The organism is Paraburkholderia sp. BR14312 (assembly GCF_040948675.1).
GTDB lineage: Bacteria > Pseudomonadota > Gammaproteobacteria > Burkholderiales > Burkholderiaceae > Paraburkholderia > Paraburkholderia nodosa_A.
Window position 1 is genome coordinate 287,559 of record NZ_JBFPKI010000009.1, and the last position, 57,062, is coordinate 344,620.

49 protein-coding genes, 1 tRNA gene, 3 pseudogenes and 1 riboswitch (2 of these 54 cut by a window edge) are annotated in these 57,062 nt (G+C 64.2%); of the genes and pseudogenes, 28 read left to right on the forward strand and 25 right to left on the reverse strand.

Features of this window, described 5'->3' with window-relative positions; genetic code table 11:
- A protein-coding gene (locus tag AB3X98_RS25755) for a hypothetical protein (protein WP_354123140.1) crosses the window boundary here: on the reverse strand, positions 1 to 123 show its 5' end (the start). 174 nt of this gene lie to the left of the window's left edge; 123 of the gene's 297 nt are visible here — the first part of the coding sequence; the start codon lies at positions 121 to 123; its stop codon lies beyond the left edge, outside the window.
- Entirely contained in the window at positions 120 to 950 is an 831-nt protein-coding gene (locus AB3X98_RS25760) for an alpha/beta fold hydrolase (protein ID WP_368602895.1), read from the reverse strand. The genes AB3X98_RS25755 and AB3X98_RS25760 overlap by 4 nt, the downstream gene beginning before the upstream one ends.
- A 187-nt stretch (positions 951 to 1,137) precedes the next feature.
- Between AB3X98_RS25760 and AB3X98_RS25765 the strand changes: the two genes are divergently transcribed.
- Positions 1,138 to 1,740: a TetR/AcrR family transcriptional regulator gene (locus AB3X98_RS25765; RefSeq protein ID WP_368602894.1), complete on the forward strand. Its 603-nt coding sequence runs from the start codon at positions 1,138 to 1,140 to the stop codon at positions 1,738 to 1,740.
- Positions 1,741 to 1,934: 194 nt separating this feature from the next.
- Here AB3X98_RS25765 and AB3X98_RS25770 read toward each other — a convergent pair whose 3' ends face one another.
- Positions 1,935 to 2,888, reverse strand: a complete 954-nt coding sequence (locus AB3X98_RS25770) for a helix-turn-helix domain-containing protein (RefSeq protein ID WP_368602893.1) — start codon at positions 2,886 to 2,888, stop codon at positions 1,935 to 1,937.
- A gap of 209 nt (positions 2,889 to 3,097) precedes the next feature.
- On the opposite strand from AB3X98_RS25770, the gene AB3X98_RS25775 reads away from it, so the two are divergent.
- From AB3X98_RS25775 to AB3X98_RS25810, 8 genes are all read left to right on the forward strand, one after another.
- Complete coding sequence (locus tag AB3X98_RS25775; RefSeq protein ID WP_368602892.1) at positions 3,098 to 4,225, forward strand: trans-acting enoyl reductase family protein; 1,128 nt, start codon at positions 3,098 to 3,100, stop codon at positions 4,223 to 4,225.
- Positions 4,222 to 5,445 (forward strand): thiolase family protein, encoded by a 1,224-nt coding sequence (locus AB3X98_RS25780; protein ID WP_368602891.1) that lies wholly within the window; start codon positions 4,222 to 4,224, stop codon positions 5,443 to 5,445. Before AB3X98_RS25775 ends, AB3X98_RS25780 begins: the two co-directional genes overlap by 4 nt.
- 29 nt (positions 5,446 to 5,474) lie before the next feature.
- On the forward strand, positions 5,475 to 6,305 hold the full coding sequence (locus AB3X98_RS25785; RefSeq protein WP_368602890.1) for an enoyl-CoA hydratase/isomerase family protein: 831 nt from the start codon (positions 5,475 to 5,477) through the stop codon (positions 6,303 to 6,305).
- A gap of 32 nt (positions 6,306 to 6,337) precedes the next feature.
- The gene (locus AB3X98_RS25790; protein WP_368602889.1) at positions 6,338 to 7,642 is read left to right on the forward strand and encodes an acyl-CoA dehydrogenase family protein; all 1,305 of its coding nucleotides are present in this window, start codon (positions 6,338 to 6,340) and stop codon (positions 7,640 to 7,642) included.
- Between the two features lie 13 nt (positions 7,643 to 7,655).
- Positions 7,656 to 9,227 carry an AMP-binding protein gene (locus tag AB3X98_RS25795; protein ID WP_368602888.1) on the forward strand — a complete coding sequence of 524 codons (1,572 nt, stop codon included), beginning with the start codon at positions 7,656 to 7,658 and terminating at the stop codon, positions 9,225 to 9,227.
- A 261-nt stretch (positions 9,228 to 9,488) separates the two neighbouring features.
- Entirely contained in the window at positions 9,489 to 10,286 is a 798-nt protein-coding gene (locus AB3X98_RS25800; protein ID WP_368602887.1) for an SDR family NAD(P)-dependent oxidoreductase, read from the forward strand.
- A 218-nt stretch (positions 10,287 to 10,504) separates the two neighbouring features.
- Positions 10,505 to 11,242 carry an OmpW family protein gene (locus tag AB3X98_RS25805; RefSeq protein ID WP_368602886.1) on the forward strand — a complete coding sequence of 246 codons (738 nt, stop codon included), beginning with the start codon at positions 10,505 to 10,507 and terminating at the stop codon, positions 11,240 to 11,242.
- Positions 11,243 to 11,286: 44 nt separating this feature from the next.
- A complete protein-coding gene (locus AB3X98_RS25810) occupies positions 11,287 to 11,508 on the forward strand; it encodes an SDR family oxidoreductase (protein ID WP_368603055.1) in 222 nt (73 codons plus the stop codon).
- A gap of 277 nt (positions 11,509 to 11,785) precedes the next feature.
- On the opposite strand, the gene AB3X98_RS25815 is transcribed toward AB3X98_RS25810, so the two are convergent.
- The 9 genes and pseudogenes from AB3X98_RS25815 to fdnG all read right to left on the reverse strand — a co-directional run bounded on the left by AB3X98_RS25815 (position 11,786) and on the right by fdnG (position 23,069).
- Complete coding sequence (locus tag AB3X98_RS25815) at positions 11,786 to 12,439, reverse strand: TetR/AcrR family transcriptional regulator (RefSeq protein WP_368602885.1); 654 nt, start codon at positions 12,437 to 12,439, stop codon at positions 11,786 to 11,788.
- Positions 12,440 to 13,679: 1,240 nt separating this feature from the next.
- A pseudogene (locus AB3X98_RS25820) lies at positions 13,680 to 13,790 on the reverse strand (H-NS histone family protein); the annotation flags it as partial.
- A 37-nt stretch (positions 13,791 to 13,827) separates the two neighbouring features.
- Positions 13,828 to 13,923, reverse strand: a tRNA-Sec gene (locus AB3X98_RS25825).
- A gap of 46 nt (positions 13,924 to 13,969) precedes the next feature.
- Positions 13,970 to 15,898 (reverse strand): selenocysteine-specific translation elongation factor, encoded by a 1,929-nt coding sequence (selB, locus tag AB3X98_RS25830; RefSeq protein ID WP_368602884.1) that lies wholly within the window; start codon positions 15,896 to 15,898, stop codon positions 13,970 to 13,972.
- A complete protein-coding gene (selA, locus tag AB3X98_RS25835; RefSeq protein WP_368602883.1) occupies positions 15,895 to 17,361 on the reverse strand; it encodes an L-seryl-tRNA(Sec) selenium transferase in 1,467 nt (488 codons plus the stop codon). The genes selB and selA overlap by 4 nt, the downstream gene beginning before the upstream one ends.
- A gap of 15 nt (positions 17,362 to 17,376) precedes the next feature.
- A complete protein-coding gene (gene fdhE, locus AB3X98_RS25840) occupies positions 17,377 to 18,309 on the reverse strand; it encodes a formate dehydrogenase accessory protein FdhE (RefSeq protein ID WP_368602882.1) in 933 nt (310 codons plus the stop codon).
- A gap of 127 nt (positions 18,310 to 18,436) precedes the next feature.
- Entirely contained in the window at positions 18,437 to 19,063 is a 627-nt protein-coding gene (locus tag AB3X98_RS25845) for a formate dehydrogenase subunit gamma (RefSeq protein WP_069266254.1), read from the reverse strand.
- Complete coding sequence (fdxH, locus tag AB3X98_RS25850; protein WP_368602881.1) at positions 19,050 to 19,985, reverse strand: formate dehydrogenase subunit beta; 936 nt, start codon at positions 19,983 to 19,985, stop codon at positions 19,050 to 19,052. Before fdxH ends, AB3X98_RS25845 begins: the two co-directional genes overlap by 14 nt.
- A gap of 12 nt (positions 19,986 to 19,997) precedes the next feature.
- Positions 19,998 to 23,069: a formate dehydrogenase-N subunit alpha gene (gene fdnG / locus AB3X98_RS25855; protein WP_342946436.1), complete on the reverse strand. Its 3,072-nt coding sequence runs from the start codon at positions 23,067 to 23,069 to the stop codon at positions 19,998 to 20,000.
- Between the two features lie 195 nt (positions 23,070 to 23,264).
- Here fdnG and AB3X98_RS25860 point away from each other — a divergent pair, with 195 nt between their 5' ends.
- Together AB3X98_RS25860 and AB3X98_RS25865 are read left to right on the forward strand one after the other, a co-directional pair.
- Entirely contained in the window at positions 23,265 to 24,671 is a 1,407-nt protein-coding gene (locus tag AB3X98_RS25860) for a YihY/virulence factor BrkB family protein (protein WP_368602880.1), read from the forward strand.
- Positions 24,672 to 24,891: 220 nt separating this feature from the next.
- Positions 24,892 to 26,085, forward strand: a complete 1,194-nt coding sequence (locus AB3X98_RS25865) for a porin (protein ID WP_368602879.1) — start codon at positions 24,892 to 24,894, stop codon at positions 26,083 to 26,085.
- Between the two features lie 230 nt (positions 26,086 to 26,315).
- Here the strand turns inward: AB3X98_RS25865 and AB3X98_RS25870 are convergent, their stop codons facing one another.
- The 3 genes and pseudogenes from AB3X98_RS25870 to AB3X98_RS25880 all read right to left on the reverse strand — a co-directional run.
- Positions 26,316 to 27,215 (reverse strand): LysR substrate-binding domain-containing protein, encoded by a 900-nt coding sequence (locus AB3X98_RS25870; RefSeq protein WP_368602878.1) that lies wholly within the window; start codon positions 27,213 to 27,215, stop codon positions 26,316 to 26,318.
- Positions 27,216 to 27,470: 255 nt separating this feature from the next.
- Entirely contained in the window at positions 27,471 to 27,920 is a 450-nt protein-coding gene (locus tag AB3X98_RS25875; protein WP_069266248.1) for an HU family DNA-binding protein, read from the reverse strand.
- A 504-nt stretch (positions 27,921 to 28,424) separates the two neighbouring features.
- Positions 28,425 to 29,035, reverse strand: a pseudogene (locus tag AB3X98_RS25880) (PLP-dependent aminotransferase family protein); the annotation flags it as partial.
- An 11-nt stretch (positions 29,036 to 29,046) separates the two neighbouring features.
- Here AB3X98_RS25880 and AB3X98_RS25885 point away from each other — a divergent pair.
- From AB3X98_RS25885 to AB3X98_RS25905, 5 genes and pseudogenes are all read left to right on the forward strand, one after another.
- Positions 29,047 to 29,409, forward strand: a pseudogene (locus AB3X98_RS25885) (carboxymuconolactone decarboxylase family protein); the annotation flags it as partial.
- Positions 29,410 to 29,636: 227 nt separating this feature from the next.
- Complete coding sequence (locus tag AB3X98_RS25890) at positions 29,637 to 30,320, forward strand: DJ-1/PfpI family protein (protein ID WP_368602877.1); 684 nt, start codon at positions 29,637 to 29,639, stop codon at positions 30,318 to 30,320.
- Between the two features lie 172 nt (positions 30,321 to 30,492).
- Complete coding sequence (locus tag AB3X98_RS25895) at positions 30,493 to 30,822, forward strand: hypothetical protein (RefSeq protein ID WP_069266244.1); 330 nt, start codon at positions 30,493 to 30,495, stop codon at positions 30,820 to 30,822.
- Between the two features lie 293 nt (positions 30,823 to 31,115).
- On the forward strand, positions 31,116 to 32,612 hold the full coding sequence (locus AB3X98_RS25900) for a DASS family sodium-coupled anion symporter (protein WP_368602876.1): 1,497 nt from the start codon (positions 31,116 to 31,118) through the stop codon (positions 32,610 to 32,612).
- 41 nt (positions 32,613 to 32,653) lie between these two features.
- Positions 32,654 to 33,706: an Ldh family oxidoreductase gene (locus AB3X98_RS25905; RefSeq protein WP_368602875.1), complete on the forward strand. Its 1,053-nt coding sequence runs from the start codon at positions 32,654 to 32,656 to the stop codon at positions 33,704 to 33,706.
- Positions 33,707 to 33,788: 82 nt separating this feature from the next.
- Here the strand turns inward: AB3X98_RS25905 and pobA are convergent, their stop codons facing one another.
- Entirely contained in the window at positions 33,789 to 34,961 is a 1,173-nt protein-coding gene (gene pobA, locus AB3X98_RS25910) for a 4-hydroxybenzoate 3-monooxygenase (RefSeq protein ID WP_368602874.1), read from the reverse strand.
- A 234-nt stretch (positions 34,962 to 35,195) separates the two neighbouring features.
- On the opposite strand from pobA, the gene treF reads away from it, so the two are divergent.
- The 4 genes from treF to AB3X98_RS25930 all read left to right on the forward strand — a co-directional run bounded on the left by treF (position 35,196) and on the right by AB3X98_RS25930 (position 41,054).
- Entirely contained in the window at positions 35,196 to 37,043 is a 1,848-nt protein-coding gene (treF, locus tag AB3X98_RS25915) for an alpha,alpha-trehalase TreF (RefSeq protein WP_368602873.1), read from the forward strand.
- A 100-nt stretch (positions 37,044 to 37,143) separates the two neighbouring features.
- On the forward strand, positions 37,144 to 37,827 hold the full coding sequence (locus tag AB3X98_RS25920) for an HAD family hydrolase (protein WP_069266238.1): 684 nt from the start codon (positions 37,144 to 37,146) through the stop codon (positions 37,825 to 37,827).
- Between the two features lie 207 nt (positions 37,828 to 38,034).
- Complete coding sequence (locus AB3X98_RS25925; RefSeq protein WP_069266237.1) at positions 38,035 to 38,994, forward strand: glycosyltransferase; 960 nt, start codon at positions 38,035 to 38,037, stop codon at positions 38,992 to 38,994.
- An 89-nt stretch (positions 38,995 to 39,083) separates the two neighbouring features.
- Entirely contained in the window at positions 39,084 to 41,054 is a 1,971-nt protein-coding gene (locus AB3X98_RS25930) for a PAS domain S-box protein (RefSeq protein ID WP_368602872.1), read from the forward strand.
- Between the two features lie 33 nt (positions 41,055 to 41,087).
- On the opposite strand, the gene AB3X98_RS25935 is transcribed toward AB3X98_RS25930, so the two are convergent.
- Together AB3X98_RS25935 and AB3X98_RS25940 are read right to left on the reverse strand one after the other, a co-directional pair.
- A complete protein-coding gene (locus AB3X98_RS25935; RefSeq protein WP_069266236.1) occupies positions 41,088 to 41,921 on the reverse strand; it encodes a class II glutamine amidotransferase in 834 nt (277 codons plus the stop codon).
- A 62-nt stretch (positions 41,922 to 41,983) separates the two neighbouring features.
- Positions 41,984 to 42,661: a MarC family protein gene (locus AB3X98_RS25940; protein ID WP_133185612.1), complete on the reverse strand. Its 678-nt coding sequence runs from the start codon at positions 42,659 to 42,661 to the stop codon at positions 41,984 to 41,986.
- Positions 42,662 to 42,906: 245 nt separating this feature from the next.
- On the opposite strand from AB3X98_RS25940, the gene AB3X98_RS25945 reads away from it, so the two are divergent.
- Both AB3X98_RS25945 and AB3X98_RS25950 read left to right on the forward strand, forming a co-directional pair.
- A complete protein-coding gene (locus AB3X98_RS25945; protein WP_028205546.1) occupies positions 42,907 to 43,122 on the forward strand; it encodes a DUF3311 domain-containing protein in 216 nt (71 codons plus the stop codon).
- The gene (locus tag AB3X98_RS25950) at positions 43,119 to 44,594 is read left to right on the forward strand and encodes a sodium:solute symporter (protein WP_368602871.1); all 1,476 of its coding nucleotides are present in this window, start codon (positions 43,119 to 43,121) and stop codon (positions 44,592 to 44,594) included. Before AB3X98_RS25945 ends, AB3X98_RS25950 begins: the two co-directional genes overlap by 4 nt.
- Positions 44,595 to 44,655: 61 nt before the next feature.
- On the opposite strand, the gene AB3X98_RS25955 is transcribed toward AB3X98_RS25950, so the two are convergent.
- Together AB3X98_RS25955 and AB3X98_RS25960 are read right to left on the reverse strand one after the other, a co-directional pair.
- Positions 44,656 to 45,273, reverse strand: a complete 618-nt coding sequence (locus AB3X98_RS25955; RefSeq protein ID WP_368602870.1) for a glutathione S-transferase family protein — start codon at positions 45,271 to 45,273, stop codon at positions 44,656 to 44,658.
- A gap of 13 nt (positions 45,274 to 45,286) precedes the next feature.
- Positions 45,287 to 45,652, reverse strand: coding sequence for a hypothetical protein (locus AB3X98_RS25960; RefSeq protein WP_069266232.1), 366 nt, complete (start codon positions 45,650 to 45,652; stop codon positions 45,287 to 45,289).
- Positions 45,653 to 45,755: 103 nt separating this feature from the next.
- On the opposite strand from AB3X98_RS25960, the gene AB3X98_RS25965 reads away from it, so the two are divergent.
- Entirely contained in the window at positions 45,756 to 46,202 is a 447-nt protein-coding gene (locus AB3X98_RS25965; protein ID WP_368602869.1) for a MarR family winged helix-turn-helix transcriptional regulator, read from the forward strand.
- Here the strand turns inward: AB3X98_RS25965 and cobM are convergent.
- From cobM to cbiE, 3 genes are read right to left on the reverse strand one after another with little or no spacing between them, the layout of a single operon-like run.
- Positions 46,199 to 46,936, reverse strand: a complete 738-nt coding sequence (gene cobM / locus AB3X98_RS25970; RefSeq protein ID WP_368602868.1) for a precorrin-4 C(11)-methyltransferase — start codon at positions 46,934 to 46,936, stop codon at positions 46,199 to 46,201. The genes AB3X98_RS25965 and cobM overlap by 4 nt on opposite strands.
- Positions 46,933 to 47,676 (reverse strand): cobalt-precorrin-6A reductase, encoded by a 744-nt coding sequence (locus AB3X98_RS25975; RefSeq protein WP_368602867.1) that lies wholly within the window; start codon positions 47,674 to 47,676, stop codon positions 46,933 to 46,935. Before AB3X98_RS25975 ends, cobM begins: the two co-directional genes overlap by 4 nt.
- Positions 47,673 to 48,899 carry a precorrin-6y C5,15-methyltransferase (decarboxylating) subunit CbiE gene (gene cbiE, locus AB3X98_RS25980; RefSeq protein ID WP_368602866.1) on the reverse strand — a complete coding sequence of 409 codons (1,227 nt, stop codon included), beginning with the start codon at positions 48,897 to 48,899 and terminating at the stop codon, positions 47,673 to 47,675. Before cbiE ends, AB3X98_RS25975 begins: the two co-directional genes overlap by 4 nt.
- Positions 48,900 to 49,084: 185 nt before the next feature.
- A riboswitch (cobalamin riboswitch) is annotated at positions 49,085 to 49,272 on the forward strand.
- Positions 49,273 to 49,367: 95 nt separating this feature from the next.
- On the opposite strand from cbiE, the gene cobG reads away from it, so the two are divergent.
- From cobG to cobJ, 4 genes are read left to right on the forward strand one after another with little or no spacing between them, the layout of a single operon-like run.
- Positions 49,368 to 50,753: a precorrin-3B synthase gene (gene cobG, locus AB3X98_RS25985; protein WP_368602865.1), complete on the forward strand. Its 1,386-nt coding sequence runs from the start codon at positions 49,368 to 49,370 to the stop codon at positions 50,751 to 50,753.
- Positions 50,746 to 51,372 (forward strand): precorrin-8X methylmutase, encoded by a 627-nt coding sequence (locus AB3X98_RS25990; RefSeq protein ID WP_368602864.1) that lies wholly within the window; start codon positions 50,746 to 50,748, stop codon positions 51,370 to 51,372. Before cobG ends, AB3X98_RS25990 begins: the two co-directional genes overlap by 8 nt.
- The gene (locus tag AB3X98_RS25995; RefSeq protein ID WP_368602863.1) at positions 51,373 to 52,104 is read left to right on the forward strand and encodes a precorrin-2 C(20)-methyltransferase; all 732 of its coding nucleotides are present in this window, start codon (positions 51,373 to 51,375) and stop codon (positions 52,102 to 52,104) included.
- Entirely contained in the window at positions 52,092 to 53,801 is a 1,710-nt protein-coding gene (cobJ, locus tag AB3X98_RS26000; RefSeq protein WP_368602862.1) for a precorrin-3B C(17)-methyltransferase, read from the forward strand. Before AB3X98_RS25995 ends, cobJ begins: the two co-directional genes overlap by 13 nt.
- An 8-nt stretch (positions 53,802 to 53,809) precedes the next feature.
- On the opposite strand, the gene AB3X98_RS26005 is transcribed toward cobJ, so the two are convergent.
- Complete coding sequence (locus AB3X98_RS26005) at positions 53,810 to 55,381, reverse strand: diguanylate cyclase (protein WP_368602861.1); 1,572 nt, start codon at positions 55,379 to 55,381, stop codon at positions 53,810 to 53,812.
- Positions 55,382 to 55,552: 171 nt separating this feature from the next.
- On the opposite strand from AB3X98_RS26005, the gene AB3X98_RS26010 reads away from it, so the two are divergent.
- A complete protein-coding gene (locus tag AB3X98_RS26010) occupies positions 55,553 to 56,563 on the forward strand; it encodes a flagellar brake protein (protein ID WP_368602860.1) in 1,011 nt (336 codons plus the stop codon).
- A gap of 7 nt (positions 56,564 to 56,570) precedes the next feature.
- On the opposite strand, the gene AB3X98_RS26015 is transcribed toward AB3X98_RS26010, so the two are convergent.
- A protein-coding gene (locus tag AB3X98_RS26015; RefSeq protein WP_368602859.1) for a VWA domain-containing protein crosses the window boundary here: on the reverse strand, positions 56,571 to 57,062 show its 3' portion. It continues 33 nt past the right edge of the window; the window shows 492 of its 525 coding nt (coding positions 34-525); its start codon lies off the right edge, out of view — the gene reads right to left on this strand; it ends in the stop codon at positions 56,571 to 56,573.

Sequence of the window (57,062 nt, forward strand, 5' to 3'; positions counted from 1 at the left end):
GCGCTCGGCGTCAGTCAGCGGCAAGCGCTCGAGGAACTGCTCCGCGCCCTCTTTAAACCGCTGTTTGGCGCCGCGATCGATACACAGCTGATGCAGCACACGCTCCACGCTGTTGCGGCTCATGATTGCTGTCCAACGAAATCCGTGACGAGCCGGAGGAAATCGTCTCTGCGCTCCGTTTGCACCCAGTGGCCGCACTTGGCGAACTGGTACAGATCGGCGTTGGGAATGTGCTGAGCGAGTAGGGCACCGCAAGCAGGCGGCACGACTCTGTCCTCGCGCCCGTGCAGCACGAGCGTCGGCGCTTCGATGCCGGCGACGGCGGACGCGGGGAATCCCTTGACGATCGTCGGCCCGTCGTCATTCGGCCTCGGAATCAGCTTACGCAAGGCGTCTTGCGCACCAGGACGAGCGCTGGCCTCATAACGCGTCCGGACCATCTCATCGGTGATTATCGCCTGGTCATAAGGGAACAAACGCATCGTCTGCTCCATGTTCTCGAGCGACGGTTCATACGTCCATGCCGACCTCAGGCCGGGGGTCTGTTCGAATTCGCCTGCAGGGGTGCCTAGCAACACTAGCCGGTCAACGCGTTGCTTGTCGAAAAGCGCAAGACCGATGGCGAGCGCGCCGCCGAACGAGTTTCCGACGAAGGACGCCTTCTCGATACCAAGTGCGTCCATGATGCCCGTGAGATGGCGCACCCAGAGCTTGATGTCGTACTTGCTGCCTTCCTTGAACTCGGTGAAACCAAAGCCGGCGATGTCTGGCACGATCACGCGAAACTGCTCACCAAGATCGCTCATCACGCCCTTCCAGTTGGTCCAGCCCGACACACCGGGACCGGATCCATGCAGCAGGAAAAGCGGCTTGCCCTGCCCGACCTCGTGATAGTTCGTTCGATGGTCCGCCGCCTGCAGCGTCTTTCCAACGCCTGCCAAATCGCCCATTCTCGCTCTCCTCGCGTTCTCTCCATACACATACGTATGTGTATGGAATGAATCGTATGTCGTGGCAGAGATGAAGTCAATAACCCTCGTCAGTCAAATTTCCAAGTGTTAACGTGAGTACACATGACCATACGGCTCTGCATGTGTCGATGAAGTAAAATATTTCTTTTGCCCTTACGGACACGCAATGTCACGATCTTCGGTAGCGCGTACTTCGGACGCGTCAAGCAAACCTCAACTCACGCCGGATGACTGGATCCGTGCAGCCGCAGAAGTTCTGGTCGACAAGAGTGTCGAAGCCGTGCGTGTAGAGGTTCTGTCGAAAAATCTTGGGGTCACACGGGGCAGCTTTTACTGGCACTTCAAAGACCGCGACGATCTCTTGAGTCATTTGCTGACGTGGTGGCGCGATACCGCCACAGAGCAAATCATTGAGCGTTTTGAGAAACGCAACGTCAAGACGCGGGAACTGCTGCGCGAACTGCTGGCGTTGCCGTTTCACGGCGAAGCAGCGCAGGTGGCCGCCGCGATGGAGTTAGCGATACGGGGATGGGCAAGGCGGGACGAGATGGCCCGTCAATTTGTGGATGAGGTGGATGCGAAGCGTCTTGCTTATATTGCCCAGTGCTTTAGTGCACTCGGCTTCGATATTTCGGAAGCACGGAAGCGCGCATTCGCCCTTTACAGTTATGAGTTGGCCGAATCCCTACTTTCAAACCAGGGTACCGATAAGCAGCGGGACGAGCGGCGCTTTTTCATGGAGCGCATGCTGCTGCGCGACGAACACTAACTCTGGCCTACGAAAGCAGGACCTCGCAGCAGCGCCCGTCCTGACTTTCAGCTTCAGCAAGCCGTACCACCAGGTCATGCTGCGACCGGCTGCTTGCGCATCCTGATGCCGTCAGGCGGGGCACAGGGCACAGCGACGAGCTTTTGTACGCAATCTTCGGCACAGTAAAACAACCCAGGCCTGGAACACTGGACTTAGTAATCGTCCAGGGCCGGTCCCGCGCTGCCGATCCGCAAACTTCTTGGGGTTACGCCGAACGCCTGCTTGAACGTCCGACTGAAGTGGGCTGCGTCGTTGAATCCCCATTTGTAAGCCACGTCCGTCACCGTCTTCGTACTGGCAGCCGCACATAGTTCGCGATAGCAGACTTTCAGCCGACGATCACGGATCCAACGACTGACCGTTGTCCCCGTACCTGCGAAGGTAACGTGTAATTTTCGCACCGAAATATGATGAGCGTTTGCGATTGACGCAGCGCACAATTCGGGGTCGTCCAGATTTTTGTCAATGTACTGCCGGATCGCATTTAGCAGTATGGCCTTTGAGGAAGGACGATCGGTGTCGACGGTCAGCGCCGCGTCGAGCAAGTCGAAAAAGGACTGACAGGCAATCGCCAATGCGCCATCGGACAGTTGGTCGAGCTCCTGGGAGATCGTGCGGAGGTGCTCACCGGCAATGGCCGGCAGGCCAGACCCTTGCACCGCCGGTAACGCGCCGCACAAATGAGTGGCAGCGCTCGCAACCGTCAAGGGAACTCGCTCGCGGGGCAAAAGCAGATAGAACTCGCGATGAGACCCCTCAACGTCAAAGTCAAAACCGAGCTCACTATCCCAGATCAGCAGATGATTGGGAGGCAGTACGACCTCGCGCCCATCTTCGTAGCGGCACGCTAGCCGTCCACTGAGGTTCATCAGAACACCCAGTAGCGGTGCATCTCCCGACGCCGCTCGTTGGCCGGTAATCCGGCCACTCCGCAACTCCCCGATTGTCAGACGATCCACTTTCCGGTACCGCACAGATGCGTCAAATCCGTCCGGCTCTGGGATCGATAACGTCCAATTTACATGCAGATCAGAGAGCTTGCTGCTGAATGCGTCCTGCAAGAGCTTGTGGGGCAACCCGTGGGTCGACCAGGTAACAGCTGCCATTGGGTTCCTTTCCATTGGCGAATTGACAGATAACAACTACCAGCGATCGTGTGGATCAGGAAGGCCGCCGTCAAGTGCGCAGAAACCCCAATCCGGGCCCACGATGCACAAACCGACAAGTCGCATGCACGCATGTGCAAGCGCCGGATGCCAGTCACCCAGTACAGTCGGCCATCACTAACAGCAACCAAACTATTAAATAGGAGGAGATGATGAGCGATCTGCGTCCTGTCGTCATCTATGGCGCCAGCGGTTACACCGGACGGTTGGTGGCCGAGTACCTGCGCGAATACAACATCCCGTTCGTCGCCGCAGGTCGAAACAAGTCGAAGCTACAGGAAGTCATGGCTTCAGTGCCCGGAATCGAAACTGCCGATTACGAAATCGCCGAAGTCGACGGTTCTGTCGAGTCGCTGGTAGCGCTTTTCAAAGGCAGAAAGGTCGTCTGCAATATGGTCGGCCCTTTTTTGCGATATGCGCCCCCAGTCCTCGAAGCCGCGCTGCGCGCCGGATGCCACTATCTCGACACTGCCGGAGAGCAGCAACACCATCTTCAGTTGCTTGACGAATGGGGCCCCAAATTCGCGGCCGCCGGACTGGTCGTATCGACTGCTGTGTCCATGCAGTATGCGGTTCACGACATTGCTGCCCGCATAGTTCTGGAAACACCGGGAATCGACACTCTCGAGCTTGGGGAGTACGTCAGCGCAGTTCCGACAGTGGGCTCGAGCCAGTCGATGTTCGATGTGATTCGCACAGATTCTTACTACCTCCAGGACAACGTCCTTAAAAAGTACGACGGCATCGTCCAGCAGGACATGGTGGTGCCTGGTACCGCATATGTTGTCCCGGGCCTTCAGTGGGGTGGCACGGCACTCCCCGTGTTCTTCCGGGATGACCGCAGGGTGCGCAACTGTCGCATGTTCGTCGCGATGCGTAATGACAAGGGTGATATTCCCCAGCGGGTTCGTGCAGCGGAGCGCATGTTCAAGGTCATGTTCCAATGGTTGCCTGAAGAGAAACTGCACCCGGTGCTAGACCGGATCGCAGCCAGCATGACGCCCAACACGCCGCCTCGTGAAAACCGGCAGGTGCACCGATCCGTTGACTGGTGTATTGGCCGCGGGAACAACATCACCGCACGCGCAGTTATTCACGGCACTTCCGGCTATCAAATCACTGGTGTTTTGCAGGCTTATGCGGCCATGCGATTGCTCGGAAACACCTACAGCGGTGTGGGCTTCCGATCGCCGGCGCAGTTCCTGGGACATCGCGAACTCATGGGGGCTCTGGAGGCGTTTGGCCTTGCACGCGTGACCGAGGAGACAGTGGCATGAGCGCGGTGCCCGTTTGGGTCGCTGGCGTAGGCATGACCTCGTTTGGGGTTAGGCAAGACGCGTCGGTCAAGGATCTCACGAGGACGGCGGTGCTTGAGGCCATCTGTGACGCCCGAGGCGATCTGAGCGCCATTGACGCAGCGTACTTTGGCAATACGTGTCAGGACGTCCTCGAAGGCCAGGTGGTAGTGGCCGGCCAGATGGCGCTGCGTTCGATGGGCTTCGAACGCATCCCGATCGTGAACGTCGAGAATGCGTGCGCGACGGGGGCGACAGCCTTGCATCAGGCGATCATGCATGTGCGCTCCGGGGCAGCAGACGTCGTGCTGGCGGTCGGCGCCGAAAAACTGAGTATTGGCGACAAGAGCAAAGCACTTGGAGTCTTCGACGGCGGTGTCGACGTCAATGACAGGCAAGGTGTGCGAGCCGTTCTCGAGGAGTTGGGGGGCGTGATTCCAGACGATGGGCAACCTCACAGCCTGTTTATGGATATCTACGCCGCGCTCACCCGAGCACACATGAATGCGTTCGGAACTACGCAGCGACAGCTTGCCGTCATCTCCTCGAAGAATCACGCGCATGCTGTCCATAACCCTCTCGCACACTTTCGCAAGGAAATGTCAGTGGAGGACATCCTGGCGGCACGGCCGGTGTCGGGGCCGCTCACAGTCCCGATGTGCGCTCCACTAACAGATGGAGCGTCCGCAGTTGTCGTTTGCAATGCAGCCGGCCTGCGACGTCTCGGCAGCGCCCAGCCGATAAGGGTACTTGCAAACGTTCTGCAGAGTGGGACCGTGCGTCCGCTCTCGGCCTGGGATCGATCAGTCACCCGCCTCGCTGCTCGGTCCGCCTATGAACAGGCGGGAGTCGGACCCGAGGACATTTCCGTGGCGGAGGTCCATGACGCATCTTCATTTGGTGAGCTTCTGCAATCCGAGTTGCTTGGATTCTGTGAGATCGGCGCCGGCGGCCCGTTCGCGGAATCTGGTGCAACGAAGCTCGGCGGCAGCTTGCCGATCAATCCGTCCGGTGGCCTCGAATCCAAAGGTCACCCAATGGGGGCCTCTGGCCTCGCCCAGATCTATGAGCTTGTGCACCAGCTTCGCGGTAACTGCGGAGCACGCCAGGTTCACGGCGCCCGTATAGCCCTCGCGGAGAACGGCGGCGGGCTCTACGCAGGTGAGGAGGCGGCCGCCGCAATCACCATTCTCGGCTCCTGAATCGTCCGCATATCTTCTCGGAGGAGACAATGACCTACCAGACACTTAACATCCGGCGCGATGGCCGGACTCTTTTCGTTGATTTCAACAATCCGCCGCTGAACCTGATCAATGCTCAGATGATCGGCGAACTGTTCGACCTTGCGGGATCGCTCGCGTTTGACCGTGAGACCGCAGTCGTAGTCTTCGGCAGCGCGAATCCGGAGTTCTTCGTTGCGCATTTTGACCTGAACGACCTCCTCCGGCTCTCTAGCGACCCGACAGCGCCCCGGAGCCGCTATGACGACATCAACGTGATGCAAGCGCTCTCGACTGCATGGCAGACCCTGCCGCAGGTCACCATTGGCGTGGTCGATGGAATCTGCCGCGGCGCGGGGCTCGAATTCATACTCGCCCTCGATATGCGCTTCGCGACGCCAGGAAGCAGGTTCTGTCTGCCAGAGGCCAGTGGCGGCATCTTGCCTGCAGGCGGCGGTACCACACGTCTTGCGATGTTGATCGGGCCTGCCCGTGCTCGCGAGGTGATTTTGTCGGCACGCGATTTCAGCGGCGACGAAGCGGCAACCTACGGTTTCGTGAACCGGACGCTGCCGCGCGAGGATCTCCATACATACGTAAGCACCCTTGCCCACGGTGTCGCGAAGCGACCGCCAGGCTCGATTGCCGCTGTGGACGAGGTCATCAAAAGCGTTTTTGGCTGGGCCGTCGACGCACAATTCGCCGGCTTCGCCAGTGAGAATGCGGCGTTCATGAAGCTTGTAGACGAGCCCCCTGTCCGGGAGGGCCTGGAAAAGATGGCGCAAATGCAGGACGTCGAGCATGAGCGTGACCTCCCAGCGCTTCTCGCCGCCGCCGAGTAGCCGAACGACCGTTGCAAACAGGAGACGCCGAAATGACACAACAGGTCGAACACGCTGCGCTGACTTCAGTGCGGCCGGATCTGCCGTACGTCGAACTCACGGGATTCGAAGTCCTCAGCGAGGAAGAACGCAACATCCAGCAAGCGATGCACAAGTTTGCACGAGATGTAATGCGGCCTACGGCGATTGCCATCGACAAGCTGAGCGCCGAGGATGCGATTGCACCGAGCTCTCCCTACTGGGACTTTATCAAGACCGCAGCTTCAGCCGGGATCAGTTTCGACACCGACGCTGATGATGTGCCGCCCCAAGCACTGGCCCGGCTACAAGCTATCGTAATCGAAGAATTCGGGTGGGGTGACGTGGGACTAACGGTATCGCTCGCCGCAGCCGCGTTCCCGAACATGATCGCCAAGCGGGCCGCCAACCAGGAACTCATCGATCTGACTGCAAACAAGCTCGGATGCTGGATCGCGACCCAGCCAGATCGCGGTTCCGACGGCACAATGCTCTACCCAGGCGAACGGCACGCTACAGCACCGCAGGGCAACAAAGGCAATCTCACAGCGAAGGTCAGCGGTGGCGACATTGTGATCAATGGGCAGAGTTCTGCCTGGGTCTCAAACGGTTCTGTAGCGCAGGTTGCAATCTTGACGATCGTGGCCGACTACGGTAACGGGTTCTTCGACGAAGAAGGGCATCCGCATGGTATCGAGGTAATTGTTCCTTTGGACCTTCCAGGCGTGAGCCGCGGCAAGCCGCTTGAAAAGCTCGGCCAGCGGGCGTTACCGCAAGGCGAGATCTACTTCGACAACGTCAAGGTGCCCCTGCGCTACGCAGTGTCCTCAGGGGAGCAATATTGGCGCGGTCATGCAAATACGTGGTCGACAGCGGGCGTTGGCATGGGCCAGATGGCAACCGGCATGGCGAGGGCTGCATTCGAAGTGGCGCTCGCCTATGTGCACGAGCGGCGCCAGGGTGGCGCACTTCTCAGCGACCATCAAATGGTCCAGTACCGGCTCGGTGCCATGGCGCGGAAAGTCGAAACCATTCGCGCGGTGGCCAGGCGTGCCACTGAATACACCCTGCTCTCGCCGGCTAAACATCCGTACTTTACCGGCGCGTCGAAGGTTACGTGTACCGACCTCGCGTTCGAAGTCGTAGACGAGGCCCTGCAGCTGTTCGGCGGTTATGGATTGACCCGTGAATACCCGCTAGAGAAGCTCTTCCGGGACGCCAGGGCTGCTCGGATCGAGGACGGCGAGAATCATCTTCTAAACATGAAGTTTGGCTACCTGAATTCCCTGCTCTACCGCAGCGATCGAATCGGGTTGTGAACTAGGAACTTGTATGGCTATCACAGATTTCTTCGACCGCGGGTGGCGGGCCAACCCCGAGAAGATCGCCTTCATCGCTGGCGATCGCACCTTCACGTACAGGCACATCGGCGAGCTGTCCTGCCGCGTCGGCAATGCCCTACTCGGCCGCGGTATCGAGCGCGATGCCAAGGGCGCAGTGCTGGCAAGTAACGACCCTGAGGCGTGGGGTTGTGTGCTTGGACTGTGGCGCGCGGGGCTCGCCTGGGTCCCGGTCAATCCGGCGAATCCGCCAGAGGAGACCCAGCGGCTGCTGGACGGCTTTGACTGCGAAGTACTGTTCTGTCACGAGCAGTTCCTGCCGCTTGTGCATGAAATTCGTGCTGACCTGAAAAAACTGCACACCGTGATCTGTCTGGGCGACAACGTCGAAGCTGCATCTGCAGCGGGTGCCGTTACGCTCGAATCGTTCCTTGCAAACGCGCCAGCCTCCCTTCCGGACTTTGTCCCGGAACAGGGCTCCCTCGCCGGCGTGATGCCGACCGGGGGAACGACGGGCGCACCGAAGGGTGCGATGAACACTCACCGAAGTTTGTCCGTCAGCGCACTGCACCAGATGTTTGCGGCGCCATACTCTTCGGACGAGCCGATCGTGAATCTTGTCGCCGCTCCGATGACACACGCCGCCGGCACGCTTACCCTGCCATGTACCGCGCGCGCAGGGACGATTGTGGTGATGAATCGAATGGACCTGCATCACCTGCTTGATCTGATCGAAAAACACCGTGTTACGGAACTCTATCTGCCGCCCACGGTAATTTATCGACTTCTCGAAATTCCCGGGATCGAAAAACGCAACTTCTCGTCGCTAAAATACTTCATCTACGGCGCAGCTCCGATGTCAACGGAGAAGTTGCGTCGCGCGATCGAAGTCTTCGGACCGGTGATGTTTCAGGGATACGGTCAAGCTGAAGCTCCCTCCGCCATTGCATTCATGCGTCCCGAAGACCACTTCCGCAACGGTGAAATTGCCGACGACGCGCGGCTGTCGGCCGCCGGGCGGCCTGCGCCGCTCGTGCGTGTCGAAATCCTCGACGACAATGGGAAAATTCTTCCCATCGGCGCGGCAGGTGAGATCTGCGTTCGTGGCGATCTGCTGATGGCAGGTTACTACAAGGCCCCGGACAAGACCGCTGAAACAATCATTGATGGCTGGCTCCACACCGGCGACATCGGTTATCTCGACTCAGAAGGCTTCCTTCATATTACCGACCGCAAGAAGGACATGATCATAAGCGGCGGATTCAACGTCTACCCGAGCGAGGTTGAGCAGGTCATCTGGACCCACCCGGCGGTGCAGGATTGCGCCGTGATCGGCATTCCGCACGCAGACTGGGGCGAAGCAGTCACGGCTGTGATCGAACTGAACCAGGGCGAACAAGCGACCGAGGACGAGATCATTGCCTATTGTCGCCCTAAGCTCGGTGGAATCAAAACCCCCAAGCGCGTCGTGTTCGTCGATGCCCTTCCCCGAAGCCCCAACGGCAAGGTCCTAAAAAAGGATGTGCGCGCGCCTTTCTGGCGGGACGAGCAGCGCAAAATCTGACGTTCACATGGGGACGTAGAAGTTCGGCCGGTCGGCATACTCCGACCGGTCTTTTCAAACTCAATAACGATTATCTTTATTCGCATAACGAAATAAAAAGTGGATGCCTAGCCCATCTTTCGTTAGCGATGGCAGAGAGGAGACATTGAATGGACAAGAACCGTCCTTTGGTTACACCGACAGACGTCAGGCGGATGCCAAACTGCGTCAAAGTATTGTGTCGTGCTGCAGCAATGCGTGGCAATGCGGAGGTGCACGGCCATGTTCAGTAATCTCGTCGTGGCCATCACTGGTGCGGGGTCGGGCATTGGCCGCGCGCTGGCTATCGAACTCGCTCGCAAGGGCGCTCGTCTCGCACTGTCAGATGTGAGCGAGCAGAGTCTAGCGAAAACCGTCGAGCTATTGCCGGTCGCCACCTCGTCACGCTCCTACTTACTCGACGTATCAAGTCGCGATGCAATGTTTCGGCATGCTGACGAAGTAGCCAGTGACTTCGGGCAGGTCGACTTTGTGATCAACAACGCCGGAACCTCGGTGCTGGCCTCAGTCGAACACGCCACGATAGAGGAGTTCGAGAAGGTAATCGGAATCAACCTGTGGGGTGTGATCTACGGCACCAAAGCCTTCTTGCCAAAAATGCTGGCCCGGCGCCAAGGCTGCATCGTAAATATATCGAGTGTTTTCGGGCTAGTGGCAACACCCTGCTCGGCTGCATACACGATCTCCAAGTTCGGCGTTCGAGGACTAACAGAAACACTGTGGCAGGAATTGGAGGGCACCGGCGTGCGAGCCGTACTCGTGCACCCGGGTGGCATCAACACCAATATCAGCAACGTTCCGAAAGCCGAACACGAGACGGATTTTGAGCGTCGCCTACTGGATGCCAACAAACGGCAGATGACGACAACACCCGAGCAGTGTGCACGCGAGATTGTGGCGGGACTGCTACGCGGCGACAAACGGCTGCTGGTCGGCAATGGCGCGCGCTCCCTGCAATGGATTGCTCGTCTGTTTCCCGACAGCTATGGCGCACTCGTGCGCAGAAAGTTGGGGGTTTAACCCGGCCCGACCCGGCGTTACGTCGCGGCAACGTCCTGGTTACCGGCCCGCAAATCGCCACGCCAACCCGTTCTAGCACGAGCGCGTCGCGGAGCACTGCGGCGGCCTTACTGTCCCACGGTTCCGCGAAGGCCGCCCCTCCCAATATGGCCTCGCTGAACTGTCGGAAGCTGTAGTTCGACCACAACGTTTAGAAAAAAACGACAACGGAGACAATTATGTGGAAGTGGAAATACGCAACAACGGCATGCCTGTCAGGCTTGACGCTGATTGCTGGATCTGTCGACAGCGCTCACGCACAGGCGGCTGGCGACAACGTCGTCAGTCTTGGCTGGGCGCATGTGGCGCCACAAACCGGTAGCGGTCCGCTGACGGTAACAAGCGTCGGCGGAACGCCTGTCAACATGCCGATTCCGGGTTCAGGGGCTGGTGCCCGAAGCGCAGACTTACCCGCCTTCATCTTCGAACACTACATTACCGATCAAATTGGCGTTGCGTTTTTGGGTGGCTGGCCCGGTCGAATGCAGCTAGAGGGGCGGGGCGTGATGGATAGCTATGGCGTTCTGGGCGATACGCGGACGTGGGCTCCCGAGGTGGTATTGCGTTACCACTTTGGTCAGCCCGACAGTCGATTCAGGCCCTTCGTCGGCGTCGGCGTCAATTACACGTGGTTCACTGACACGCGTGTCACGAACTCCGATTTTGTCGAGCAATCCTTCGGTCCCGGTGGAACTGCGACCGCACATGCCTCCAGTTCATGGAACCCGGTGGTACAGGCTGGCCTGGACTATCAGATATCCAAGCGCTGGTCTGTGGACATGCTGGTTGCATATATCCCTACCGACACCAATGTGACGCTGACAGGGAAAACGGCAGGCGGAACAGAGATTGTCAGTCATGCGAAAGTCAGGCTTCATCCAATCGTGACTTTCCTCGGTATCTCGTACAAGTTTTAACGGTCGAAGGCGCTGCCTGAGCTCCGACGGTATTCGGACGGAGCATTCGAACTCCGTTCTGGCGAACTGTAGCAGACGCGGCGCTCATTCCAGCCGTCCATGAGTTCGCGACGCGATCCGTCCCACTGGGTGAGGCAGAAGAGGTCGCAGAGGTCGTGCTCTTTCTCTGCTCTAGTGAGTCATCGTATGTGCAAGCTACCGAACTCTATGTTGACGGTGGGGTCACCGGTGCGATGATGGGGGCTCCCGCCTATCGCCAAGGTTAGCCTATCTGCTCTCACTATGGTGTGACACCTCTTTGGTCCGCACCACTTTGACGCTGCTCAATCGCTAACCCGTAACTCCGCCGAACCTCTGAAGATGGATCGCAGCAGGCTCGAGTTCCGTCCGCTCGTCGCGAAATGCATCGCAACCCGTCGGGATATCAGGTTCTCACAGCAGAGTGAGCCGGCGGTGTCGGCTGAATCGACACGTCTAGATCGTCTCTCGCATTCGGCGCAGCTATAGGGGAAGTCTGGTTGTTAGCGTCGGGTGCACGTCAACCTATTGTGGGGCGGCGCTGAGTGCTCTCCATACAACCTTCGTCGCTGCACGAAGCGCTTCAATGTCGGCCGAGCTTCCGCGTACTGGGCGAACGAGGACAATCAGTCCCGCCATATGTGAATAAAGCAGACGACCGCGAAGCGCGCATTCTTGAGGCGTAAGCGACGGGTTGATGTTCCCTACCAGGCTCGCAAATGTTTCCTGAAACTGACGGTTAAACCTAGCCACCAGGGCCCGGGCAAACTCTTCGCGCTCGCCCATGCTCCATCCTTCGAGACAAAACGGGGCAATGTGGGTACCAGGTTTGGTCAACTCATCAAAGGCGACGTCCACTATGGCGTCGAGCCGAACCTCAGGCGACCGTTCATCGTCCTTGACCAAACTTTGATACAGCGTCAGGTATCGCGTCGCGACCTCTTCCATCGCCGCCCGCAACAAGTCTTCCCTGCTCGGGAAGTAGTGCTGCAAAGTGGCCAGGTGAATACCTACCTCACTGGCAACGCGCCGGAGAGCGAAACCGACGTTACCGTACTTTGCGAGTACATCGATCGCCGCCTCGAGGATTTCCGGAGTTCGCGTTGTCCTGTTACCGCGGCGCTTCGGCTCGTCGGGCTCCACTTTCCTGCCAGCCAAGTTGATCGCGACCTGTTTCACTTATGAACACTCCTAGCTGATTGCCAGTTGTCCGGGTACGGCGGTCGACGCAGCTGCACCGCCGAGCGATGACTGCCTTGATGGGGCACGACCCACGGCGTACCACGGTTGATTACCGCCCTCAATAGGGAGATCCGTCACTGCTCCGTGCTCAGATAATAACGTCAAACGACCAATAATTACCAGACAACCGACCGGTTCTCAATCTACACGTCCGAAATACTACCAATAGACAGACAAGTCCGTAGTTTCCCGGTTGCCGAGAATCTTGATTTATTGGTCGCATGACTGTATAAATCAGTCATGCGACCAATGTTAGAGATTGCCTGACGCCGACCTTCCATCGGCCACGCATTTCTCCGTCGCGCACGTTGGTGACGCAGCCAACCCCGTTCCACGTTCGATAAGACACAGTCGAGGACGGGCGACGTTGGTAGTCGCGCCTGTGAATGCTTGATGTATCCATGGAGGTCGCGATGAGCCTCAGCGAGAAATCCTTGCGTAACCTGATCGACAAGTGGCTTGCGCCAACTCCGGCATCACCGGTACATCTAACGCGGTCGCGTTTGAGCAATACGGCTTCGGGAGAAGCGCGTTGCGTCTTCGCGAGGTCTTCCAGACTGACTGGGACTGTGCCGCTCGAAATTATGTTCTTCAGACACGATGACGGCCGTTGGTATGTATATCCTCCTGCGACCAAACGGCCGTCAATGCGCACCGGCTGATTTTGCTCTAGAGGCAATTGCGACCGCCGGGACGCATCTCACGTTCGTCAACATTCGTCCGTATCCGCTTCCCTTCTGCGTCGCTGAATCGTCGTGCGATTTTTAACGATAGTGTCCAGAAGCACGCGCCATGCGTATGGAATAAACCCATGCATCATAGAAGCGTGTGTCAACGGTCTACTGACGGTCTCGACAATTTCTTGCCATTCATCTGAATTTTCAGGCAGACATCTGTATGTCAGCTGAGCCCACGAAAACGGCCACAGAGGTTACGCCGCGTCGAAGGGCCCCTCAGGGTGATCAGGGTCATCGAGTCGACGGAGCGGCCCCTAGCAGCATCGCGATAGGGAAACCCGTCACAGAGCCTCGTCCCACGACGCTTCCCGCAGCTCAAGTGATGTTTGCAAGACCGGCGCTTCACAAACTGCCGCTTCATGTAACGGAGTTTATTTATCTGAGCCCCTCGGTCTCCAAGCTTGCCGCCCGCTACCGCGCCGGCTTTTTTCTGCCTGGCGTCAATCACGAATCAGGTACCTGTCGCGATTTTTCACGTCCTTGATCCAGTGGGGCGCACGCCCCCTGCCAGACCAGGTTGCGCCCGTCTTCGGGTCGCGATATTTGGGAGCCACGACAAAGATATCGGACCAGGCCGTAAGGCCCATATGGCGGAAGGCAGCCAGAGTCGAACTGACCCGGGAGCGGCTGACGCCCCCAACCGGGTTTGAAGCCCGGCCGTACCACCGGATACGAATGCCTTCCTTCGTGAAACCCAACCACCTGCAACCACACGCACATATCGATGTGCCTACAACCATTCGCGCATCCGGCTGTCGTGCCGTAGCAGATGCGTATCGCGCTGAAAGCGAGTATATCCAACGCGGTCGAAGTACTCCAGAATCTGGATCGCACGTTTGCGGCCCAATGCCGTGGCGTCGCGAAACGCCGCGGCGTTGACCGCACCGCCCTGCTCCGCGGCAATCTGTGCGACGGCACGCGCGAGCGTCTGCACCATGTCGCGATCGTAGAAGAGATCGCGCACGACCTGATACACCATACCCAGGCGCGCAAGCTTGCGCAGCAGCGCACGCACCTTCTCTTCCGGCTGCCGCGTCTCACGCGCGAGATCCCGCACCCACGGCGGATCGAAACGCCCTTGTGCGAGCAGCGGCATGAGGCGCGCGGCGAGCGCTTCGTCTTCGGCGTCGAGCGTCACCGCGTGTGACGGCAGATGCAGCCACGGCCCGCTGCGTGCCACGCGCCCCTCGCGCTCGAGCGCTTCGATCGCGGCGCGCCACACCGCATCGCTCACGAGCGGCGCCGCCATGCGGCGCAACCGTGCCGCGTCCGGCCCCTGCTCATCGGGCGAGCGCGCATGAAACTCGGCGAGCGCCTCGACAATGCGTTCGGTGAGCCTCGACCAGTGCGCGTGTGCGATCACCGCGCCTTCGTCGTCGCGTCCTTGCGGTACGATGGAAATCGCATCGGCGGGCAAAGCGAGCGCAGCGTCGTCGTAACCGGTCAACTGCGTCAACGTCGCGCGCGCAATGCCACGCGGCGCTTCTTCGATCAGCGGCGCCAGGCTCGCTTCGTCGAGCCATGTGCGCAACGCGTCGAGCCAGGCACGCCGTTCTGGCGTCCGGCGCCGCCGCGACGGACCGAATGGATCGAGCACACGCCCGCCACCTATGGTGTGGTTTGCCTGCGCGTTGCGGACAATGAAGCGGTCCCCCGGCAACGCGTGCAACGGCACTTCGAAGACGAGCTGCACTCGGGCAGCCGCGCCCGGCGCGAGCGTTTCGCCTTCGAGCAACGCAACGTTCGCCACGCGATGCGTCGTGCCGAGATGCACATGCAGCGGCGACCAGTGCTGCAACGTGATACCCGCGTCGTCGAGCAACTGCAGTTCGACATCGAGACGCACGGCCGGCTCGGCCAGCCGCGCATCGACGATCCAGTCGCCGCGCTCAATTTGCTCTTTGTCGATGCCCGCGAGATTGAGCGCGCAACGCTGGCCGGCGTGGCCCGCATCGCCGGCCTGTACCGCTCGGTTCTGCGCATGCAGACCACGCACGCGCACAGGCGTGCCGGCAGGTGCGAGCACGAGCGCGTCGCCCGCCTGTACGCGCCCGGCGAATACGGTACCCGTCACCACCGTCCCCTGGCCCGTCAGCGTAAATACGCGATCCACGGCGAGGCGAAAGAGTCCATCGTCTCGTCGCGCCCGCCATGTACTCGCGCGCTCGCGCAACCAGGCGTCGAGGCGCGCCACGCCTTCGTCATGCGGCTGCGTGGCATTGGTCTCGAATACGGGTGCGTCCGCAAGCATCGTGTCAGCAAGCCACGCGGCGATTTCGGCACGCACGGCGTCGAGTTGCGCCGCATCCACGCGATCGCACCTGGTCAGCGCGATGGCGCCTTGCTGCACGCCCAGCAGTTGCAGAATGGCGAGATGCTCGCGCGTTTGCGGCATCACGCCGTCGTCGGCCGCAATCACGAGCAGCGCCAAGTCGATGCCGCACGCACCAGCCGCCATCGTATGGACGAGCTTCTCGTGGCCGGGCACGTCGATGAAGCCCAGCACGTCGCCGTTGGCGAGCGGCAGGTACGCATAACCCAGTTCGATCGAAATGCCGCGCGCCTTCTCTTCTTTCAGGCGGTCGGTATCGACGCCGGTCAACGCGCGGACCAGCGTGGTCTTGCCGTGGTCGATGTGACCCGCCGTGCCGACGATCACAGACGCAGCTCCGCGAGTTGCGCCACGAACGCCTCTTCGTCCGCGTGTTCGAGGCAGCGCAGGTCCAGGCGCAGGGCGTCGTCGGCAATACGGCCGATCACGGGACGCGGCAGTTCGCGCAAGGCGCGTTCGAGCCTGAGCAGCGCACGGCCACTGCCGCCCTTCCCCGCATGGCGCACGACGAGCCCGCTGCTCGGCAGCACGTCTACGGGCAGTGCGCCGCTACCGATCTGGCTGAACATCGGCTCGACGCTCGCCGCATACGCTTCGCCTATGGCGCGCTGAAACGGGGGCAGCGCGCGCTGCGCGGCCTCTTGCATTTGCAGGGCGGGCCGCGTGAGCAGGCGCAGCGTAGTGAGCCGTTCCTGCAGGAATTCGGGCGCTCGATAGAGCCGCAATACGGGCTCGAGCGCAGCGAGCGTGAGCTTGCCGACCCGCAACGCGCGCTTGAGCGGGTGCTTCTTGATCTTCGCAATCAATTCCTTGCGACCGACGATCAGTCCCGCCTGCGGGCCGCCCAGCAGCTTGTCGCCGCTGAAGGTAACGAGGTCCGCGCCCGCTTCCACGGTCGCGCGCACCGTAGGCTCGGCCGGCAAGCCCCACTGCGCGAGATCGACGAGCGTTCCGCTGCCCAGATCGACCGCTACGGGCAGGCTGTGCTGACGCGCCAGCGGCGCGAGTTCATCGAGTTCGACACTCTTTGTAAAGCCACTGATCGCGTAGTTGCTGCAATGGACTTTCATCAGGAGCGCGGTGTGCGCGTTGATCGCCGCTTCGTAATCCTTGAGATGCGTTCGGTTCGTCGTGCCGATCTCGCGTAAGCGTGCGCCCGCCCGGCTCATGATGTCGGGAATGCGAAATGCCCCGCCGATCTCGACCAGTTCGCCGCGCGAAACGACGACCTCCTTCCGATTGGCGAGTGCGCTCAACAGCAGCAACACGGCCGCCGCGTTGTTGTTCACGACGGTCGCGGCTTCTGCCCCCGTCAGTTCGCAGATCAGCGAGTCGATGAGGTCGTCGCGGTCACCGCGCTTGCCGCTCGCGAGATCGAATTCGAGGTTTGCGGGTTGCGTGAGCGCCTGCACCACCGCTTTCACGGCCTCGTCGGGCAGCAGCGCGCGGCCGAGATTCGTGTGCAGCACCGTGCCCGTGAGATTGAAGACGGAACGCAGGCGGCTTTGCGCGCGTTCGGCCAACCGTTGCGTGGTCGCCTCGATCACGCGTTCCAATGAAAATGGTTCGGCATCCTTGTTTTCATGCGCCAGAACGCCAGCTCGCACATCGCGACGCCAGCCGTCCTGCGTGGCGCGAATCGCGTCGATCACCTGGGTGCGTCCGTACTGAGCGATCAGCGGCTGCGCTTGCTCCGAGGCAATCACGCGCTCGACCGCCGGCATTTTCGCGAGCAGCACATGCAGGGCGTGCGCATCGTGCTCCGCTGCTTGTCCCACGGCTTCACTCATGGCGTGCGCGGCTCCTTACTGGTCGCCCGGCACTTCGGGCCATAGCAACGGATTCGGGCTCGCGCGACGGTAGCCCGCGTCGCTCATCAGCAGATCGAGCGTGAGGCTCGCCAGGTCGTCCGCGAGCGGCTCGAAATCGAGGTCCTTCTCCTGATAGCCGATCTTGCGGTACGTATGGCATTCGTCGCACGATTCGGCCTTGAGTGCGGCATTGCTGCCTTCGATGCCGTGATACGCAATGCCCTTGGTCGAATCGCAGTTCGTGCACTTCACGCGCACCACGTGAGCCTCGGTGCCGCAGAGGCCGCACTGCGCAAACCGGTAGCCCTGATACACGCCGCCAATGCGCACGATGCTGGCAACGGGCGGCGATCCGCACACGGGACAGACGCCTGGCGCATCGACATAAGGCACGTCGCGTACGTCGATGCGGCTCGCGAGGTCGGTCCACACCACCTGCAGCGCGGCCATGATGAACGGCGCGGTGGCGGGCGCGACTTCGGTGTAGCGCTGGGCGAGAACCGCATCGGCCTGGGCATCGAGTTGCCCTTCGTTCATGGCGCGCAGGTCGCCCAGCACCTTCGCGAGCGCAGGCGCAACCGCTCCTGCCGCTTCGACCCGATCGGCAAGGCGCAATAGCACGGCGCGCCATTGCGGATCACGCTCGCCCGAAAGCGCCGGCAGGATCGGCATGGAGTGATGCTGCGCGTTCGTAATCGCTTCGCGCGAAGGCATGGAGGCGCTGCAATGTTCTAGCGCCTCCTGCTGCGCATCGACGAGCGCCGCCATGAGCCGCACGTAGCCGCCAATGGGATTGTGGTCCGCAAGATGCCGCAGGCGCACGGCGCGCGTGCTGAAAAAGGCGACCCGTTCGGGCAGACGAATGCGCGGAATGGCCGAAGGATCGAGCGATTCGATTTGCTGCGGGTCGAGAATGCGTTGCGTCACGACGGGTCGACTCCAGAACGGCTTCACGAAGAAAAAACCGCCGTGCCCTCGCGGGCGCCGGCGGTTTGCCGCTCGCGCCGCCACTGCCTTCGCCAAACGGCGCGGCAGGCGGCGCGCAGCCTGTGCGTTACTTGATGCTCTCGCGGAACCAGCGCGGATGATGCTTTCTCGCCCAGCCCCAGGTGACGTAACCGCGCGTCATCGCGCCGATCGACCCCTTCACCCATATGGCTGCATAAATATGAATGATGATGCCGCAGATCAACACGAATGCCGCTACCGCATGCACCAACGCTGAGAGCCGGATAATTTCGATCGGAAAGTAGACCGAAAAATATCGCCGCCAGATCACGATGCCGCTCAAGAGCAACAGCACGAGGCAAACCACCATCACAAAGAATAACAGCTTCTGGCCCGCATTGTAGCGACCGATCTCGGGCAGCCTGTCTTCGCGGTTGTTGAGCACGTCGCCCATCTGTTTCATCCACTGGATGTCGTCCTTGTCCAGATAGTTGTGATGCCAGAAGCGCAGCGCAAGGATCAGGAACGAGACGAACATCACCACGCCGATGAACGGGTGCAGAATGCGCGTCCACTGGCCACCGCCGAGTACCGCGTACAAAAATGCCATGGCCGGGTGAAACATCGCGAGGCCCGAGAGCGCAAGCAGGATGAAGCAGATTGCGGTGATCCAGTGGTTGCTGCGCTCGTTGGGCGTATAGCGCTCGATCAGTTGCGGTTCATCGTCTTTCATCGCCGCGCTCCTCCGGTGGTTCGCCACGCATGCGCCGCGCCTCTTCGCGCGCCGCGGCTTCGTCTTCAGCCGTCACTTCGTTCGGGCCGACCCGCGTGTAATGGAAGAAACCGGCCAGTGCGGTGAACGCCATGATGGCGAGCCCAATCGGCTTGGCCACGCCCTTCCAGATCCGCACCATCGGGCTGATGTGCGGATCCTGGGGCAGTCCGGCATAGAGCGACGGCCGGTCCGCGTGATGCAGCACGTACATCACGTGCGTGCCGCTCACGCCCGGCGGATCATAAAGCCCGGCGTTCTCGAAGCCGCGCTCCTTGAGGTCCACGATGCGCTCGGCCGCGTGCTGCTTCATGTCTTCTTTGGTGCCGAAAACGATCGCACCGGTCGGGCAGGTCTTCACGCACGCGGGCTCCTGCCCCACGGCCACGCGGTCCGAGCAGAGCGTGCATTTGTAGACGCGGCGTTCGCTCGACATGCGAGGAATATTGAACGGGCAGCCGGTAATGCAATTGCCGCAGCCGATGCAGTTTTCCTGGTGGAAGTCGACGATGCCATTTGTATATTGCACGATCGCGCCCGGCGAGGGACACGCCTTCAAACAGCCCGGGTCCTCGCAATGCATGCAGCCGTCCTTGCGGATCAGCCATTCGAGGTTGCCCTGCGAGTTCTCGTATTCCGTGAAGCGCATCACGGTCCACGAGTGCTCGGTCAGATCGTGCGGATTGTCGTAGACGCCCGTATTGATACCGATTTCGTCACGCAGATCGTTCCACTCCATGCACGCGGTCTGACACGCCTTGCAGCCGATGCATTTGGAAACGTCGATGAGCTTCGCGACCGTGCCAGTCACCGGCTCGCGCACGCCGGGTGGCTCCGAGGTAGTCGCGGAGAGGCGTTTGACGTCAAGTGATTGCCATGCCATGTCGTCGCCCCCTTATGCCTTTTCGACCTTCACGAGGAACGACTTGAACTCGGGCGTCTGCGAATTGCCGTCGCCCACGGGTGGCGTGAGTGTATTCGTCAGATAGCCCGGGTGCGTGAGCCCCTTGAAGCCCCAGTGCAGCGGTACGCCAACCTGATGCACGGTCTTGCCCTCGATGGTCAACGGCTTGATGCGCTTGGTGACGACCGCCACCGCGATCAGATAGCCGCGATTGCTCGACACCTTCACGCGCTCGCCCGCCACCACGCCCACCTCCTTCGCGAGCGCCTCGCCGATCTCGACGAACTGCTGCGGCTGAATGATCGCGTTCAGCCGAGCGTGCTTCGTCCAGAAGTGGAAGTGCTCGGTGAGCCGGTACGTGGTCGCCACATGCGGGAACTGCTGCGCGGTTCCAAACGTCTTGCGGTCGTCGGGGAACACGCGCGCCGCCGGATTGCTCGTGGCGAGCGGGTTGTTCGGGTGGAACGGGTTATAGCCGAGCGGATTCTCGAACGGTTCGTAATGCTCAGGGAACGGACCTTCGTTCATGCCGTCGCGGGCGAAGAAACGCGCCACGCCCTCGGGGTTCATGATGAACGGCCCCATGCCCTGATCGGGTGCCTCATCGGCTTTGAAGTCGGGTATGTCCGCACCCCTCCATGCGCTGCCGTTCCAGGCAATCAGCTTGCGGGTGGGATCGAAGGGCTTGCCCGCCACGTCGCATGAGGCACGGTTGTACAGCACGCGCCGGTTCGCCGGCCACGCCCAGGCCCAGTTGAGCGTCTGCCCGATACCCGTGGGGTCGTCATTGTCGCGGCGACCCATCTGGTTGCCCGCCTGGGTCCACGCGCCGCAGAAAATCCAGCAGCCGCTCGCGGTCGTGCCATCGTCCTTCAACTGCGCGAACGCCGAGAGCTGCTCGCCCTTCTTCACGAGCACCTTGGTCGGATCTTTCGCGTCGGTCTGGTCGGCGAGCGCGCGGCCGTTGTACTCCCTCGCCAGTTCCTCCGGCGTGGGGCTCGCGGGATCCGAATACGGCCAGTCGAGCTTGACTATCGGATCGGGCAGCTTGCCGCCGTCCTTCTGATACGCGGCGCGTACGCGCAGGAACAGGCCCGACATGATCTCGAGGTCGCTCTTCGCCTCGCCCGGCGGCTCCGCACCCTTCCAGTGCCACTGGAGCACGCGGCTCGAACTCACGAGCGAGCCGTTTTCTTCCGCAAAGCACGTGGTGGGCAAACGGAACACTTCGGTCTGAATCGAAGTCGGATCGACATCGTTATAGTCGCCGTACTTCTTCCAGAACTCGGCAGTCTCGATGGCGAGCGGGTCCATGATCACGAGCCACTTGAGCTTGCTGAGCGCCGAGACGGTCTTGGCCTTGTTCGGGGAAGAAGCGAGGACGTTGAAGCCCTGGCAGATATAGCCGTTGACCTTGCCCTGATTCATCAGCTCGATGGTCTGCAGCAGGTCGTACGGCTTGTCGAGCTTGGGCAGCCAGTCGTAGCCCCAGTTGTTGTCCTTCGTCGCCGCGTCGCCCCACCACGATTTCATGAAGCTCACGAAGAACGCGCCGTAATGCTGCCAGTAACTGAGCTGGTTCGGCCGCATGGGCTGCGACGCGCGCTTCTTGATGTAGTCGTCGTAGTCCTGCTCCGCTTCGGACGGCAGCGTCATGTAACCCGTGAGCAGGTTCGACATGAGCCCGAGGTCCGTCAGCCCCTGGATGTTCGAGTGGCCGCGCAGCGCGTTCATGCCGCCGCCCGCAATGCCGATGTTGCCGAGCAGGAGCTGCACCATCGCGCCGGTGCGAATATTCTGCGAGCCGATCGAGTGATGGGTCCAGCCGAGCGCATACAGGATCGTGCCCGCGCGGCCCGGCACGGCGGTGGTCGCGAGCATTTCGCACACCTTGAGGAATTTGTCCTTCGGCGTGCCGCACACTTTCTCGACCATTTCCGGCGTGTAGCGCGAGTAATGCTGCTTGAGCAGCTGGTACACGCAGCGCGGATTCTGCAGCGTGTCGTCGGTCTTCACGAAGCCGTCGTCGCCGAGCTCGTAGTTCCACGACGACTTGTCCGGGTACGAATGCTTTTGCGGATCGTAGCCCGAAAAAATGCCGTCGTTGAACGCGTAGTCTTCGCGCACGATGAACGAGAAGTCCGTGTAGTTCTTCACGTACTCGTGCTGGATCTTGTCGTTGGTGAGTAAATAGTTGATCACCGCGCCGAGGAACGCGACGTCCGTGCCGGTGCGGATCGGCGCGTAGAAGTCTGCGACCGATGCGGTGCGCGTGAAGCGCGGATCCACCACGATGAGCCGTGCACCGCGGTGCGCCTTTGCCTCCGTGACCCACTTGAAGCCGCACGGATGCGCCTCGGCCGCATTGCCGCCCATCACCAGAATCACGTCCGCATTGCGAATGTCGACCCAATGGTTCGTCATCGCTCCACGGCCAAACGTCGGGGCAAGACCTGCCACCGTCGGGCCGTGTCAGACACGCGCCTGGTTGTCGAATGCGAGCAGGCCCATGCTGCGGGCCACTTTGTGCGTGAGATAGCCGACTTCGTTGCTGCCTGCCGATGCGGCCAGCATGCCCGTGGTCAACCAGCGGTTCACAGTCTTGCCGTCGGCGGTCTTCTCGACGAAGTTCGCGTCGCGATCTTCCTTCAACAGCTTCGCGATCCGGTCGAGCGCGTCATCCCACGAAATGCGCTTCCACTCGTTCGAGCCGGCCGCCCGGTACTCGGGATACTTGAGGCGGCTCTCGCTATGAATGAAATCGATCAGACTCGCGCCCTTCGGGCACAGCGTGCCGCGATTGACGGGGTGATCGGGATCGCCCTCGATATGGATGATGCTCGTCGTAGCATTCTTCGCGCCATCGCCGAGACCGTACATGAGGATCCCGCAGCCAACCGAGCAGTACGGGCAGGTATTGCGGGTTTCAGTGGTGCGCGCCAGTTTGTATTGTCGGACCTCGGCAAGTGCGTTGTCGGGCGCGAAACCCATCAACGCGAGGCTGGAACCCGCCAGCGATGTTGCCGTGACCTTGAGGAACTGGCGCCGGGACATCTGCAGCATGATTCGTCCTCGGCTTGATTGTGGGTTTTTTCAGTATAAGACGTTTTGGGAGACGGATCGCGCTGGATGCTCGCGAGCGTTACGCGCGTACAGCGCGAGCTCGCCCGGGAACCGCGCTTGCTAATATCGAATGGCGAATGAACCATCTTTGTGACGAAAACGAACCACTGAAGCACCACCGCGGGGCGCACCATCATGTCAACGCTTTCCACCGAACGACTGCAGTCCGCCGCACGCAAGGAAGCGTCGTGGGTGGTGGGCGCGTTGCGCCAGTTCATCGCCAATCGCTGCCCGTCGCTCGCGGCGAGCATCGCGTTCTATTCGGCGTTTTCGCTCGCGCCGACGCTCGTGATGGTGATTGCCGTGGCGGGCTGGTTCTACGGCGTCGATGCCGCGCGCGGCGAACTCTTCCGCCAGGTCCACAACGTGCTCGGCGACGACGCGGCCGCGGGCATCACCACCATCGTGCAGAACGCGCATCGGGCGGGCGGCAAGGGCGGCGTCGCGGCGATCATCTCGCTCGCCCTGCTCGTGATCGGCGCGTCCGCAACCTTCTCCTCGCTCAATTCCGCGCTGAACATCGTCTGGCCGCCGGACGGGCAGCGTCCCTCCAGCGTGATGGCGCTCGTGCGCGTGCGGCTCATTTCGTTCAGCCTCGTGCTGGGCGTCGCGTTCCTGCTGATCGTCTCGCTCGTGCTCGACACGGCTATTACGTTCGTCGGTCAGTGGCTCTGGGGCAATTCCCCTTATGTGGTCATCGGCAACCTGATGCAGCTTGCCGTGGGCCTCGTAGTGCTGGCCGTCGCCTTCGGCGCCCTGCTGCGCTTCCTGCCAGACGCCGACGTGCGCTGGCGCGACGCGATGGTGGGCGGCGTCGTCGCGGCGGTGCTGTTCTCGGCGGGCAAGAAGCTGTTCGCGCTCTATCTCGCGCACGCGGGCATGGCAACGGCCTTCGGCGCCGCCGGCTCGCTCGCGGTGCTGCTCATGTGGCTCTATTTTTCAGCGGCCGTGCTCCTGCTGGGCGCGGAATTCTCGGCCGCGCGCGGGCGTATGCACGATCCGCGCGGCGCTTGGGGTTTCCTCGAGGAAACGCCGCCCGGCAGCCGCGCCAAGCTGGCCTCGGTGCTCGCCGCCTCTACCATCGTCGCGCGGCACGACACGAAGCGTGGGGACCGCCCCGCTGCGTCGGCGCCGCAGGCCGTGCCGATCGGAAACGGTGGCGCAGCCGCCCCGGCAATGCCTGCGGCGCTGGCGGCAGCTGTTTCGGCAGACAAATCGACACTATCGGAAACCCCGCTCGGCGCGATTCGGCGCGCGAGCGCGCATGGTGGCCCATTCGGGAGGCTGAAATCGGGATTGCATATCCGCCGTTCGGTCGTGCGCATGGAAGACAGCGCCACCTACGCGGCCGCGCTCACGCTGGTTCACGCGGGCCGCACGGTCGCCGCCGCCGACCGCTATGTGAAGCGCCATCCGTGGGGTTCGGTGCTGTTCGTCGCGAGCGCGGCGCTCGCCATGACAACCGCCGGCAGGCGCCGCCACCCCCATGCCGCCGCGCCGATTAAGGCTGCTACCAAAGGTCGCAACAAGGCGCAAAAATAACGGCTGTTTACGGAACTTTTATCAAAACCAACAATAATGCTCGATCAACAATCCAATATTTCTTGAAACGGCATAATGGACGGAGTCCCCGCCTGACAAGGGATTCTGGCCGGTGTCAGGTTTTCGCGACAATCTTTATTTTTTCATTTCAGGTCGCCTGGCCTGCTGCGTTATTCTCCAACGCGCAACAACTACACAATTTCTGCGTGGAGAAAACAGAATGAAACGAGTCGCTCTCTCGACCCTCTCGCTGGCCCTCTTGGCCGCAGCAGGCACCGCGCACGCTCAAAGCAGCGTGACCCTCTATGGGGTGATCGACGAATCGATCCAGTGGGCCCACAACACGATGGACGCCAACAACAAGAATGCAAACCTGGTCGGCCTCGCCGGTGGCAACCTGTCGGGCAACCGCTGGGGCCTGAAGGGTACGGAAGATCTGGGCGGCGGCCTGAAGGCGATTTTCCAATTGGAAAACGGCTTTGACATCAACAACGGCAAGCTCGGTCAGGGTGGCCTGATGTTCGGCCGTCAAGCCTATGTCGGCCTGACGCACGACCAGTTCGGCACGATCACTCTCGGCCGCCAGTACGACCCGCTGGTCGACATGGTTCAGCCGCTGACCGCGGACAACTATTTCGGCAGCACGTTCACAACGCCGGGCGACGTCGACAACAACGATAACAGCTCGCGTACGAACAGCGGCATCAAGTACGTCTCGCCGGTTCTCCAAGGCTTCCAGTTCGAAGGCATGTACGCTCTGGGCGGCGTGGCTGGCGCAACGGGCTCGGGTCAGAGCTGGGGCGCAGCGGCTACGTACGGCATCGGTTCGTTCAACGTCGCTGCTGGCTACTTCCGCATGGACAACGCGTCGTCGCTCGCTGCGCGTACGACGACGTCCAACGGCGTGAGCACGGTGGGCTGGGCTTCGGGCGCAACCTCGGGCGCCATGTTCGACAGCCAGATCAACGAAGCCTACGCGTCGGCCAAGTCGGTTGGCACCGCTGCGATCGCTGCGCAATACGTCGCTGGCCCGTTCACGTTCGGCGCACGTTACAGCAACGTTCAAATCCGTCCTGACGGCTACTCGACGTTCTCTTCGACCCAGCGTTACAACGTCGCCGCTGGCTTCTTCGGCTACCAGCTGAACCCGGCCCTGCTGCTCGGCCTCGGCTACACTTGGACGCACGGTGCTGGCGACTCGTCGAACACGTACAACCAGGTTTCGATCGGCGCGGACTACAATCTGTCGAAGCGCACCGACCTGTACGGCGTCGCCGCATGGCAGCACGCCAACGGCCAGCAACCGGGCGAACCGGCAGGCACGGCAGCCGGCGCATCGATCGGTTCGTACGGCTTCAACTCGGCTTCGAGCTCGCAGACCCTGGTCAGCCTGGGCATCCGCCACAAGTTCTAAGCAACGCTTTACTCCGGGCTTCGGCCCGGCGCCGGAACTGGCTGACGAGCCAATCCGGCGAAGCGAGCGAGACCGCGCAGCTAAAACCTACACGCTGCACAAACCAGCCTCGGGCGCAAGCCCTGGCTGGTTTTTTTATGGCCGCCGGGTTTTAGAAGCGATCCTCCAGGGTGTTCTCACGCAACGCCACAACTTGCGCCGTTTACACGCCTTTTACACGAGCGAAAGGCTCAGCGCAGCCGCGCCAGCGCGGCTGCGGCGTGCCACACGAACGCGTCGCTGAGCGCCGTCGCCGCGCGCTGTGCGCCGCGCACGACATGGAGCGCGCTCGACAGCGTGGGCGTGAAGCGTTTCACGCTCACCCGTGCGCTCGCGTGCTGGGCGGTCAGCGCGTCGACGAGCGCGATGCCCATCCCCGCTTCCACTATCGCCACGACCGATTGCGCGAGCGCCGCTTCGACGCCGGGCTCGCGCACCACCCCGCATTCGGCAAAGAGCCGGTCGATGGAGAGGCGCGCCTCGCTCGCCGCGGCAAACGAAATGAAGCGTTCGCCCGCGCAGTCTTGCGCATGAATCACGCGTTTGCGCGCAAGCCGGTGTCCGCGCGGCACGATGCAGCGCAGCGGCCATTCACCCAGATACTCGAGACGCGCGCCAGGATGCGCGACGGCTTGCGCGACGAAACCGAGATCGCAGCGTTGCGCCGCCACGCGCTCGGCAATCCCGGCGGCTTCGCCAGTCAGCAGTTCGAAATCGACGCCTTCGTGCTCGCTTGCAAACGCGGCGGCCACGCGCGGCAGGAAGTCGGCGCAAAGATCCGCTGAAGCGGCAACGCGCACGACCCCGCGCCGTTGTGCGCGAATCTGCGCGGCCGCCTGAGCCACGCGCTCGAAGCCGAAGAACGCGCGCTCGACTTCATCTTGCAGCGTATGGGCCTCGACGGTCGGCAGCAAACGCCCCTGGCGCCGCTCGAAAAGCGCGAACCCCATCCTGGCTTCGAAGTCGGCAAGCAAACGGCTCACCGCAGGCTGAGAAATGCCGAGCGCCTGTGCCGCGCGCGTGACGGTACCCCAGTGCATCAGCGCGCGAAACGCTTCCACCTGCCGCAAACTGAGGTCGGTTGCCTGCATAACACTATGCTATGGAAATTTAAATTAGCGGGTCTACGACATCGTTTTCGTACGACATGAATGACACTGATGCCTCTAACACAGGGACATCATACCGGATACCTGACCATAACATCAGAGCATAGATATGCATGTTCTGTGCGCATTGCACGCACCAAATGAAAAATCCCCGTGAGCTCGACGCCAACGGGGATTTTTTGGTACTGACAGGTAACCGCTACCCGAAGGTCGCGGCTTCAAGCGCAATCAGCGCAATCAGGCTGCTGCTGCGTCCTTCAGCTTCTTCAGGGCGCGCGCCTTGATGCGGACCGATGCGGGCTTCGCCGGGAACCAGCGCTCTTCACCCGTGAACGGATCCTTGCCGAAGCGCTTCTTCTTCGCCGGCACGGCCTGGACGACGATCTTCAGAAGGCCCGACAGCGTGAATTCGCCAGCGCCCTTCTTGTGGACCGAACCGAGGATCGTGTCTTCCAGCGCGGCGAGCACGGCCTTGGCAGCCTTCGGCTCGACGCCTGCACGTTCAGCGACGTGGGTAGCCAGCGAGGCCTTCGTGAAGGTGTCCTTGATCGGCGTCGGTACGCCGGACGCCTTCACGGCGACCTTCTTAGCTGCGGCCGTCTTGGTGGCGGGCGCTTTCTTTGCGGCAACCTTCTTGGCCGGGGCAGCTGCCTTTTTTGCGGCCACTTTCTTTGCGGAAGTCGGCATGTTTCTCCTACCAGTGTTGGTCAGTGAATCGAAGAAGCACTGCGGAATGCACGTGCTTCAACGGCGGATTCTACATACGCGCAAGCGTTTTGCGTGAAGCTTTTGCATTGTCGTTACGATTTTGTTGCGCAGCGCTGACTCTCGAACACATTTTGACGCCTGTTTACAGGGGTAAACGTGCACCTGGCGCAGCCGGATCACCGACGGACGATACGCTTCGGTGGGGCGCAGCGCACGGCGCGTTCGACAGGAAAGCGCCACACGTATGGCGTTTTTTCGCGATTTCGGCTGCCATGCCGGTGTCGCCGCGACGGCAAAATGCAGTCAAAGCGTGCGCAGCAGCGTGGCGAGCGATGTCAGCGCGGCGTCGATACGCTCGGCGTCGACCCCACCGTAACCGAAAAGAAAACCGCTCTGCACAGGCGCTTCGAGATGAAACGGCGCGAGCGGATGCAGGCCGATCGACGCGCGGCGCGCGGCCTGCGCCACCGCGGCAGCGTCGAGCACGTACACGAGCCGCGCCGCTTTCGGCAGCCGCGCGACGACGAGCCCGTCGTGATCCACCGGCACCGGCACGACCTTCGCGCCCAATGCGGCAAAGATGTTGCGCGCGAGCAGATCGAGCGCCTGCTGCGCGCCCTGCGTGACGATCACGTCCTGCCAGATGCCCTGCACCGCGCGGTTGAAAGCGAGATAGCGCGACACCGCAAGGCGCAGCTTCTCCTCGCCCGCCGGATCGCGATACATGCCGAAACCGCGCGCCTGCACGCGCAGCGCGTCGTTGATGCAGCGCCGCCAGACGTCGAAGGGAAAGCGCGACTTGTCGGTGACACCGCCCGCGAAATCGCAGGCGAGCCGCGTATCGAGGCGCGGCAACGAACCGTGCAGCGCCTCGGCTTGCGCCTGCGCGCCACGCGCGGCACCTTCCCGGTACGCGCAGAAGTGATCGCCGCGGTGGCCGCGCGTATCTGCGGATTCGGATGACCGTGCTCGCGCGCGGGCAGGCGTTCGAGCGTCTGCGCCACGAAAGTGCCCGAGCCGCGCCGCGATTTCAGATAGCCTTCGGCGAGCAGCCGTTCGAATACGTCGAGCGTGGTCTTGCGCGAAACGCCGAGTAGAGCGCGCGAGCAAAAGCTCGATTGAAAAGCCCCTCGCGGAACTGGTGCGCCTGCGCGCTTCGCAGATCAACGGCTGCGCCTATTGCGTGGACATGCACACCGCTGATGCGCGTAAAGGCGGCGAAACCGATCGCCGGCTCGCTACGGTATCGGTGTGGCGCGAAACCCCGTTCTTCACCGAGCGCGAGCGCGCGGCGCTCGAATGGACCGAATCAGTCACGCTGCTCGCGCAAACGCACGTACCCGACGAAGTGTGGGAACGCGTGAAGCCGCATTTCAGCGACCAGGAGATCACCGACCTCACGCTGCTGATCATCGCGATCAACGGCTGGAACCGCATCGCGGTGACGTTCCGCAAGATGCCGGCTTGAGTCCGAAGCAGCAAGCGCGCTGCTGCAGCTGCCGCAAATTAAGCGGCGACTGAACGCGGCGCGGGTGTCGATCACCGAGTGCTTTCCGATTGCGGCTCGCGCGCCGCTGGCAGTTTTTGCGCGGTTTTTGGCATGGTTGTGGAGCGGCGCGAGATTACAGTGATTCCCGAATCATCGGCACACGGCGTCGGCCTTTTCGACAGCCAAACCTTGACCGGGAACACCACATGGCACTGCAGATCGGATTTTTCGTCTTCCCCAACGTTCAACAGCTCGACCTGACCGGCCCATACGACGTGCTCGCCTCGATGCCGGACACCCGCGCGCGGCTCATCTGGAAGACGCTCGACCCGGTGCGCTCGAGCACCGGCCTCATGCTCACGCCCGACACGACCTTCGAGGACTGCCCGCCGCTCGACGTGATCTGCGTGCCGGGCGGCAGCGGCGTCTCCCAGCTGATTCCAGACGACGAGACGCTCGCGTTCCTGCGCCGCCAGGCGAGCACGGCGCGCTACGTCACTTCGGTTTGCACGGGTGCGCTCGTGCTCGGCGCGGCCGGGCTGCTGCGCGGACGCCGCGCGACCACGCACTGGGCCTTCCACGAACTGCTGGAGCCGCTCGGCGCGCTGCCCGTGAAAGCGCGCGTGGTGCGCGACGGGAACGTGCTGACCGGCGGCGGCATCACCGCGGGTATCGATTTCGCATTGACGCTCGCCGCCGAACTGATCGGCGACGAGGACGCCCAGGCGCTCCAGCTCGAACTCGAGTACGCGCCCGCGCCGCCGTTCGATGCGGGCGACCCCGCCAGCGCACCGCGTGCAATCGTGGAAAGGTTGCGCGCGCAGACAGCCGCATCGCTCGCCGCACGCGCACGCGTAGTCGCGGCGGCGGCCGCGAAGCTCGGTGCTTGAGCGCCCGTTGAGGCCGCCGGGGTAACTACTGCGATTACCGGCAAGCCAGGGTCAGCGCTTGCTACCGTCTTTGATGGGGATCGATTACATTGAGCAACGGGCGCGCCGCAGTCGTTTGCGCCCGTCCTCCCAGACCTGGGTAAGTCGTTCAAATCAACCATTAAGGGAATCAATGCGCTCCACCACCAGCAAGCTGACTCTCGCCGCGGCGACCGCCGCATTCCTGATCGGCGTTGCCGCGCCGGCATTTGCGCAAACGGAAGCCAGCGCACCCGCCGCCACGGCCTCGCAACCGCTCACCAAGGAACAAAAGGCGCAGGCCAAAGCTCAAGCCAAAGCGCAGCGCAAGGCCGAACGCAAGCAGGCCCGCGCGAAGAACAATGCCGAGTTGAAGAAGCTGGAAGACGCAGGCTACAAGCCGGCGCTGAACGACCCGAACTATCCGCAGAACCTGCAGGACGCACAGAAGAAAGCTAACGCTGCTGCTGGCGCCAGCCAGTAATTCGCGTCAGCGGCCGTTTTAACCGGCTGTTTTGCCGGTTAAAACGCCTTCACCATCAGCTTGCCCGCATCACCCTCAGCATGCTGCAACGCTGCGCTTCCCCCGCCTTCGCGCTCGCGCGCTCCCGCTGTACACACTAAACGCTTCATCAGTCGAATGGCAGTACCATCCGCGATGCGAATGCGCTGACTCGTTCGCAAGCCGCCACACCGCCGCTTTTCGATGCTGCATGCGCTCTGCCAGAAGCGACACGCGAGCCATGCCGCGTGCATGCCCAACAGGGAGTCATCGCCATGAACGCACCCCAGCCAGCCGCCAATGCGAGCGCCGCGCCGCAGAAAAAAGGCATACCTGCGGGCCTGATCGCGGGCGTGGTCGCCCTCGTCGTCGTGCTTCTGCTGCCCCTGCCCGATAGCCTCCCGCCCGCCGGCCAGCGCATGCTCGCCATCCTCGCGTTCGCCGTGGTCGTGTGGCTCACCGAAGCCGTATCGTACGAAGCGAGCGCCATCATCATCACGTCGCTCATGGCGTTTCTCGTGGGCACCGCGCCCACCATCGAAAACCCCGCTGTCGATTACGGCACCAACAAAGCCATCAGCATGGCGCTCGCGGGCTTCTCCAATTCCGCGCTCGCGCTCGTGGCCGGCGCACTCTTCATCTCCGCGGCGATGACCGTCACCGGGCTCGACCGGCGCATTGCGCTCGTCACGCTCTCGCTGATCGGCACCACCACGCGGCGCATCCTGATCGGCGCGGTCGCCGTGACCATCGTGCTCTCGCTCGTCGTACCGAGCGCCACTGCGCGCAGCGCGTGCGTCGTGCCGATCATGGTGGGCGTGATCTCGGCGTTCGGCGTCGACAAGCGCTCGAACATCGCGGCGGGCATCATGATCGTGGTCGCGCAAGCCACGAGCATCTGGAACGTCGGCATCCAGACCGCCGCCGCGCAGAATCTGCTGACCGTGGGCTTCATGGACAAGATGCTCGGCGCGCGCGTCACGTGGCTCGACTGGCTCATTGCGGGCGCGCCCTGGGCGATCGTGATGTCGGCGGCGCTGCTCTTCATCGTGCTGAAGATGCTGCCGCCCGAAGCCGATGCCATCGCGGGCGGCAAGGAAGCCGTCGAAGCCTCGCTGCGCGAACTCGGCCCCATGACGGGCCCGCAGAAACGCCTGCTCGGGGTGTCCATCGGCCTGCTGCTCTTCTGGGCGACCGAAGGCAAGCTGCACCCGTTCGACACCACTTCGGTCACTTACGTGGGGCTCGTGCTGCTGCTGTTGCCGCGCTTTGGCGTGATGGACTGGAAGACCGTGCAGAGCCGCATTCCGTGGGGCACGGTGATCGTGTTCGGCGTGGGCATCAGCCTCGGCACGGCGCTGCTCACGACGAAAGCGGGCCAATGGCTCGGCGACCTCGTCGCGCATCACACGGGGCTCGACACCGCCACGCCGTTCATGGCCTTCGCGATTCTCTCGGCCTTCCTCATCCTCATCCACCTCGGTTTTGCGAGCGCAACGGCGCTCACCTCCGCGATGCTGCCGATTCTCGTGTCGGTGCTGCAGTCCATGCAGGGCGACTTCAACCGGCTCGGTCTCACCATGCTGCTCGGCTACGTGGTGAGCTTCGGCTTCATCCTGCCGATCAACGCGCCGCAAAACATGGTGTGCCTCGCCACCGAAACGTTCACGGCGAAGCAGTTTGCGCGCGTGGGCATCGTGCTGACCGTCGTCGGCTATGTGTTGTTGCTGCTGTTCGCCGCGACGTGGTGGCGCTGGCTGGGCTGGATCTGAACACTGCACCCGAACGCTGCACGGTTAGCAAGGAGCCGCTCATGGAAGTCAGGATCGACGACGCACGCCGCTTCGCCACGGCCGTGCTCACGAACGTCTCGGTGCCCGAAGACATCGCCGCCGACGTGGCCGACCATCTGATCGAATCCGACCGCGTGGGCTACGCGAGCCACGGCCTGTCGATCCTGCCTAACTACAAGCGCGTGCTGGCCGCGGGCTTCGTCACCGCAGACGGCCGCGCCGAGCGCGTCGTCGACCGCGGCAGCCTGATCGGCTATGACGGCCACAGCGGCTTCGGACAGCACATTGGCAAGGTCGTGATGGAAGACGCGATCGCTCGCGCGCGCGAACATGGGCAGTGCATCGTAACGCTGCGTCATAGCCATCACCTGGGGCGCATGGGCCACTACGGCGAAATGGTCGCGGCGCAGGGCTACGTGCTGCTCGCCTTCACCAACGTGGTCAATCGCGCGCCGACCGTCGCGCCGTTCGGCGGACGCGAGCCCCGGCTCACGACCAACCCGCTGTGCTTCGCGGGTCCGCTGCCGGGCGGGCGGCCGCCCTTCGTCGTGGATATCGCCACGAGCGCCATCGCCGTGAACAAGGCGCGCGTGCTCGCCGAAAACGGCCTGCCGGCGCCTGACGGCTCGGTGATCGACGCGAACGGCCAGCCGAGCACCGACCCCAACGTGTTGTTCGCCGACCCGCCAGGCGCGCTGCTGCCGTTCGGTCTGCACAAGGGCTATGCGCTGGGTCTCGTGGCGGAACTGCTCGCGGGCGTGCTCTCGGGCGGCGGCACGATCCATCCGGACAACCCGCGCAATGGCGTCGCGACCAACAATCTGTTCGCGCTGGTGCTCGATCCGCAGGTGGACTTCAACACGACGTGGCGCTCGCAGGAGGTCGAATCGTTCCTCGACTATCTGCTCAGCTGCCCGCCGCAGGATCCGTCGCAGCCGGTGCAGTACCCCGGCCAGTACGAAGCGGAAAATCGTGCGCGGCACATGCAGACGATCACGCTGCCCGACTCCGTGAGAAAGCCGTTCGCCGACATCGCCACCGAACTGGGCATTGCGCCGCTTACGGCGATTTGAGGCGATCCAACGCGACGCTGTAAACAAAAAACCGCGCGAACCCTGCGGGACTCGCGCGGCCGTTTCATGCGTTGAGCTTACCTCACACGGCAACCGCGCCCACGTAGTTTTCGGCCATCGCCGTCGCGGCGGCGCGGGACGTGGTGACATGTTCCAGTTCGGCAACCTGCAGGCGCTGCTCGAACGGCGTGGCGTCGTCAAGGCGGTGCATCATGCGCGTCATCCAGTACGAGAAGTGTTCGGCGCGCCAGATGCGGCGCAGCGCCGTTTCGCTATAGCCATCGAGCAGATCGGTGCGGCCTTCCTGGTAGAACGCCACGAGCGCCGCGGTCAGCACGCGCACGTCCGCCACCGCGAGATTGAGGCCCTTCGCGCCGGTCGGCGGCACGATGTGCGCCGCATCGCCCGCGAGAAAGAGGCGGCCGTGCTGCATCGTGGTCGTGACGAAGCTGCGCATGCCCGCGATGTTCTTCTGGAAGATCTTGCCTTCCACCACCTGGTGGCCTTCGCGCGAATCGACGCGCGCGTGCAGCTCGGCCCAGATGCGGTCGTCGGACCAGTTGTCGACGTTGTCCGTCGGATCGCACTGGAAGTACATGCGCTGCACGTTCGGCGAGCGCGTGCTGACGAGCGCGAAGCCGCGATCGTGCCGCGCGTAGATCAGCTCGTCGGAAGTGGGCGGCGCCTCGACGAGAATACCGAACCAGCCGAACGGGAACACGCGCTCGTAGTCCTGGCGCAGCGCCGCCGGAATCGAGGCGCGCGACACGCCGTGGAAACCGTCACAGCCGATCACGTAGTCGCAGTGCAGCTCGTGCTCTTCGCCTTCGTGCGTGAAGCGGATCGACGGCGTGCTGGTTTCGACGCCGTGAATCGACGTGTTCGAGACATTGAAGAAGAGCTTGCCGTCCGCGGCCACGCGCGCCGCCACGAGGTCCTTGAGCACTTCGTGCTGCGCGTAGACGGTGATGGCTTTGCCCGTGAGGCCGGTGAGATCGATGCGGCGGCGCTTGCCTTCGAACGCCAGTTCGAAGCCGTGATGCACTGCGCCTTCGGCCTTCATGCGCTCGCCGACGCCCGCTTCGGTGAGCACGTCCATCGTGCCTTGCTCGAGCACGCCGGCGCGTATGGTCGATTCGATCTGCTCGCGGCCACGCAGCTCGATCACGACCGAGTCGATGCCACGCAAATGCAGAAGATGGGAAAGAAGCAGGCCCGCGGGCCCGGCGCCAATGATGCCAACCTGGGTGCGCATGAGATGTCTCCTGATGCGGCGTTGCTTGAATTGATTTTTGGCAAGTTTCGCCGCAGCAAGCGTTATCGCGCAACGCGATATGGAGAATATGGACTATCTCTATTTTGAATAGTGTTGCAGTCGCCAGCCGTCTCGCATCGCCATTGTGCGGAACGGAAATTGCTCATTGCCGCGCTTCGCCTGTGCCCAGGTTTGCGCACTGGCGCGCTCGTCGCCCCTCAAAAACATAAAGCCATGTCTTTCCCGTTCCGCTCCCGCACGCCCACATCCGCCACGACATCCCGCCCCGTCCCGTTTGCCGCCACGCTCGCCGCTGCGCTGTGCCTCGCCTGGCCGCTCGCGCAAACCGCCCATGCCGCCGACGCACAAGCCGACGTCGCAGCCTCCGCTAGCGCACCCGCCAACGCGCAGGAATTACAAACGCCCGCGCGATCGGCAAGGCCGGTTCGCTCGCCGGCGCAGCATGACGCCGCAAAAGAGAGCCGGCCCGCCACGCCCGCCGACCTCTATGGCCGCCTCTATCACGACGTGCAGCTCGCGCAGATCTTCCCCGACGGCAAGACGTTTGCCGACATACTGCCCAACGAGCGCCCGAGCCAGATCACGGCCGCCTACGAGCGCTGGCGCCAGCAACACGCGGGGCTGCACGACAGCGCCGCGCGCAAGGCCGCGCTCACGCAGTTCGTGAACCGGTACTTCACGGCCCCCGCGCAAACCGAAGATCACTACGTTTCCGATCCGAACCAGAATGTCGTCGGCCACATCGACACGCTCTGGAACGTGCTGAGCCGCCGCCCCGACGCAAAGCCGAATCCGTTTTCGTCGCTGCTGCCGCTGCCCTATGCGTACGTCGTGCCGGGAGGGCGCTTCAACGAAATCTACTACTGGGATTCGTACTTCATCATGCTCGGCCTGGAAGCGAGCGGCCGCCACGAACTCGCGCTCGACGAGCTGAGCAACTTCGCCGCGCTGATCGACCGTTACGGCCACATCGCGAACGGCAATCGCACGTACTACCTGAGCCGCTCGCAGCCGCCGTTTTTCGCGCAGATGGTGAGCCTCGTTGCGGAAAAAGACGGCGACGCCGTGTACCTCCACTACCTGCCGCAACTGCGCAAGGAATACGACTACTGGATGGCCGGCGCGCAGACGCTCAAGCCCGGTCACGCCGCGCGCCACCTCGTGCGCCTGCCCGACGGCACGCTGCTCAACCGCTACTGGGACGCGCGCAACCGCCCGCGCGACGAGTCGTACCGCGAGGACATCCTGACCGCGCGCGCCACGCCGCAACGCGACGCCTCTGACCTCTGGCGCAACCTGCGCGCGGGCGCGGAAACGGGCTGGGACTACAGCTCGCGCTGGCTCACCGACGGCCAAACGCTCTCGACTATCGATGTGACCTCGCTCGCGCCGGTCGACCTCAATTCGCTGATGGTGATCCTCGAACGCACGCTCGCGAAGGCCTATGGCCTCAAGGGCGACGCGCGCGAGGCCGAACTGATGACGAAGCGCGCGCAACAACGCGCCGACGCCATCGACCGCGTGCTCTGGGACCCGCAACTGCATGCCTACAGCGACTACGACTTCGCGCACCGCACGCTCACGCACCGGCTCACGGCGGCGACCGTCTATCCGCTCTATGCGGGCGTGGCGACGAAGGCCCAGGCGCTGGAAGTGGCCGCCGCGGTGCGCGCCGGGCTGCTGCGCCCCGGCGGCCTCGCCACCACCCAGGTCGCGACCGGCCAGCAATGGGACGAGCCGAACGGCTGGGCGCCGCTGCAATATCTCGCAGTCATGGGGCTGCGCCGCTACGGCGCACAGGACCTCGCGCAGGAAATCGCCACGCGCTGGATCGCGACGAATCTCGCCTACTACGCGCGCACACACAAGCTCGTCGAGAAGTACGACGTGAGCGCGTCGGCCACGAAGGCCTCGTCGGCAGGCGGCGGCGAATATCCGCTGCAGGACGGCTTTGGATGGACCAACGGCGTCCTGCGCGTGCTGCTGCAGATGTATCCGCAGACGGGCGCCGCGCAAGGCGCACCGGCGGCGTCCGGCGCGGCCGCGGCCAGCACGCACTGAGGCGCCGCCGCGCGCCCGCCGCGCCGCACGCCGGCGGCGCGCGGCGTACACTTTTTGCGCCACCGCAGCGTAATCGTCGTATAGCAACCAGGAGCCCCCCATGCGCAACGAAACGGCCTTTTTGTTCGACCTCGACGGTACGCTCGTCGACAGCGTGTATCAGCATGTGCTCGCATGGAAGGAAGCGCTCGACGCGGACGGCATCGAGCTCTCGGTGTGGCGCATTCACCGGCGCATCGGCATGAGCGGCGGTCTCTTCATGAACCAGTTGCTGCGCGAGACCCACGAGGCCCACGAGTCGATCGCCCCCGAGCGCATCGCGCGCTTGCAAAAACTACACGCCGACGCCTACCGCCGCCACGCCGACCAGGTGCGCCCGCTGCCCGGCGCCCGCGCGCTGCTCGACACCCTCAGCGCGGCGCAAGTGCCCTGGGCGATCGCCACGAGCGGGCGGCTCGCCACGGCGTCCGTGAACCTGCAGGCGCTCGGCGTGGACCCGTCCGTCACGACGGTGGTCACGCGCGACGAAGTGCGCCACGCCAAGCCCGACCCCGATCTTTTCGTCGCCGCGGCGCTGCGGCTGAACGTGCCGATCGAGCGCTGCCTCGTGGTGGGCGACAGCGTCTGGGACATGCTCGCGGCCCAACGCTGCCGCGCGCTCGGCATCGGCCTGCAGTCGGGCGGCTACGGCACCGAGGAGCTGCAACGCGCGGGCGCGCTACGCGTGTACGAAGATCCCGCCGACCTGCTCGACCACCTCGACGAAGTCTGCGCTCGCGATTGAGCCGCTGATCGAGCCGCCGCTCGGACTGATTGCGCGCGCCGCCGCACGCGGCGCGAAAATTGCGCAGCTCTCGGCTGTGCAGTGCAGCACCGCGGCTGCGCCGCCCCGCCTCTGGCGCACGTCATGTACTGCATGTCGCGCGCCATCGGCGTATGCTGACATAGGTCAATTCGACAACTCACCGGCCGGCTCCCGCCGCCTGCTGCGATGAACGACTCCGCCCCTGCCCCCGGAACTCCCAGCGCGCCGCGCGTGACGGTGGTCGTCCTCACGCGCAATCATGTACGTCAAACCATCGATACCGTCGCGCGCCTCACCGCCCTTCCCGAACACCCGGACGTCATCGTGGCCGACAACGGCTCCACCGATTCCACCGTCTCCCTGCTGGCGTCGCTCTTTCCGCAAGTGCGCATCGTCCAGTCGCTGGGCGATCACGGCATGGCCGGTTTTAATCGCGCCGTGCTGCTCGCGCGCACCGACTATGTCGCGTGCTGCGACGACAGCACCTGGTTCGCGCCCGGCGCGCTCGCGCGTGCGGCGCACCTGCTCGACGCCCACACGCAGGTGGCCGTGCTCAACGCGCGCGTGGTGAGCGGCGACGAGCGCGAAATTCACCCCGCCTGCCTGATGCTCGCCGCCACGTCGCCGGGTACGGAAGGCGAAGCCGGGCCTGCGCTCGCGAACTTCATGGCCGGCGCGTGCATTTTCCGCGCGGCCGTGTTCCACGCGCTCGGCGGCTACGAGGAGCGGCTGTCACACGGCGGCGCCGAAGAGCTTGCCGCGCTCGACATGCTGTCGGCCGGCCACCAGATCGTTTATTGCGAGCAGGCGCTCGCGCATCGCGAGCCGCTTTACCGCTGGTTCACGCGCGCGCAGCAATGCTCGCTCGCGCGCAACACCGCCTGGGTGGCGTGGATGCGATTGCCCGCGCGCGATGCGATCGCGGCGACCGGCCGTGCGCTCGCGGTGTTCGCGCGCCAGCGCTCGCTCGGGCCCGCGGGCGTGGCGCTGCTGCGCGGCGCGTTCTGGACGTTGCGCGCACGCCGCGTGGTGCCGCCGCACGTCGTGCTGCTCACCCGCCAGGTACGCCGCGCGGAACGCCACGTGCGCGCGGGCATTCCGGCAATGGCCGAAAAGTACGACCGCTCAGGGCAGCGCGCGTGGTAAGCTGCGACGCCCGCTGCGTGCGGGCCGTCCATTCAGGAGGCCGGAGCCTGTCAATCTTGTGAACAGGCCCTATGACAGACCCGAGGACCATGACGACGCCCGACCCCGGCATCGCCCAGCAAAACACCGTCGCCGAAAGCCACCACGAACGCCGCTTCGAGGCGCTCGTGGAGCCGATCGAGGACTACGCGATCTTCCTGCTCGATACGCGCGGCTACATCGTGAGCTGGAATCGCGGCGCGGCCCGCATCAAGGGCTATGAAGCGCACGAGATCATCGGCCAGCATTTCTCGCGTTTTTACACCGACGAAGCCAACGCGCGCCGCTGGCCCGATCACGAGCTGGAGCAGGCCGCGCTGCACGGACGCTTCAACGACGAAGGCTGGCGCGTGCGCAAGGACGGCTCGATGTTCTGGGCCAACGTCGTCATCACCGCGCTGCACGAGAGCGACGGCTCGCTCTCCGGCTTTGCCAAGGTCACGCGCGACCTCACCGCCGAACGCCGCCAGGTCGAAGCGCTGCGTCTTTCCGAAGAGCGCTTTCGCCTGCTCGTGGAAAGCGTGAGCGACTACGCGATGTTCATGCTCGATCCGCAGGGCAACGTGGTGAGCTGGAACACCGGCGCGACCAACCTGAAGGGCTACCGTCCGGCCGAGATCGTCGGCCAGCATTTTTCCGTGTTCTATCCGCCCGACGAGGTCGCCGCCGGTCAGCCCGAACGCGAGCTGCGCCGCGCGAAGGAGTTGGGCCGGGTCGTGAGCGAGGGCTGGCGCGTGCGCAAGGACGGCTCGATGTTCTGGGCCAGTGTCACGCTCACCGCGGTGCATGACGGCCAAGGCCGCCTCACGGGGTTCGCGAAGGTCACGCGCGACATGACCGAAAGCCGCCGCACCGACGAACTCGAGCATTCGAGCGAACAGATGAAGCAGTTCCTCGCCTTGCTCGCGCACGAACTGCGCAACCCGCTCGCGCCGGTGCGCAACGCCGTGGCCACGATGCGCCTCATGGATGCGCCGAGCCCCGAGATCGAGCGAGCGAGCGAAATGATCGACCGTCAGATCGTGCACCTCACCCGGCTCGTGGACGACCTGCTCGACGTCGGGCGCATCACGTCGGGCAAGATCGAGTTGCGCGAGGCGCCGCTCGACCTGCACGAAGTGGTCGCGCACGCCATCGACGCGGCGCAGCCCTTCACCTCGGCACGCGGTCAGCACGTGGACGTGCAGATGCCCGACGAGCCGCTCACCATGAAGGGCGACCACACGCGGCTCGTGCAGGTGCTGCAGAACCTGCTGCACAACGCCTCGAAGTTCTCGCCCGACGGCAGCCGCATCGTCGTGGACGTGCGTTCCGCCGCGCGCGCCGTGCAGATCCAGGTGCGCGACGAAGGCCGCGGCCTGCGGCCCGGCACATACGAGTCGATCTTCGGCCTCTTCAGCCAGGACCGCTCGGCGCCGGGGCCCACGGAAAACGGGCTCGGCATCGGCCTCATGCTGTGCCGCTCGCTCGTCGAGCTGCATGGCGGCACCATCTCCGCCAGGAGCGACGGGCCCGGCAAAGGCAGCACGTTCACGATCCGCCTGCCGTTCGCGCGCGAGGCCACGCATGCCGTGCAGCCGCCGCCGCTCACGCCGGACACGGCCGAGCTTGCCGCGCTGGCCGAAGCCGGCGTGCCGCCGCTGCGCGTGCTCGTGGTCGACGACAACCGCGATTCGGCCGACAGCCTCGCCATGCTGCTCGAACTCAAAGGGCACGACGTGCGCGTGGCCTACAGCGCCGCCCACGCGCGCGAGGAAGTGGACGGCTTCACGCCGGACGCCGCGCTCATCGACATCGCCATGCCCGAGATCGACGGCTACGCGACGCTGCGTGCCCTGCGCGCGCTGCCGCCACTCGAGCACACGCTGTTCGCCGCGATGACCGGCTTCGGCCAGGCTGCCGACATCGAGCTCACGCACGAAGCGGGCTTCGAGATGCATCTCGTGAAGCCCGTGGACGTCACGCTGTTCGACGAGGTGCTCGCGCTTGCGGCGGCAAGGCAAAGGCGTCGCAGCGCGTGACGTCGACTTGTCGCGCCCTTGAGTTACGGTGCCTTAAGGTGAGATAGGTGCGAACGGCCGGTATTCGACCTCGGGGCCGCGCACGACAATGGCCGTCGATTCCGGCACTTCGGCCCATACATCGGGCGCATCGCCAAGTGGCTCGGAAACGAGCAGATACGCGTCGTCGCCGGCTGCGATGATGCGCGGGTCGTCGGGATACAGTTCGCGCAGATGCCGGAACGCCGTGGTGTGATAAAGCGAGCGGGAATTGCGCTCGCTCGAATAGCGCACAGCGACGATCTGCTCGCCGTCGCATGCGCAAACCGTCATGTTGAGCGCCGGCTCGACGCCATGCTTTTGCGCGGTTGCCTCCACAAAACCCGCCATGCGTTCCAGCGCAAGAACGGGCTCGACTTCGAGGCCGAACGTCATCGCGAGATAGAACATCGTTTCCGAATCCGTCGACCCCTCGAGCGCATTGAAGCGCCCCGGATCGATCGCGACCAGCAGGTCGCGCCGCATCAGCGGATAGCTGCGGATCAGACCGTTGTGCGCAAAGATCCAGCGCCGGTGCCGAAACGGATGGCAGTTCGTTTCCTGCACCGGCGTATGCGTGGCCGCGCGAATGTGCGCGACGAACATGGGCGCACGCACCGCGCGCGCCAGTTCGCGCAGGTTGCGGTCGTTCCAGGCGGGATGCACGCTGCGGTAACGATAGGGAATGTCGTGCGGGTCCTGATACCAACCCATGCCGAAGCCATCGCCATTCGTGGTGGTCGCGCCTTTGGTGGAATGCAGGCTTTGATCGATCAGCGAATGCCGTGCGTGAAACAGCACGGTTTCGAGTTGCACGGGGTTCCCGCTATAAGCGAGCCAGCGGCACATGATGGTCTCCTTCGCGTGAGGACGTTTGTGTACGCCGGCCTGCTCACGAGCTACAGGCGCCACTACTTCGCGGCGCGCAGGTCGGCGATCGGCGTGAGAAAGCCGGTCAGGCCAGTCAGTATGATCTGCACCCCGATGCACAGGAGCAGAAACGACGACACGCGCATGGCCACGCGCGTGCCTTCCACACCCAGGTACTGCGAAAGCCGCGCGGCGCGGCTGTACACGTAATAGATCACGAGCATGACGAGCGCGGAGATCACGAGCGACGCGAAGCTCGAGAGCAGCCACGCCGAAAGCTTGTGCGTGCGGTTGGCATTCAGCGCAATGGCTGTGGCGATGGAGCCCGGGCCGGTGGTGAGCGGAATGGTCAGCGGAAAAAAAGCTTTTCCGGAAGCCGAACTCGCGCTCATGGGCTTGACCGGATGATCGACCGCGGGCGGCTCCGGCTCGGGCGCGTTGAGCATTTGCCAGCCGGCCACGGCTACGGCGAGGCCGCCGCCGATACGCAGCGCTTCCATTGAAATGCCGAAGAAATGCAGGATGGGCGTGCCGACGAAAAAAGCCCCGACGAGCACGAAGAACGCGTTGATCGCCACGCGTTTGGCGAGCAGGCGTCGCTCTTCGTCAGTAAGCGTTGTGGTGCGATCGAGAAAAACAAAAGCACCGCTCAAGGGATTGATGATGCTGATGAGTCCGGTGAAACCGAACAGGATGTCTGAAATCAGGCTCTCGATCATGGAGTCGATCCGTTGAGGGCATGCGCAAAAAGCGCGCCGGGCTGCGAGAAGTGTAGCCGGATCGGCGTCGGGCGTGCCTGATCGATGTCGCTCGATGCCGCGAAAAATGGCGCGTTGCACCAATCTTTACGGCAAGCCCTTCAGTATTTTTGGCGGCTTTACGGGGCGCGTTCACAAGCATAGAGTGGGTGGCTTCGCACCCCGACGCGACGTTTCTTTTCTTCTCATATGAAAGAGGAGTTGCCATGTCACTGCGGTTGCTCGCTGCCTTGCCCTTTATCGGCATCCTGCTAGGGGTGCCGTTCGTCAATCGCACCGAGCCGCTCGTGCTCGGCATGCCGCTCGTGCTCGCATGGATCGTCATGTGGGTGGTGCTGGCCGCGGTGATCATGGGGATCGTCTACCGGCTCGACCCAGTCAACCGGCTCTCGGGCGAAGCGGATGCGGAGGTGCGATCATGAGCGCCCTCATCATCATCGCGGCGATGACCTTCGTCGCGCTCTACCTCGGCATGCGCGCCCGCCGCGGGCACGACATGAACCTCGAGCAGTGGGCCGTGGGCGGCCGCAGCTTCGGCACCGCGTTCGTGTTCCTGCTGATGGCGGGCGAGATCTACACCACCTTCACGTTCCTCGGCGGCAGCGGCTTCGCCTATGGCAAGGGCGCGCCTGTCTACTACATTCTGGCTTACGGCACGCTTGCATACATCCTCTCGTACTGGATGCTGCCGCCCGTCTGGCGCTTCGCCAAGCAGCACCGGCTCGTCTCGCAGCCGCACTTCTTCGCGCGCAAGTACCAAAGCCCCGCGCTGGGCGTGCTGGTGGCTTGCGTGGGCGTGCTCGCGCTCGTGCCCTATCTCGTCCTGCAACTCAAGGGCCTCGGCATCATCGTGACGACGGCCTCGTATGGCGCGATCTCCTCCACCGCGGCGATCTGGATCGGCGCGGCCGTGGTCACGGCTTACGTGATCGTTTCGGGCGTGCGCGGCTGCGCGTGGAACTCGGTCGTGAAGGACACGATGATTCTCGCCATCGCCGTGTTCCTCGGCATTTACCTGCCGATTCACCACTATGGCAGCCTGAGCGAGATGTTCCGCGCCATCGACGCCGCCAAGCCCGGCTTCCTCACCTTCCCGGCACGCGGCCAGAGCGTGACGTGGTTCCAGTCCACCGTGCTGCTCACGGCACTAGGCTTCTTCATGTGGCCGCATACGTTCATGTCGGTCTACACCGCGAAGAACGAGCGCATCTTCCGCCGCAACGCGATGATCCTGCCGCTCTATCAGCTTATTTTGCTGTTCGTCTTCTTCTGCGGCTTCGCAGCCGTGCTCAAGGTGCCGGGCCTCAAGGGCGGCGACATCGACCTCTCGCTGTTCCGTCTCGCCCTGCAGACGTTCGATCCATGGTTCGTGGGCGTGATCGGCGCGGCCGGCGTGCTGACCGCACTCGTGCCGGGCTCGATGATCCTCACCACGGCTTCGACGCTGCTCGCGAACGACATCTATCGCGGCGGCCTCGCGAAGAGCGCGGACGACGCGCAAGTCGCGAAGCTCGCGCGCGTTTTCGTGCCGGTGATCGCGCTCGTGGCAGTCGGCTTCACGCTCAATGGCGGCGACACCATCGTCGCGCTGCTCCTGATGGGCTACAACTTCGTCACGCAGCTGTTCCCGGCGATGGTGTGCAGCCTCTCCGCGCGCAATCGCGTAACGAAGCAAGGCGCATTCTGCGGCATCGTGGCGGGCGTGCTCGTGGTGATCGTCACGACGCTCACGCATGTGAGCGTGGCTCAGCTGATTCCGTTCGCGCCGGACGCGCTCAAGGACGTCAACATCGGCTTCCTTGCGCTGTTCGTGAACGTGATCGTGCTGGTGGTGGTGAGCACGGTGACGCAGCCGCGCACGCATGTGGATCATGAGCATGCGCGGGCGCATTGATAGGGTGTAACGCGGTAGCGAGGCGGCCCAATCGGCGAGATCCGATTGGGCCGTTTTCCCTTTATGCCGCCTTGCGCGCTTCGGCGATGCGCTGCGGCGCCTCGGGACGCGCGTAGAGGCGTTCGAGATACGCCTGCAAGCGCGGGAAGCCCTCCAGCAGTTGCACTTCGTTGGCCCAGTCCATCAGATACACCGTCACGCAGTCGGCGACCGAAAGCTTGTTGCCGACGATGAACTCGCGTCCTTCGAGGTGCCTTTCGAGCACCGCGGCCATGCTGCTGAAGTCCTCCCGCGCGAGTTCGATATCGGCGGGACTGCGCTTTTCCGGTGGATACAGGAACGAATGCCGCGTGATTCTCCAGAGCGGCTGCTCCAGTTCGGTGACCGCGAACAGGGTCCAGCGATACGCCTGCGCGCGCTCGTCGAGATCCGCGGGCAACAGCGCCTTCTCTGGATATTTATCCGCGAGATACAGCACGATGGCAGCCGATTCGGGAATCACGCGGTCGCCGTCGATCAGCACGGGCACCTTGCCTGCGGGATTGATGCGCAGGTATTCAGGCCGCTTGTGCTCGCCTGCGAGCAGATTGACCGAGATGAATTCGAAATCGGCGTCGACTTCCTTGAGGCCCCATAGCGCGCGCTGCGAACGCGTGCCGGCAAAACCATAGAGTTTCATGACGCGCCTCCGTTCACACACCGGGAATCGGCAGAACGGGCATCACCTCGACGGCCTCGCCCGGAAAAATCGAAAAGTGCGGGTGGCCTTCGAACAGCTTCGCTGCCTCTTCGTGCGATGCAGCACGGAAAACGGTATAGCCGGTTAGCGCGTTAGATGTGTCCGCGATGCCATGCTCGCCAATCGATTTCGTCTTGCCGAGCGGGCCGCCCATATCGACGATCGATGCCTTGTGCTTTTCGACCCACGCGTGCCAGGCCGCAATGCCCTCCTTTTCCTTCGCGTGCCGATCGGCTTCGGAAAGCGCCGCCCATCCCTTCATGCGAGCGTTGTCTTTGGTACCGAGAAAAACAGCGAGAAACAGTTTCTGATCGCTCATGTGTCCTCCAACTGCTGGTCTGGTTGCTGGTCTGAAAACGGGAGCAACGGTATGTCGCCCATCCGGCCTTGACAGCATAGGTTGATATCAACATAATTGCAACATGGCACGCGCAAAGAAACTTCCCTTCGAAACCACGCTATTGGTGTGCGATTGCTGCCTGTGTCTGCATATGCAGCGGGCGGCACGCAATCTCGCGCGCATTTTCGACGACGTGCTGCGTCCGCTCGATCTCACGAACGGGCAGTTTTCGCTGCTGATGTCGCTGAACCGGCCGCATCCGCCCGGTATGAAAGACGTGGCGTCGCTGCTCGCCATGGACCGCACCACCCTCACGGCCGCACTCAAGCCGCTGGAGCGGCGCGGTCTCGTGGTCATCGAGCACGACCCGGAAGACAAGCGCAGCCGTCTGCTGAGCCTCACGGACGAGGGGCATCGGCTGCTCAACGCTGCGTTTCCGCTATGGCAGCAAACGCATGAGGAGATCGAAAAGGAGTTCGCCGAGGGCGAGGTGGACAAGCTGCGCGCGCACTTGCGCGCGCTTTCCTAGTCGTGGCGCTTTTGCGCCCCATACAGCTTCGAATCCGCAAACCCCTCCGCCTCGAGCACGCGCCCTACGAGAATGAGCGCGGTACGCTCGATATCCGTAGCGAGCACCTTCTGCGCGATATCCGCGAGCGTGCCCGTTACGCGTTCCTCGTCGGGCCAGCTCGCGCGATAAATCACCGCGACCGGGCAATCTTCGCCGTAGTGCGGCAGCAATTCCTCGACGATGCGCGCGATATGGCGCACGCCCAGGTGAATCGCGAGCGTCGCTCGGTGACGCGCGAGGTCGCCTAACTGCTCGCCTTCGGGCATCGACGTTTTGGTGGCGTAGCGCGTGAGAATGAGCGTCTGCGAAATGCCGGGCAGCGTGAGTTCGCTGCCGAGCGCCGCCGCGCACGCAGCGGTCGCGGTCACGCCGGGCACGACTTCATAAGGAATACCGAGCATACGCAACCGCCGGATCTGCTCGCCGATCGCGCCATAGAGCGACGGGTCGCCCGAATGCACGCGCGCCACGTCGAAGCCCTGGGCATGCGCGTTTTCGAGCAGCGCGACGATCTCGTCGAGCGTGAGCGGCGCCGTGTCCACCACCTTGTGCGCGCGGTGGCCCTCCAGCACGGCGGGCGGCACGAGCGAGCCCGCGTAGAGAATGACGGGGCAATTGCGCACGAGGCGCTGGCCTTTCACGGTGATCAGTTCAGGATCGCCAGGCCCCGCGCCGATGAAGAAAACGGTCATGCGTGGAAACTCCGCTGAATAGGGTTCGCGAGCGCGTCGATTGCCGCTTGCGCCGACGTGAATTCACGTTGCGCGTCGGGCAGCGGCGGGCGCTGCATCATCACCACGGGCAAGCCCATTTCGCGCGCGACGGCGAGCTTCGCTTCGGTCGCCGCGCCGCCGCTGTTCTTGCTGACCACGACGTCGATGCGCGCTTCGGTAAAGAGCGTGCGCTCGCCAACGGCCGTGAACGGCCCGCGCGCGTCGATGATGCGCGCACGGGCGTGGCCAGGATGCGCTTCGAGGCAACGAACCGTCCAGTGCTGATGCTCCGGCACCTCGTTCAGATGCGCAAGCGGCTCGCGCCCGAGCGTGAAGAGCGGGCGCGCGAACGGCATGACCGCTTCGACCACGCCGGCCCAGCCGCTCACCATGCGCCAGTCGTCGCCGGGCTGCGGCTGCCACGGCGCACGCCGCAGCGCCCAGTACGGCACGTGTGCCGCTTCGCACGCACGCGCCGCGTTGGCGCTGATCTGCGCGGCATAGGGATGCGTGGCGTCGAAAACCAGTGTGATGTTTTCGTCCGCGAGAAAACGCGCGAGCCCTTCGGCTCCGCCAAAGCCGCCCACCCGCACCGCGCAGGCGAGATCGGCGGGCACGCGGCCAAGGCCCGCGAGCGAGTAGACGTGCTGGGGGCCGAGCGTGCGCGCGATCGCCAGCGCATCGCCGGTGCCGCCGAGCAGCAGGATGCGCGCCGTCATGGCTTGACGGCCTCGTAAAGCGTGACGGGCAAGGCCTGACGCCAGGTGTCGAAGCCGCCCAGCGGCTGCGCCTCGCCGATGCCGACGCGCGTGAGCGTGCCGCCGTGCTGCGCGCGCCATGCCACGAGTGCCGCTTCGCTCTGCAACGTCACCGCGTTCGCGACGAGCCGCCCGCCGCTCGCGAGCGCCGCCCAGCACGCGTCCAGCACGCCGGGTACGGTCACGCCGCCGCCGATAAAGACCGCGTCTGGCGCGGCGAGCCCTGCGAGCGCGTCGGGCGCGCGGCCCGCAACGAGTTGCAAACCCGGCACGCCCAACGCCGCGCGATTGTGCTCGATGAAGCGTTGACGCTCGGCGTTCGCCTCGATCGCGATCGCGCGGCAAGCGGCGTGCGAACGCATCCATTCGATGCCGATCGAGCCGCTGCCCGCGCCCACGTCCCACAGCAACGCGCCGGGCGTCGGCGCGAGACGCGCGAGCGTGAGCGCGCGCACGTCGCGCTTCGTAATCTGACCGTCGTGTCGGTAGGCGTCGTCGGGAAGCCCTGGCGTGAGCGTCCAGCCGCGCGCGGGCGTCTGCGCACTATCGCTTTCGCATTCGAACGCGACCAGATTGAGCGCCGCGGCTTCTTCAACGTGCCACGCATCGGCGCGGCCTTCTATGCGGCGTTCGAGCGGGCCGCCCAGATGCTCGAACACGGCAAGACGCGTGGCGCCGAAGCCCGCTTCGGCGAGCAACGCGGCAAGCGCCGCGGGCGTGCGCCCATCCGCGCTCAACGCGAGCACGCGCGAGCGCGCGTAGAGATGGCGGCGCAGCGCATCGAGCGGACGACCGACGAGCGAGACCATCGCCGTATCTTGCAGCGCCCACCCCTTGCGCGCCGCCGCGAGCGAGAGCGACGACGGCGCGGGCAGCACGCGCATTTCACCGGGCACCACGCGGCGCGCGAGCGTCGCGCCCACGCCGAACAGCATGGGGTCGCCGCTCGCGAGCACGCATACGGACTGATTCGACTCGCGGTACGCAAGCAGCGCCTCGACGCTAAACGGCTGGGGCCACGCTTCGCGCCGTGCACGCACGCGCGAGGGCAGCATCGCCAGATGGCGTTCGCCACCCGTCACGATGGCCGCGTCGAACAGCACGCGCCGCGCGTCGCGCCCGAGCCCCGCGTATCCATCGTCGCCGATGCCCACCACCGTCAGCCATGCCTGCGTGCCCTGCATTCGCTCTCCCGCCGTTGCCTGTTTCTCTACACCGCCACGGACCCGCAGCCCTATTGTGGGGCGGAGCACGCGTGAAAACGGGCATAATACCGTGTCCGCCGGCGCCTTTAAGGCAGTTTTGCATGGGACCGGAGCTTTGCATGGGACCGGAGTAAGCGCTGAAGCGCTAACTCCGGATCGCAGCTTTGCATGGGACCGGAGTAAGCGCTGAAGCGCTAACTCCGGATCGCAATCAGGGAACACAGCAAGCTGTGGCCGCCCCGCGACTGTGAGCAGCGAGACCGCATCCACCCGAGCCACTGGTTTTACCGGGAAGGCCGATGCGGTTCACGTCCTGCGAGCCAGGAGACCTGCCGGCCGACTGTTCGCGCGAACCCATATCGGACGGGGTGTACCGATACCGCTGCCGTTTCCCGCCTGCCGTGCGGGCAACGCGCCGCTCCAGCGTGATGCTTACCCGGTAATGCCTTGAAACACGAAACGAAGCCTGTCTCGCCCGCTGCCGCATTGGCCGTGCTCCGCCCCTCGGCGTGCCCGGGGCTCCTGCGCGTGGCCGCGGCGCGCGACGGCGGCCTGTGCCGCATCCGCCTGCCTGGCAGCGCGCTGAGCGCCGCGCGTGCGCGGGCCCTCGCCGACGCAGCGTCGACGCACGCGAACGGCGTACTCGAACTGACCAATCGCGCGAACGTGCAGATTCGCGGCGTGCGCGCCGGCGAAGAAGCGGCATTGAGCGCCGCGCTGATCGACGCAGGCCTCGGCCCTGCCGGCATCGACGCCGCGAGCCCGGTCGAGCGTGCATGCGCCGCCGACGAATTGCGCAACGTGATGCTGAGCCCGCTCGCGGGCCTCGACCCTGACGCGTTGTGGGACACGACGGAACTCGCCGCCGCGCTCATCGACATGATGCAGCGCGAGCCACGCTTCGCCGCACTCTCGCCCAAGTTCGCGCTGCAACTCGACGGCGGTGAACGTGTGGCGATGCTCGAGCATCCGCACGACATCTGGCTCGCCGCGCTGCCTTATGGCGCAACGGTGCGCTTCGCGCTGGGGCTCGCAGGTTGCCCCACGGCGCAGCCAGTCGGCACGCTCGCGGCCGAAGACGTTTGCGCATCGATGCGCGCGCTGTTGCATGCGTTCCTCGATCTCGCGGACGCGGACGCCACCCGCATGCGCGACGTCCTCGCCACTCATTCGCTCGATGCGCTGCTACAGCGCGCGCAACAGCATGGCGAATGCGCGCTGACGCGTGACGACGCCACGCTGCACGCGTGGCGCCGCGCGGCGAGTCCAGCCGACCTGCGCCTCGGCGCGCACGCGCTGCACGCCGACGGCCGCAGCTACGTGGGCGCGCAGCCCGCGCTCGGCCGTATCGACGCGCCAACGCTGCGCGCACTCGCCGCGCTCGCGGAAGACTCGGGCGATGCGACGCTGCGCGTGACGCCCTGGCAAGGCGTGCTGCTGCCGAACGTGCCCGCGCACGCCATGCCCGCCGCGCTCGAACGCCTGCACGCGCTCGGTCTCATCGTCTCGCGCGCCGACCCGCTCGCGCGCCTGATCGCGTGCACCGGCTCGACGGGATGCGCAAAAAGCCGCGCGGACACGAAAGCCGACGCCCAGCGCCTCGCCGCCCTGCTGCCGCCCGGCGCCGAAGCCCACCTGAGCGGCTGCGAGCGCTCCTGCGCAGCCGCGCATTGCGCGCCGTTCACGTTGCTCGCCAGCGCCCCCGACCACTACGACCTGTACCAGCGCGACGATACGCAAAGCGGCTTCGGCCAGCTCGTCGCGCGCAGCCTGACGATCGAAGCCGCCGCGCTGGCACTCGCGCAGCGGCCCCGGAGTACCCAAGATGTCTGATTACATTCGCGACGGCCAGGCGATCTATCGCGAGTCGTTCGCGACGATCCGCGCCGAAGCCGACCTCTCGCGCATTCCCGCCGACCTCGAAAAACTCGCCGTGCGCGTGATTCATGCATGCGGCATGGTCGACGTGGTCGCCGACCTCGCGTTTTCCGCGGGCGCGGGCACGGCGGGCCGCAACGCGCTCGCGGGCGGCGCGCCGATTCTCTGCGACGCGAAAATGGTCGCTTATGGCGTGACGCGCGCGCGCTTGCCCGCGGACAACGCCGTGATCTGCACACTCGACGATCCCGCCGTCCCGGATCTCGCGCGCGAGATCGGCAACACGCGCTCGGCAGCCGCGCTCGAACTGTGGCGGCCGCATCTGGCAGGCAGCGTCGTTGCGATCGGCAATGCGCCCACCGCGCTCTTTTATCTGCTCGACATGATTGCCGCCGGCGCCCCACGCCCCGCGCTCATCCTCGGCTTTCCCGTCGGCTTCGTCGGCGCGGCCGAGTCCAAGGCGCAGCTCGCAGCCGAAAGTCACGGCGTGCCCTTCGTCGTCGTGCACGGCCGCCGCGGCGGCAGCGCGATGGCCGCCGCCGCCGTCAACGCACTCGCTTCGGAGACCGAATAAATGATCCGCAAAGGACGTCTGCACGGCATTGGCGTCGGCCCCGGCGACCCCGAACTGCTCACGCTCAAGGCGCTGCGCCTGCTCAAGGCCGCGCCCGTGGTCGCGTATTTCGTCGCGAAGGGCAAGAAAGGCAATGCGTTCGGCATCGTCGAGGCCCATCTCGAAGCGGAGCAGGAACGCCTGCCGCTCGTGTACCCCGTGACGACCGAAGCGCTCGAACCGCCGCTCTCGTACGAAGCGATCATCGCCGACTTCTACGACGGCGCGGCACAAACGCTTTCGCGCCATCTCGACGCCGGACGCGACGTGGCCGTGATCTGCGAAGGCGATCCGTTCTTCTACGGCTCGTACATGTATCTGCACGACCGGCTCGCCGCACACTACGAGGCCGAAGTCGTGCCGGGCGTGTGCTCGATGCTGGGCGGCGCGGCGGTGCTGGGCGTGCCGCTCGTCTACCGCAACCAGAGCCTCGCCGTACTCTCGGGCGTGCTGCCCGAGGACGAATTGCGCCGGCGCCTGGCCGACGCGGACGCCGCCGTAATCATGAAACTGGGCCGCAATTTCGACAAGGTGCGCCGCGTGCTGGGCGAACTGGACCTCGCGCATCGCGCGCTGTATGTCGAGCGCGCAACCATGGCGAACCAGCGCATCGTCCCGCTCGACGACGTCGATCCGATGGCTTCGCCGTACTTCTCGCTGCTCGTCGTGCCGGGGGTGAAATGGCAGTCGTGACGCCGCCCGCCATCGTCATTCTCGGGCCCGGCGCGCTCGCCACGGCGCGGCGCGTGCAGACGCTTTACCCAGGCGCGCAGGTCCATGCGCTGGAGGGCCGCGTGGCGGGCGATGTCGCGTTCAGCGAACTTGGCGCGCATTTGCGCGAATGCTATACGCGCGGCCTGCCCATCGTCGCGCTGTGTGCGGCGGGCATCGTGATCCGCTGCCTCGCGCCGCTCCTTGCCAACAAGGGCGCAGAGCCGCCGGTGCTCGCGCTCGCCGAGGACGGCAGCGCCGTCGTGCCGCTGCTCGGTGGACTCACGGGCGTGAACGTCATGGCACGCGAAATCGGCGCGGCGCTCGCGGTTGCGCCCGCCATCACGACGAGCGGCGAATTGCGCTTCGGCACCTGCCTGCTCAATCCGCCTGCGGGCTATGCGCTCGCGAGCCTCGCGCAAGGCAAGCGCTTCGTCTCCGATCTGCTTGCGGGCGCAGCGACACGCGTGGACGGCCACGCACCGTGGCTCGAAAATGTCGATCTGCCACGCGAGGCCGCGGCGCGCCATGCCATCCGCGTGAGCGCGCACGTCTGGGACGGCAGTCCCGACGACCTCGTCATTCATCCGCGCAGCATCGTCGCGGCCGTGGGTGCGCCACGCGAAGCGCTTGCCGATAACGTGCGCCGCGCGCTCGATGCGCACGGCCTCGCGCCGCTTGCGCTCGCGGCGCTCGTCGCCCCTGCTGCGCACATGCGCGATGCGTCGCTCGCGCAGGCGGCAGCGGAACTCGGCGTACCGCTGCGCTTCGTCGATAGCGAGGAGAACACGGCGCAAGCTACGCTCGCCGCCCTCGACCTCGCGGCGGACGTCGAGCGCTACACGCCGAACGACGACGGCGTCGCCCTCGCCTGCGCGGCTGCGCCGCTCGACCCGCTCACGTTGGGCCGCGCGCGCGGCAAGCTCACGGTGGTGGGCCTCGGCCCCGGCCGCGCCGACCTGCTTACGCCTGCCGCGCGCGCCGCGCTCGACAGCGCCACCGATATCGTCGGCTATGCAACCTATGTCGAGATGGCGGGCCCGTTTCGCGCGGACCAGCAGCGCCACGCCACCGACAACCGCGAAGAACTGCAGCGCGCCCGCCACGCGTTCGAGATGGCAAGCGAGGGCCGGCGCGTGGCCGTGGTTTCCTCGGGCGACCCCGGTGTGTTCGCCATGGCGGCCGCCGTGCTCGAAGCGCTCGAAGGCTCGGACGACGCACGCTGGCATGCCGTCGAGCTGGCTATCGTGCCAGGCGTTTCCGCAGCGCTCGCCACGGCGGCGCAAGTCGGCGCGCCGCTCGGCCACGACTTCTGCATGCTTTCGCTTTCCGACAACCTGAAGCCGTGGACGGTGATCGAAAAGCGCCTCCTGCACGCGGCGCAGGCCGATCTCGTGATGGCGTTCTACAACCCCATCTCGCGCGCGCGGCCCTGGCAGCTCGAGCGCGCGCTGGAAATCGTGCGCAGCGTGCGCGCGCCGCACACGCGCGTGGTGCTGGGCCGCGACGTAGGCCGCCCCGGCGAGACGCTGCGCGCCATGACCCTGGGCGAACTGCGTTCGGCGGACGTCGATATGCGCACGATGGTGATCGTCGGGTCGTCGGCCACACGCGGGTTCGCTCGTGGTGACGGCGGCGAATGGATTTACACGCCGCGTTGGTATCGCGAGGATGCCTAAAAAAGCGCTCACGCCTTCAAGGTAGGCAGCGCGTCGCGCGGGTCGGGTGGTGCACCCTCGAACTCGCGCGCTTTCACCTGATTGCGCCCCGCCTGCTTCGCGGCGTAAAGCTCCGCGTCGGCGGCGCGCAGCAGCGCCTGCGCGCCATCGCGCTTGTGCGGCACGCAGGTGGCGCAGCCAATGCTCACGGTCAGCGTGCCGTATTCGCTGTGCTCGTGCGCGATTCCGAGCGCCGCCACTTGCTGGCGCACCGCTTCCGCGATTTTCACGGCGCCGTCCGCCGGCGTGGCCGGCAGGACCGCGGCGAACTCTTCGCCGCCGTAGCGCGCAACCATGTCCGTGGCGCGGCGGCAGGCCTCGCGTATCGCGCGTGCCACGGCAGCGAGCACCTTATCGCCCTCTGCGTGCCCGTAGAAGTCGTTGAAGAGCTTGAACTTGTCGATATCGATGAAGAGCACCGAGAGCGGTTCGCCCGCGCGTCTCGCGTGCTGCCATTCGGTTTCGATGCGCAAGTCGAGCGCGCGCCGGTTGAAGAGGCCCGTGAGCGCGTCGGTAACCGCGAGACGTTCGAATTCTTTTTGCGTGGCGAGCCGCGTGCGCATCGACAGTGCGAGCAGCCACGACGAAGCCGCAATCAGCGCGCCGAAGATCAACGCCATCGGCGCATAGATTTGCAGGCGGTGCCGCCATGCGTCGAGCGCGCCGTCCACGGAAGGCGCGACCACCGCGATGAGCGTCGTGTGCGGAACACGCTTGAACGTGTAGATGCGTTCGACCTCGTCCTCCTCGCCCGCGGCGATGAACGAGCCGGCGCCCGCCTTCAGCATCGGCTGGATGTATTCCAGCTCGCCGACTTGCGCACCCAATTCGTAGTCCGAATAGGGACGGTGCGCGAGCATGGTCCCGTCGTTCAGCAGGATAAACGCGCTGCCCTTCGGGTCGACGTCGATCCGGTCGAACAGTTGCTGAAAATAGGCAAGCCGCAGCGTGAGCAGCACGACGCCGCCAAACGAGCCGTCGTATTCGGTCACGCGGCGTGACAGCGCAATCGAATATTGGCCTTCGCGCGTGCGCGAGCGAATCGGGTCCGAAATATACATGCCGACCGAGCGATCGCGCTGCACCGTGAAATAGTCGCGATCCGCCAGATTGACGCCGGGATACGCGCGGCCGTCCCGCGATTCCACGATATTGCCGCTCGCGTCGGCACTGAACGCGTCGTCGAGATACGCGCCGGCCGCCACGCGGCCGAACAGCAACTTGCGGCGGATGTCGGCCGGAAGCCCTTGCGTGCGCGGGTCGCGCGCGCTTTCGGCGGCATCGATCAGCAAAAGGTCGTAGATGCCGAAATTCGCCTCGAGGTCGTTCGACATCAGCGCAACGAGCGCGGCCGAATGGCGCTGCGTGCCGAAGATGGCCTGGGTGCGCTGCTGCATCAGCCCCAACAGCACGATGGCAACGATGGCCGCGCCGACTAGCGAGCCCATCGTGCCGACAATGAACGGATGGCTGCCCACCCACTGCATGAGCGCCCGGTTCCATTGGCGGAGGATTCGCAAACATCGTGTCCAGAGCTTCATGAGGCGTTTCCTCTTGCTCCGCGCGTTCCGTTGATACCGCTCGTACCGCGTGCCGGCCGATTACAGATCGCATTCAGGCGCCATCATACTGCGGCTCGCGAAACCGCCTTCGAATCGCGGCACATACTCAATTTCCCGGTCGTAGCGCCGTAAACCAGGTGAACCCGCGAAGTGAATTCGCGACGCGAACCGCTCACCGTCCACCCTGCGCCGATGACCAACCCGACCACTGAAGATCAAGCCGCGGCCACCGACGCCGCAGCCGACGCTGCAACCGAAGCCGCCCCGCTCACGCCGCAAGCCCTGCCGGTCGGCGAACCGCTCGCCTGGCCTGTCGTCGATCGGGACGGCGCCTTGCTGCTCGATGCCGGCTCGGTGCTGATGGGTGAAGCGGAACGCGACTTCCTGTTCCTGCATTTCGCGCCGCATCGCGGCGACAAGGAACGGCTCGAGGTTGCACCGGAGAGCGCGACGGCCGCGAATGGGGCTAGCATCGGCGATACCGCGGCCACCACGCGCGACATGCACCTGACCATCGGCGCGCTGATGGGCCTGCGTCCGCAGATGGGTGCGAGCGGCGCGCCGATGCACCCGTGCCGCATGATCGGTTTCGCGCCCAACGAGGCGCTCTTCGTGACGACGCCCTATGTCGATGGCCGCCCCGTCGCCATCACGCCGGGTGAAAACGTGGAGATCGTCGCGATTGCGAGCCAGGCCGTCTATCGCTTCGTATGCACCGTGCATGCGCTCAGCCAGTCGCCGCTCGACTATCTCGTGCTTTCGAAGCCCGCCAACATCCGCCGCCTGCGCGAACGCCGCTCGATTCGGGTGCGCGCGCAATTTCCCGTGCGCTACGGCATCGGCGAGGAAGGTGCGGGTTATGACGGCGTGGCGCTCGCGCGCGGGATCAGCGCGCTCGGGCTTTCGGTGAGCGCCGCGTGGGCGCTCGGCAAGGTTGGCGAGCGGCTGCGCGTGGCCTTCCAGCTGCGCTCGGGCGACAACGCAACGGCGATCGAAACCAGCGCTGTCATCCGCAACGTGCAAGCGGAAACGGGCGACCCCGCGCACGCGACGCTCGGCCTCGAACTCGACCGCCTCACGGCCGCCGAGCAAATGGCGATGAAAGTGTACGTATTCGATCGTCAGGACGACGTACTCTACTGGACCGGCAGCATGCGCTGACGCGCGTTCAGGCGAGCAGCGCCTGAGCGTCCAGGCACTCGCCGGCCCATGCTTGCGCGAGTGCCTCGCAGCGCCCCAGGCGCAGCGCGCCAAGTTCGCAATCAATCACCGTAACGTGGTCGGCGTGGCGTGGCCGCGCGGGCCACTGCGTCGTGCGGCCGTCGCTGAACAGCCAGAGATGGCGGGTGCGCGCCGGATCGCGGCGCGCGGCAGTGTCGAGCACCTGTGCCGCCCAGCCGATGCCCGCTTCGAGCGGCGTGCCGCCGCCCCCGCCGATCGGCTCGATCCAGCGCTCGTTCCACCAGCGCGGCACCGCGGGCCCGAACCTCAGCTCGGCGCCGGCACCCCCAAAAGCAATCAGCGCCACTTCCACACGCTCGGCGCGGGCGCGGTCGAATAGCGCGATCAACAACCCCTTGGCGAGCGCGAGCTGGCCGCGCGCGAGCATCGAAGCCGAGCAGTCCAGCACGAAGCAATGGAGCGCGCCGGACCCCGTCTT

Bases quoted from the DNA above. Each gene is read 5' to 3' on its own strand.
- AB3X98_RS25760 (WP_368602895.1), bottom strand. From the start codon at position 950: ATGGGCGATTTGGCAGGCGTTGGAAAGACGCTGCAGGCGGCGGACCAT.
- AB3X98_RS25765 (WP_368602894.1), top strand. From the start codon at position 1,138: ATGTCACGATCTTCGGTAGCGCGTACTTCGGACGCGTCAAGCAAACCT.
- AB3X98_RS25770 (WP_368602893.1), bottom strand. From the start codon at position 2,888: ATGGCAGCTGTTACCTGGTCGACCCACGGGTTGCCCCACAAGCTCTTG.
- AB3X98_RS25775 (WP_368602892.1), top strand. From the start codon at position 3,098: ATGATGAGCGATCTGCGTCCTGTCGTCATCTATGGCGCCAGCGGTTAC.
- AB3X98_RS25780 (WP_368602891.1), top strand. From the start codon at position 4,222: ATGAGCGCGGTGCCCGTTTGGGTCGCTGGCGTAGGCATGACCTCGTTT.
- AB3X98_RS25785 (WP_368602890.1), top strand. From the start codon at position 5,475: ATGACCTACCAGACACTTAACATCCGGCGCGATGGCCGGACTCTTTTC.
- AB3X98_RS25790 (WP_368602889.1), top strand. From the start codon at position 6,338: ATGACACAACAGGTCGAACACGCTGCGCTGACTTCAGTGCGGCCGGAT.
- AB3X98_RS25795 (WP_368602888.1), top strand. From the start codon at position 7,656: ATGGCTATCACAGATTTCTTCGACCGCGGGTGGCGGGCCAACCCCGAG.
- AB3X98_RS25800 (WP_368602887.1), top strand. From the start codon at position 9,489: ATGTTCAGTAATCTCGTCGTGGCCATCACTGGTGCGGGGTCGGGCATT.
- AB3X98_RS25805 (WP_368602886.1), top strand. From the start codon at position 10,505: ATGTGGAAGTGGAAATACGCAACAACGGCATGCCTGTCAGGCTTGACG.
- selA (WP_368602883.1), bottom strand. From the start codon at position 17,361: ATGAGTGAAGCCGTGGGACAAGCAGCGGAGCACGATGCGCACGCCCTG.
- AB3X98_RS25845 (WP_069266254.1), bottom strand. From the start codon at position 19,063: ATGAAAGACGATGAACCGCAACTGATCGAGCGCTATACGCCCAACGAG.
- fdxH (WP_368602881.1), bottom strand. From the start codon at position 19,985: ATGGCATGGCAATCACTTGACGTCAAACGCCTCTCCGCGACTACCTCG.
- AB3X98_RS25860 (WP_368602880.1), top strand. From the start codon at position 23,265: ATGTCAACGCTTTCCACCGAACGACTGCAGTCCGCCGCACGCAAGGAA.
- AB3X98_RS25865 (WP_368602879.1), top strand. From the start codon at position 24,892: ATGAAACGAGTCGCTCTCTCGACCCTCTCGCTGGCCCTCTTGGCCGCA.
- AB3X98_RS25870 (WP_368602878.1), bottom strand. From the start codon at position 27,215: ATGCAGGCAACCGACCTCAGTTTGCGGCAGGTGGAAGCGTTTCGCGCG.
- AB3X98_RS25875 (WP_069266248.1), bottom strand. From the start codon at position 27,920: ATGCCGACTTCCGCAAAGAAAGTGGCCGCAAAAAAGGCAGCTGCCCCG.
- AB3X98_RS25890 (WP_368602877.1), top strand. From the start codon at position 29,637: ATGGCACTGCAGATCGGATTTTTCGTCTTCCCCAACGTTCAACAGCTC.
- AB3X98_RS25895 (WP_069266244.1), top strand. From the start codon at position 30,493: ATGCGCTCCACCACCAGCAAGCTGACTCTCGCCGCGGCGACCGCCGCA.
- AB3X98_RS25900 (WP_368602876.1), top strand. From the start codon at position 31,116: ATGAACGCACCCCAGCCAGCCGCCAATGCGAGCGCCGCGCCGCAGAAA.
- AB3X98_RS25905 (WP_368602875.1), top strand. From the start codon at position 32,654: ATGGAAGTCAGGATCGACGACGCACGCCGCTTCGCCACGGCCGTGCTC.
- pobA (WP_368602874.1), bottom strand. From the start codon at position 34,961: ATGCGCACCCAGGTTGGCATCATTGGCGCCGGGCCCGCGGGCCTGCTT.
- treF (WP_368602873.1), top strand. From the start codon at position 35,196: ATGTCTTTCCCGTTCCGCTCCCGCACGCCCACATCCGCCACGACATCC.
- AB3X98_RS25920 (WP_069266238.1), top strand. From the start codon at position 37,144: ATGCGCAACGAAACGGCCTTTTTGTTCGACCTCGACGGTACGCTCGTC.
- AB3X98_RS25925 (WP_069266237.1), top strand. From the start codon at position 38,035: ATGAACGACTCCGCCCCTGCCCCCGGAACTCCCAGCGCGCCGCGCGTG.
- AB3X98_RS25930 (WP_368602872.1), top strand. From the start codon at position 39,084: ATGACGACGCCCGACCCCGGCATCGCCCAGCAAAACACCGTCGCCGAA.
- AB3X98_RS25935 (WP_069266236.1), bottom strand. From the start codon at position 41,921: ATGTGCCGCTGGCTCGCTTATAGCGGGAACCCCGTGCAACTCGAAACC.
- AB3X98_RS25940 (WP_133185612.1), bottom strand. From the start codon at position 42,661: ATGATCGAGAGCCTGATTTCAGACATCCTGTTCGGTTTCACCGGACTC.
- AB3X98_RS25945 (WP_028205546.1), top strand. From the start codon at position 42,907: ATGTCACTGCGGTTGCTCGCTGCCTTGCCCTTTATCGGCATCCTGCTA.
- AB3X98_RS25950 (WP_368602871.1), top strand. From the start codon at position 43,119: ATGAGCGCCCTCATCATCATCGCGGCGATGACCTTCGTCGCGCTCTAC.
- AB3X98_RS25955 (WP_368602870.1), bottom strand. From the start codon at position 45,273: ATGAAACTCTATGGTTTTGCCGGCACGCGTTCGCAGCGCGCGCTATGG.
- AB3X98_RS25960 (WP_069266232.1), bottom strand. From the start codon at position 45,652: ATGAGCGATCAGAAACTGTTTCTCGCTGTTTTTCTCGGTACCAAAGAC.
- AB3X98_RS25965 (WP_368602869.1), top strand. From the start codon at position 45,756: ATGGCACGCGCAAAGAAACTTCCCTTCGAAACCACGCTATTGGTGTGC.
- cobM (WP_368602868.1), bottom strand. From the start codon at position 46,936: ATGACCGTTTTCTTCATCGGCGCGGGGCCTGGCGATCCTGAACTGATC.
- AB3X98_RS25975 (WP_368602867.1), bottom strand. From the start codon at position 47,676: ATGACGGCGCGCATCCTGCTGCTCGGCGGCACCGGCGATGCGCTGGCG.
- cbiE (WP_368602866.1), bottom strand. From the start codon at position 48,899: ATGCAGGGCACGCAGGCATGGCTGACGGTGGTGGGCATCGGCGACGAT.
- AB3X98_RS25990 (WP_368602864.1), top strand. From the start codon at position 50,746: ATGTCTGATTACATTCGCGACGGCCAGGCGATCTATCGCGAGTCGTTC.
- AB3X98_RS25995 (WP_368602863.1), top strand. From the start codon at position 51,373: ATGATCCGCAAAGGACGTCTGCACGGCATTGGCGTCGGCCCCGGCGAC.
- cobJ (WP_368602862.1), top strand. From the start codon at position 52,092: ATGGCAGTCGTGACGCCGCCCGCCATCGTCATTCTCGGGCCCGGCGCG.
- AB3X98_RS26005 (WP_368602861.1), bottom strand. From the start codon at position 55,381: ATGAAGCTCTGGACACGATGTTTGCGAATCCTCCGCCAATGGAACCGG.